This window comes from Streptomyces sp. NPDC048442, assembly GCF_040651475.1.
Taxonomy (GTDB): Bacteria; Actinomycetota; Actinomycetes; order Streptomycetales; family Streptomycetaceae; genus Streptomyces.
Window position 1 is genome coordinate 112,350 of record NZ_JBEZKB010000002.1, and the last position, 55,091, is coordinate 167,440.

Sequence of the window (55,091 nt, forward strand, 5' to 3'; positions counted from 1 at the left end):
GAGTACGTGGCCTGGAAGAGCCACTCGCCGACGAAGGCGCCGACGTCGCGGGCCGGGTCGGCGAGCCGGAACTCCTCCCAGTCGCACAGATAAAGGACGCCCTCGTGCAGGATGAACTGGTCGAACCGCAGGTCGCAGTGGGCCGGAGTGCGCGGCGCCGCCTGCTCGCGGCCGCGCAGCGCCCGCAGTGCGGCGACCGCCTCGGCGTCGTCCTGGACGAGCTTCCAGGCGGCGATCTGCGCCATGCTGCGGTCCTGGAGGTCGCTCCAGGGGAACGCCTCCAGCCAGGAGAGCGGCGGCAGCGGAGCATCACCGTCGTCGAGTTCGACGTCGTCGGGGACCAGCGCGTGCAGGGTGGCGACGGCCTGCCCGGCCTGCCGGCACAGCTCCACGTCGAAGTCACCGTCCAGGGCCACCTCGGCGCCGGAACGGGCGCCGGGCAGCAGCCGGTACGCGCTGACGGCGGTCGGCCGGTCGCTGCCCAGGTGCTCGGGGAAGCGGAGCGGGGAACCGGCGGGCAGCTGCTCGACGAGCTTCTCGAAGGCGAGGGTGCGGTCCAGTTCGGGGCTGCTGCCGTCCGTGCCGCGGGCGACGGTCTTCACGAAGACGCGGGCGCCGCTGGTCGTCGTACCGGCCCAGTTGTCGTTGCGGCCGCCGAAACCCGTGAGCCCTTCGGGGGCGAGCGGGCCGAGACCGAGACCTTCGAGGAGCGCGTTCACCTCGGGCCTGGAGTCCAGCCCGGACGGCCGGTAGCGCACCAGCGCGGGCTTGGCACCGGCCGGCGGGACGGACGGGACTGGGGTGGGTGTGACTGGGGCGGATACGGCTGGGTCAGATACGGCTGGGGCGGAAACAATGGTGGTCATGACACTCCCTGAGCCAACGGGCTGACCGCCCGGCGGCCCTCCTCGTCGATCAACTCGGCCGTGAAGGCGATGTAGTCGAGCAGTTCGTCGTGCCACCCCTGGAAGGTGGCGAAGTCCTGCATGTGCGTGACGATCCGCAGGACGGCGGCCCTCCCCAGCCGCACCGGGTCGAGTCCGGGGCCGTACGCGGCCGGCACCACCCCCAGCAGTTCCGTGCAGTCGTACGGGGGCGCCGCCCAGGTCAGCTCGGCGAGGTCGCCCAGCAGCCACCCGAGGTCGAGCTCCGGGCGCCCGACGGCCAGGTCCTCCCCGGTCAGCAGCGCCACCCGGCCCCGGCTCAGGGGCGGTATCAGGGCGCCGACGGAGGCCCAGCCGTGCAGGAGGGAGAATCCGGCGCGGGCGGCAGCGCCACCGGATCCGTGGGAGCCGTCCGAGCCGTCCGAGCCGTCCGAGCCGTCCGAGCCGTCCGAGCCGTCCGAGCCGTCCGAGCCGTCCGAGCCGTCCGAGCCGTCCGGACCGTCCGAGCCGTCCGAGCCGGAAGGCACCGTCAGGTCGGCGGCCCAGTCGAGCAGCCGGTCCGTCCGGGCGGCGCCCCACGAGGAGAGCGCCCGGCTCCTCGACTCGCTCTGTCCGGCCACCCAGGCGCGCAGCCGGACGATGCCGGGCGGAGCGCCGAACCCTGCCCCCTCGGGCACCGGCACCCGGTGCAGCTCACGCAGCGCGCGAGCCGCCGAGACGAGCGAATGGCCCGCCAACTGACGTGCCTGCGGCCGGAAGTCACGCAGCCAGGCGGCGACGGAGGCCGAGCCGTCCGTACGGTGCACCAAGCCATCGCCGACCCGTCGGGGCGTGACCAGCAGGGCCGCGCCCGTCTCCGGGCCGAGGTGCGGCACCAGGTGCGCGGCGGGTGCGGTGAGTGGTCCCGTGCGGCCGGTGCCGGGCCGCTGCCACCAGTAGAAGCCCCGCCCGTCGGGGGCGTGCAGCACACGGGTGGCCTGGAGGCCCGTACGGTGCTCCACCACCTCTTCGAGCCCTTCGAGCCCTTCAAGTTCTTCGAACTCCTGGAGCTCCTGGAGCTCCGCGAGCGTGCCCCGGTCCGCGGACAACGCGGCCGTCATGAGGGCACCTCCTCTCGCACGGTTTCCTCGCGCGCGGCTTCCCCTCGCGGTGCCCCGTGGCGGGCGGCGCACAGGTCGTACAGCTCGTACAGCGGGGCCGACCCGCCGTCCTCCAGCTCGCCGGTACTCGCGCTGACCGCCTCGATGGTCGGGGCCACCACGACCCCGGGCCGCGCGCGCAGCACCTCCAAGTGGCCATGTACCACACGGGACTTGTGCGCGCGGGGAGGCAGCGAAGGAGCGACGCCGACCAGTGCGGAAGTCGACTGGAGGGCAAGGGTCAGCGGGGTGTCAGCCAGGCCGAGCGCGTACCGGCTGACGAAGTTCAGGGTGGCCGGATGGACCAGTACGAGATCGGGCCAGTCGGCGAGTTCGACGTGCGGCACGCTGACGCCGGACGCGGTGACGGACGGCTGCCGGTCCCAGTCGTCGACGAAGACCTCGCGGCCGGACAGTACGGCCAGGGCCTCCGCGGAGACGAACCGCTCGGCGGAACGGGTCAGCGCGACCCGGACTTCCGTACGCGGAAGGGAATTCTTCAGCCAATTGATCCAGAACGGCAGGAATGCCACTCCGAGCGCCCCCGTTCCCACGACGAGAACACGCCGGAATCCGGCATCGGGAACGTCCATGACGCCTCCTCAGAAACGAACGGGGCAGGGGACGGTGAACGCGTGGGGCGGGGCGGTGCGGTACCGGCCCGCCGGGGCCGGCCGACGGCATGGCGCCGTGTCGTCGGCCGGCCCCGAGGCTCACGGCTTGATCAGCACTTCTTCTCGACGGTCTTCGCGGCGAGCGAGCCCAGAGCGGCGGCGCACTGCTGCGAGGAACGCGCGGTGATGATCGTGGCGCGGATCGCCCACGGGATGGTCGGGGAGAACGCGGGACCGGCCTCCTGGCCGTGCGACAGGCCCAGCTCCTCGGCCGAGGTGTAGGCGGTGTAACCGTCGAACAGGTCCTGCTCGTTGAGCTTCTGCATGAGGTGTTCTCTCTTCTTGTGTGCAGGGGTACTGCGGAGGGGACTACGGAGGGGACTGCGAGAGGCGCTGATCAGCACTTCTTCTCGACGGTCTTCGCCGCGAGCGAGCCCAGAGCGGCGGCGCACTGCTGCGAGGAACGCGCGGTGATGATCGTGGCGCGGATCGCCCACGGGATGGTCGGGGAGAACGCGGGACCGGCCTCCTGGCCGTGCGACAGGCCCAGCTCCTCGGCCGAGGTGTAAGCGGTGTAACCGTCGAACAGGTCCTGCTCGTTGAGCTTCTGCACGATGTGTTCCTTAGGTGAATGTCCCCGGCGAATCTCTTCCGGTTCCGCCGATTGCGGCCGGCGTTCGCTGGGAACGAGTGAATAGTGGCCCGGCCGCCGACAGCCGCACCATTGGCACTTACGGCATTGCACCTTCCGGCAATGCACCTTCCGGCAATGCACCTTCCGGAATTACAAGTTCCGGAAATCCGACATCCGGAATTACCCGTTCCGGAAATCTGGCTTCCGGAATTGCAGGTTCCGGAAATCCGGCCCGCTCCCCCACACGCGCCCCCATTGCCGCAAGTGCCAATTTCGCGCCCGCGCGCGGCGCACTAGAAATGCGGGTGTGAACACATCTGACGCAGAACAGCCCCCGGCCGAGCGGCCCGCGCTGCGCGCGCTGCTCTCGTACGCGCGACCGCACCGCGGCATCCTTTCGGTGGTGCTCCTGCTGACCCTGTTGGGCAGCGCCGCCGGCCTCGCCCAGCCCCTGGTCATTCAGTCCGTTCTCACCAAGCTGATGACCGACAGCAGCCTGGCGGAGGAGATCACGCTGCTGGTCGGTCTGCTCGTCCTGTCCATCGGTCTGATGTGGGGCCAGTCCTGGCTGAGCGAGCGCACCGCCGAGCGTGTGGTGCTGCACGTACGGAAGGGCCTGATAGCCCGTCTGATCCGGCTGCGCACCGCCGAGCTGGACCGCACCGAACCGGGCGGGCTCACCACCCGGGTCACCTCGGACAGCACCCTGGTGCAGCACGCCGCGACCGGCGGCCTCATCCAGCTCGTCGACGGCTCGATCCATCTCCTCGCCACGATCGTGCTGATGGGCATCGTCAGCCTGCCGCTGCTCGGCATCACCTCGGCCGTGCTGCTGGTCGTCGGCGTCGCGATGGGCGTGATCATGCCGCGGATCCGCCGGGTCACCACCCAGGCGCAGGAGTCCGTCGGCGACATCGGCGCCTCCCTGGACCGCTCGCTGGGCGCCGCCCGCACCGTCAAGGCCAACGGCGGCGAGGCCAAGGAGACCGCGCGGGCCACCGCCGCCGCCGAACGGGCGTACCGCACCGGCCTGTTGGGCTCCCGCTACCAGGCGATGATCGCCGTGCTGTCCGGACTGATCGTCCAGGCGTCGTTCCTGGCGGTGATCGGCTTCGGCGGTGCGCTGGTGGCCACCGGCGCCCTCGACCTGGCGGCCCTGATCGGATTCCTGCTCTACCTGTTCAACCTCGGCGGGCCCGTACTGTCCCTGGTCGGCGGCACCACCGCCCTCCAGCAGGGACTCGGCGCCCTCACCCGCATCGAGGAGGTGCGGCACATGGAGACCGAGGACGATGTCGACGTCGTACCGGCCGCGCTCCCCGCGGGACCGCCGCCGCGGATCACCGTGAAGGACCTGGAGTTCGCCTACCAGGGCCGTACGCCCACCCTCACGGGAACGAGCTTCACCGCCGAAGCGGGCAAGATCACCGCCATCGTCGGCTCGTCCGGCGCCGGCAAGACCACCGTGTTCTCGCTGCTCCAGCGCTTCTACGAGCCCGACGCCGGCACCATCCACCTCGACTCCACGGACATCCACACCCTCACCAGGGCCGACCTTCGCCGGCGTATCGCCTATGTCGAGCAGGACTCCCCGATGCTCGCGGGCACCCTGCGGGAGAACCTCCTCTACTCGGCCCCGGACGCCACCGACGAGGAGATCGGCGAGGTGCTGCGCAAGACCCTCCTCGACGACTTCGTCACGGGTCTGGCCGACGGGCTGGACACCGAGGTCGGCTCACGCGGCCTGGCCCTGTCCGGCGGCGAACGCCAACGCCTCGCCATTGCAAGGGCGTTGCTCCGCAAGCCGCAGGTGCTGCTGCTCGACGAGGTCACCGCGCACCTCGACGGACTCAGCGAGGTCGCTCTGCGCCGTACCGTCGAACAGGCCGCGGAGAGCTGCACCGTACTGCTGATCGCACACCGGCTGTCCACCGTGGCGGGCGCCGACCAGCTGATCCTCTTCGCAGGCGGCCAGGTGCGCGACCACGGCCGTCACCAGGAACTCCTGGAGCGCAACGACCTCTACCGCGAGCTGGCCGCGACCCAACTGGCCACCGCATGATCCGCGTTGACCGTCGATACTGAACCTTCCGACCACGCCGAAGGACCGCACCATGAACGACACCGCCAAGCCCCGCGCAGACCACGAGGCCGACGCCCCCGCAGCCGGCCCCGAGGGCGACGAAGAGCCCCGCACCCCGCCCGGCCCCACCGTGGACACCCTCTTCGGTGAGATCGCCGTACGACTGGACGGCCAGGACCGGCTGACCGTGGAGGGCGAGCAGATCCCGGCCGTCGTCCTGGAACGCGACCCCGAATCCGAGACCGACCCGCTCATCGCCATCGGCACCCGCGACCCGGCCGCCCTGACCCTGTGGATCGACGGCGCCGAGGCCAAGGTCACCCCCGCCAAGGGCAAGCTGCGCAGGCAGACCTACCGGATCGACGTGGAGTACGACGGGGCCCACTACCGGCTGGAGCCCGACTCCGTACCGAGCAGCAGGCTGACCCGCGACGGCACCCACCTCGGCGACTTCTCCTCCGACGGCGACGAGACGGTCATCGCGGAGTGGCAGGAGGACGCCGAAGTACGCCCCGCCGACGCCTCGGTGGGCTACGCGCTCGCCTCCGCCTTCGGCACCGGCGGACAGCCGATGTGGATGATGCTGGTCGACGCCGTCACCTCAGCACTCCCGTAGGGCCCCACCGGGGCCACGTACGTACGAAGAGGTCCCCACCGGTACGAACCGGTGGGGACCTCTTCATGCACTCAACGACTCAAGCGGCCGAACTACCCATCTGCGTCTGGCACTTGATGTCGTCCGTGTAGAGATGGGAGACGATCGCCGCCTCGAATCGCGACTTCAGTTCCAGCTTCCTGACGATGCTGGAGGTGTGCGCACGAACGGTGCGCTCCGCGATCCCGAGACGACGGGCGAGCCAGCGGTTCTGCTCCCCCGAAGCCAGCAGCAGGAGCACCTCCACCTCCCGGCCCGTAAGAGTGGAGAAATCCAACGCGTGTCTGTCGGTCACAGTCCTCAAAGCAGTCTCCCCCAACGACGGTTTCTGTTCCATTCCGATGCGTTCACTCTCACCGATGCGTTCCCTCTCACCGACCCCCGCTTTACACGTGCATTACTGTTTCCCTTCAGTTCGACCGAACGGTCCATGGGGGGCAACCGTGAACGGCGCCAGTCTTTTCGCACTCGGACTCAACGCGACGGAAGAGCAGCTCTACCGGCACTTCCTGCGCAATCCGCACACGCTCTGCGACGACGTCCATCTCCTGTTGCACGTACCCCTCGACACGGTGCGCGAGGCCTGCGGCCGGCTGGCCGAACTCGGCCTGCTGCGCCGCACGGAGGCCACCGGCACCGTCTCCGCCGCCGACCCCGAGGAGGCGGTCGAGCGGCTCACCCATCTGCGACTGCGCGACCTGCACGAGCAGTTGCAGCTGGTCACCCGGACCCGTGCGCTGGTCGCCGAGCTCCGCGCGGAGCAGGACGCCAGGTCCCGGCCGCCGCAGAGCGTGGAGCGGATGGAGGTCCTCTCCCAGATCCGCACCCGCATCGACGACCTGGCCTTCTTCGCCCGGGAGGAGATCCTCTCGGTGGAGCCGTACGCCGCACTCACCCCGGAGAACATCGAGCACTCCCGCCCGCTGGACACCCGCTGCCTGATCCGCGGCGTCCGGATCCGCAGCGTCATCCTCAAGGAGTCGCTGACCCACCCGCCGACCGCCGCGTACCTGCGCGAACTCGCCGAGCAGGGCGCCGAGATCAGGGTCGCGGACACTCTCTCCGAGCGAATACTGGTGTACGACCGCCAGACCGCACTGGTCCCGGTGGACCCGGCGGACACCTCGCGCGGCGCACTGGTCACCCAGCAGGCCGGTCTGGTCTCCAACGCGCTGGCCCTCTTCGAGAAGATCTGGTCCGACGCCGTCGAACTCCCCCTGGACAGCGAACCCGACGCCGTCACACCGCACTTGCTCTCCCCTCTCGAACAGCAGGTGCTGGAGCAGATGTGCCGCGTCGGCAAGGACGAGACGGGGGCCAGGAACCTCGGCGTTTCCGTACGCACCTACCGCCGGCACATCGCCGAACTGCTCCGCGTCCTGAACGCCACCTGCCGCGCCCACGCCGCCCTGCTGGCCCGCGAACGCGGCTGGATCTGAACGGGGATTCCAGGGACCCGGGGATTCCAGGGACCTAGGGGCCCTCCGGGGCCGGGGCGGAGCTCTCGCCCCACCCCGCCAGGGCACTGTCCCCCAGCGCCCGCGCCAGCCAGGCGCGGGCCGCACCGACCTCCACCGTGCCGCCCGCCCCGTCCCCCGTCCGGATCCGCATCCGAATCCACCCCTCCCCGACCCGCTCGGTGCAGGTCCAGCCGGGCGGAAGTCCGGCCACCAGCCGGATGACCGCCGTCTCGGCGGCCCCTGCCGCGCTGCCGGTACGCACCACCAGCGCTTCGTACGACGTGTCGCCTCTCACCGGCCCGTCACTCACCGGCCCTGTCACTGCCAACCGTTGACAACGCACTTCGGGCCCGCCTTGACGGCCGCCGCCATCGCCGGCGGCAGGTGCTGCGCGAGGTGATCGACGGCGTGCTTCACCGGCTCCGGCAGCGGCCGGCAGGCCACCGGCGGATTGCCGGCCGGGGCGGGGCGCGTGGTGGGAACCGCCGCCTCGGCGGGCGCCGCGAGGGCGACGAGGGCCAGCGCGGGGAGCAGAGCCGTGCCGACCTTGGCAACACACTTGTTGATCTTCATCACTGCCTCCGAAGTGCTCGTACCTGACATGACGAACAGACCTGGCAGACCTGAACTGCCGTGTCTTTCCGCCTGATTGCCTCTGGGAGAAAGACTGCCAGCGGGGCGCAAGGCACTCCAGAGCCATCTGTGTCAGCTTGTTGCACCCGGAGACGAACTTGGTGCCAGGAAGTGGACACACAGAAGGGCCGGGCGGACATCACGTCCACCCGGCCCTCCAACTGCCGTACTTCTCAAGCGACTTGCTATCAAACGACTTGCTACCCCTGCGGCTCCCCTGGCCGCCGGGGCCGCCAGACCACCAGCGCGCTCGCCTGCTGTACGTCCTGGTAGGGGACCAGGTCGCGGCGGTACGAGGCGTGCACCTGGGCCTCGCGCTGCTGCAGGGCGGCGGCCGCGCCGTCCACCGCCGCCGAGAGTTCGGCGACGCGGGCCTGGAGGGCGGCGACCTGGTGCTCCAGCTCGATGATGCGCTTGATGCCGGCCAGGTTGATGCCCTCGTCCTGCGACAACTGCTGGACGGTGCGCAGCAGTTCGATGTCGCGGGCCGAGTAGCGCCGGCCGCGCCCGGCCGTGCGGTCCGGGGAGACCAGGCCGAGGCGGTCGTACTGGCGGAGGGTCTGCGGGTGCAGACCGGAGAGCTGAGCGGCGACCGAGATGACATACACCGGAGACTCGTCGGTCAACTCGTAAGGATTGGTGCGTCGTCGGCCGTCCATCGCTCTCCTACGCTCCCTTCGCGTCCTGGAAGAGTGCGGCCCGCGGGTCTTCGCCCGCCGTGGCCTCACGGTAGTTCTCCAGGGCTTCCCTGGCCTTGTCGTTCAGTTCCTGCGGTACGTCGACCTCGACGGTGACGAGGAGGTCGCCGCGGGTGCCGTCCTTGCGGACCGCGCCCTTGCCGCGGGCCCGCATGGTGCGCCCGTTGGGCGTGCCCGCGGGCAGCTTGAGGGTGACGGCGGGACCACCGAGGGTGGGTACCTTCACCTCGCCGCCGAGTGCCGCCTCCGTGAAGGAGACCGGCACGGTGACGGTGAGGTTGTCGCCCTTGCGGCCGAAGACGGGGTGCGAATCGACGTGGACGACCACGTACAAGTCGCCCGCCGGGCCGCCCCGTTCACCGGGAGAGCCCTTGCCGCGCAGCCTGATCCGCTGCCCGTTCGTGACCCCGGCGGGGATCCGGACCTGCATGGTGCGGGAGGACTTGGCGCGGCCGGAGCCCTTGCAGACCTCGCAGGGGGTCTCGGCGATGAGGCCGCGGCCCTTGCAGTCCACGCAGGGGTCGGTGAGGGAGAATCCGCCACCGCCGCCGCGCGAGACCTGCCCGGTGCCGACGCAGGTCGGGCACACGCGGGGCGTGCCGTTCTTGTCGCCGGTGCCGGAGCACGCCTTGCAGGGGGCCTGGGAGGACATCCGGAGGGGGACGGTCGCGCCGTCCACCGCCTCGGTGAAGCTGAGCGTCACCTCGGACTCGATGTCCTGGCCGCGGCGGGGATGGGTGCGTGTGCCCGTACCGCCGCGGTTGAACAGACCGCCGAAGACGTCCCCTATGCCGCCGCCGAAACCACCGGTCTGGGGACCGCCGCCGCCACCGGCGGCGCCGCCGAAGAGGTCGCCCAGGTCGAAGTTGAACGAACCGCCGCCCGCACCGGGACCGGGGCGGAAGCCGCCGTTCCCGAAGAGCGCGCGGGCCTCGTCGTACTCCTTGCGCTTCTTGGCGTCACCGAGGATGTCGTTCGCCTCGGAGATCTCCTTGAAGCGCTCCTCGGCCTCGGCGTTGCCCTTGTTGGCGTCCGGGTGGAACTCGCGGGCGAGCTTCCGGTACGCCTTCTTGATCTCGGCCTCGGTCGCGTCCTTGGGGACGCCGAGAACCTTGTAGTAGTCCTTCTCGACGAAGTCCTTCGTGCTCATTCCTCGACGTCCCTCCTCTCGGACTCCCGGCGCACGTCAGCCCTTGTCGGGGCCACCGCTCTCCTCAGCGTCCTTGATGTCCTCGGTCTCTTCGCTCTTGTCGGCCGCACCCGGCTGGGGCTCGGCCACCGCGACCCGCGCGGGGCGGATCGTACGCTCGCCGATCCGGTAGCCCGGCTGCAGGATCGCCACACAGGTCGTCTCGGTGACGTCCGGTGCGTACGAGTGCATCAGGGCCTCGTGGATCGTCGGGTCGAAGGGCTCGCCCTCCTTGCCGAACTGCATGAGGCCCATCTTCGCGGCCACGGTCTCCAGCGATTCGGCCACCGACTTGAAGCCGCCGACCAGCTCGCCGTGCTCCCGTGCCCGGCCGATGTCGTCGAGCGTGGGCAGGAGCTCGGTCACGAGGTTCGCCGCGGCGATCTCCTTGACCGTGACCCGGTCCCGCTCGACCCGGCGCCGGTAGTTCTGGTACTCGGCCTGCAGCCGCTGGAGGTCGGCCGTGCGCTCGGAGAGCGCCATCTTGGCCTGGTCCAGCTGTGCGATCAGTGCGACGTCCTTCGCGGCACTCGCGTCGTCGGCCGGGGCCGCCGAGCCCTCGTCCAAGGAGTCCTTGGAGGAAGAGGTCTCGGCGGCCTTCGGCTCGGCGTCGTCCGTGCCGGAAGAGACGTCGGGCTTCTCGTCGAAGCCCGGAGTCTCCTCCGTCATCAGGCAGCGCCGCCCTTCTTGTCCTTCTCGTCGTCGACGATCTCGGCGTCGACGACGTCGTCCTCGGGACCGCCCGGCTGCGCGCCGGCCGCACCCTCGGCGCCTGCGGCACCCTGAGCGCCCTGGGCGTCGGCGTACATGGCCTGGCCCAGCTTCTGCGAGACGGCGGCGACCTTCTCCGTCGCCGTACGGATCTCGGCCGTGTCCTCGCCCTTGAGCTTTTCCTTCAGCTCGGTGACGGAGGTCTCGACCTCGGTCTTCACGTCGGCCGGAACCTTGTCCTCGTTGTCCTTGAGGAACTTCTCCGTCTGGTAGACGAGCTGCTCGGCCTGGTTGCGGGTCTCGGCGGCCTCGCGGCGCTTGTGGTCCTCGTCCGCGTACTGTTCGGCCTCTTCGCGCATCCGGTTGACCTCGTCCTTCGGCAGCGAGGAGCCACCGGTGACGGTCATCTTCTGCTCCTTGCCGGTGCCGAGGTCCTTGGCAGCGACGTGCATGATGCCGTTGGCGTCGATGTCGAAGGCGACCTCGATCTGCGGCACGCCGCGCGGGGCCGGCGGCAGACCGGTCAGCTCGAACATTCCGAGCTTCTTGTTGTACGCCGCGATCTCGCGCTCGCCCTGGTAGACCTGGATCTGCACGGACGGCTGGTTGTCCTCGGCCGTCGTGAAGATCTCGGAGCGCTTCGTCGGAATCGTGGTGTTCCGCTCGATGAGCTTGGTCATGATGCCGCCCTTGGTCTCAATGCCCAGGGACAGCGGGGTGACGTCGAGGAGCAGAACGTCCTTGACCTCGCCCTTCAGCACGCCCGCCTGGAGCGAGGCGCCGATGGCGACGACCTCGTCCGGGTTGACGCCCTTGTTGGCGTCGCGGCCGCCGGTGAGCTCCTTGACGAGCTCGGCCACGGCCGGCATACGGGTCGAGCCGCCGACGAGAACGACGTGGTCGATCTCGGAGAGCGCGATGCCCGCGTCCTTGATGACGTTGTTGAAGGGGTTCTTGCACCGCTCCAGCAGGTCGGACGTGAGCTGCTGGAACTGGGCGCGCGTGAGCTTCTCGTCCAGGTGCAGCGGGCCCTCGGCGGACGCCGTGATGTACGGAAGGTTGATCGACGTCTCGGTGGAGGACGACAGCTCGATCTTCGCCTTCTCCGCGGCCTCGCGGAGACGCTGGAGAGCCATCTTGTCCTTGCCCAGGTCCACGCCGTGGTTGCCCTGGAACTGCTTCACCAGGTAGTCGACGACGCGCTGGTCCCAGTCGTCACCACCGAGGTGGTTGTCACCGTTGGTGGCCTTCACCTCGACGACGCCGTCACCGATCTCCAGGAGCGACACGTCGAAGGTGCCGCCACCGAGGTCGAAGACGAGAATGGTCTGGTCGTCCTTGTCGAGACCGTAGGCCAGGGCGGCGGCCGTCGGCTCGTTGACGATGCGCAGGACGTTGAGACCCGCGATCTCACCGGCCTCCTTCGTCGCCTGACGCTCGGAGTCGTTGAAGTACGCCGGGACGGTGATGACCGCGTCGGCCACCTTCTCGCCCAGGTAGGACTCGGCGTCGCGCTTGAGCTTCTGCAGGATGAAGGCGCTCATCTGCTGCGGGTTGAAGCTCTTGCCGTCGAGGTCGATGCTCCAGTCAGTGCCCATGTGGCGCTTGACCGAACGGATCGTCCTGTCGACGTTCGTCACCGCCTGGCGCTTCGCGACCTCGCCGACGAGCACCTCGCCGTTCTTGGCGAAGGCGACGACGGACGGCGTGGTCCTGGCGCCTTCGGCGTTGGTGATGACGGTGGGCTCGCCGCCTTCCAGAACGCTGACGACGGAGTTAGTCGTGCCCAGGTCGATGCCGACCGCACGTGCCATTTCAATTCCTCCTGCAGTTCTTACTTGAGTGGATCTGACTCAAGGATGCATCACCCACTCGCAGGAGTCAACAGACCTGAGTCGCTGGGACTCAACTTGTCAGCCCTTATCTCGCTCATACACCGCATGGCAGGGCGCTGACCTGCAGCGTTCACCTACAGAGGGGCTTGAGTACGACCGTACGCACGGCCGTACTCAAGCCCCTCAAGCCCCTCCCACAGCCCCCACGGTCACTCGTACTCGTCGTGAACCGGCTCGAACTCCGGCTCCTTCGGCTCCTCCGCCGGCTCCTTCTGCGCCGCCTTCAGCGCCGCGAGCACCGGCCTGTCCTTCTTCACCGCGTCGAACACCCGCCGCGCCTCCGGCTGTTCGAGGTCGAGCCGGTACCAGTGGTCGGGCGCCTCGTGGTGCGGCAGCGTGGTGAAGGTGAGCGCACCGGGCGGCAGCGCGCTCAGGCTGTCCGCGATCTCGTACAGCTCGCCGAGCGAGTCCAGCCCGGAGTCCGCGGTCAGCGCGGACGTCGCCGCGTTCAGCACCGGGTAGAGGCGGGCCGGATTGGCGAGGGTGCCATTGCTGCGGATCTTGGCCGCGAGCCGGTTGACGAAGTCCTGCTGGCGGCCGATCCGGTTCAGGTCACTGCCGTCCCCGACGTACTGCCGGGCCCGGACGTAGCGCAGCGCGTCCTTGCCCTTCAGCAGGTGCCGGCCGGTACTGAGGTCGAGCCCCACGTTCGGATCGTGCTCGGGCTTCTTGAGGTCGACCTCGACGCCGCCCACCGCGTTGACGATCTTCGTGAAGCCCTTGAAGTCGACGATCAGATGGTGGTCGATCCGGATGCCGGTCAGCTTCTCCAGCGTACGAATGGTGCAGGCGGCGCCGCCGAACTGGAAGGCCCAGTTGAACTGGGCGTTCTGCTCAAGGCTGTAGCTGCCGTCCTCCCGCCGGCAGCTCGGCATGTCCACCCGCAGGTCGCGCGGCACGCTGAGCACCTCGGCGCGCTTCCGGTTGGCGGCCAGGTGCAGCAGCATCACCGTGTCGGAGCGCCCGCTGCCGGCCTCCTTCCGGTAGTCGGAACCGAGCAGCAGGATGTTCTGCGCCCTGCCGTCGCCCCTGGCGGGGCGGTCGGCGCCGTGTTCGGCGAGTGCGGCCGCGGTCGCCTCGTCGGTACGGATGTTGCTGTCGAACTTCCGGTACGCGAGCCAGCCCGCGACCCCCGTCAGACCGACGAGGAGAGCAAGCCCGCCGCACACCAGCCTGAGCGTGCGCCGGGCCCTGAAACGCGCGGCGAACCCGGCTGCCCCTCTCACCACGGCACGCATCCCACAACCACCTCTCCAACCTTCGCTGACCTGCGGAAAGCACACGCGTGGCGGCACCGCCACCGGCTGTTCATCGTGCGAGAGTCCTAGCCATAAAGCCGACTATTCCCATGAAGTCGGACAAAGATCCCACGAAAGGATGCGGCAATGCGGTCGTTGTCCGCGAAACGCGCACTCGATCTGGCCGGGAGCCTGTCCCTCCTGCTCCTGCTCGCACCCGTACTGGCCGTGGCGTACGCCGCCGTGGCCCTCACCTCGCCCGGAGCCGCGGGCCGCGCATTCCTCCGACAGCCCCGGGCGGGTCTGCGGGGCGAGCCGTTCCTGATGCTGGGGTTCCGCGCCGACCCCGACAGCCCGGTCGGCCGGCTGCTGCACCGCCTGTCCCTCGACGGACTCCCCCAGCTGATCAACGTCGTACGCGGCGAGATGTCCCTGGTGGGACCGCGCCCACTGCCGGTCGAGGACGGCCCCCGCACCGGCCTGGCCCGCGGCCGGCTGACGGTCCTGCCGGGCATGACGGGCCTGTGGCAGGTCAGCGGCCGGTCCGAACTCCCCTGGGACGAGATGGTGCTGCTGGACCTGGAGTACGTCGACACGCACTGCCTCGCCGTCGACCTCGGCATCCTGGCCCGTACGGTCCCGGCGGCACTGACACTCCGCGCCCACCCGGCGAAGGCTGCCTGCCGGTGAGGGCCGCCTGCCGGTGACAGTGAGGGCTGCCCGCCGGTGAGGGTTGCCTGAGCGACGCAGATCACCGCCCGCCTGGATACTGTGCGACGGCATAAGTGGGTAATCTCAGCTCGACTGGATAAGTTACCGCTTAGTAATCAATCTCCTGTTACCCACCCTCGCAGGCCCGAGGAGCCCCCAAATGCAACTCGCCGCGATCATCGTGTCGCTGGTCCTCATGGCAGTCGGCGTCGCGCTGTTCGGCCGTGCGATCTTCCAGATCTATCGCTTCGTACGGCTCGGCCAGCCCGTGCCCGCCGGTACCCGTACCGACAACCCGTGGCAGCGGGCGGTCACCGTGGCCAAGGAGTTCCTCGGCCACACCCGGATGAACAAGTGGGGCGTCGTCGGCGTCGCGCACTGGTTCGTGGCGGTGGGCTTCCTCACGCTGCTCCTGACGATCGTGAACGCCATCGGCCAGCTCTTCAAGGCCGACTGGATCCTGCCGATCATCGGTGACTGGGCCCCGTACAACATGTACGTGGAGTTCATGGGCACGATGACCGTCCTCGGCATCCTGGCCTTGATCGTCATCCGGCAGCTGAACCGGCCGGGCGGGGCGGGCCGCAAGTCCCGCTTCGCGGGGTCCAACACCGGCCAGGCGTACTTCGTCGAGGCCGTCATCCTGATCGTCGGCATCTGCATCTTCACGCTGCACGCCCTGGAGGGCGCCCAGCACCACGTGGATGCGTACGAGGCCTCGTTCTTCATCTCGTACCCGGTGCTCGCCTGGTTCCGCGGCATGGACCTCTCCACGCTGCAGACCCTCACGTACTTCTTCGCGGGCCTGAAGATCGCCACGTCCTTCACCTGGATGATCACGGTCGCGCTCAAGACCGACATGGGCGTCGCCTGGCACCGCTTCCTGGCCTTCCCGAACATCTTCTTCAAGCGCAAGGCCAGCGGCGACGTCGCGCTGGGCGCGCTGCTGCCGATGACGACCGGCGGCAAGGAGATCGACTGGGAGGACCCGGCCGAGGACGCCACCTTCGGTGTCTCCCAGGTCGAGCAGTTCAGCTGGAAGGGCATCCTCGACTTCTCCACCTGCACCGAGTGCGGCCGCTGCCAGTCGCAGTGCCCCGCCTGGAACACCGGCAAGCCGCTCTCGCCGAAGCTCCTGATCATGTCCCTGCGCGACCACGCGCACGCCAAGGCGCCGTACCTGCTGGCAGGTGGCGGCAAGGACGCCGAGGGCAATGAGAAGGCTTCCGCCGAGCAGCTGAAGGACGTCCCCGCGGCAGCCCTCGCGGAGGCCGAGCGCCCCCTCATCGGCACGCTCGAAGAGAACGGCGTCATCGACCCCGACGTCCTCTGGTCCTGCACCTCCTGCGGTGCCTGCGTCGAGCAGTGCCCGGTGGACATCGAGCACATCGACCACATCGTCGACATGCGCCGCTACCAGGTGATGATCGAGTCCGCGTTCCCGTCCGAGGCGGGCACGATGCTCAAGAACCTGGAGAAGAAGGGCAACCCCTGGGGGCTCGCCAAGAAGGCGCGCGTCGAGTGGACGAAGGAGGTCGACTTCGAGGTGCCGATCGTCGGCAAGACGATCGAGGACCTCACCGAGGTCGAGTACCTCTACTGGGTCGGCTGCGCCGGCGCCCTCGAAGACCGCGCCAAGAAGACCACCAAGGCCTTCGCGGAGCTCCTCCACATGGCGGGCGTCAAGTTCGCGATCATGGGCGGCGACGAGAAGTGCACCGGTGACTCGGCCCGCCGCCTCGGCAACGAGCCGCTCTTCCAGCAGCTGGGCGCCGAGAACGTCGCGATGCTGAACATGGCGTACGGCGAGTCCCTCGACGAGGACGGGGGCGTGGACGCTTCGACCAAGAAGCCCAAGTCGTCGAAGAAGATCGTCGCGACCTGCCCGCACTGCTTCAACACGATCGCGAACGAGTACCCGCAGCTGGGCGGCGAGTTCGAGGTCATCCACCACACGCAGCTGCTCCAGCACCTCATCGACGAGGGCAAGCTGATCCCGGTGACCCCGGTCGAGGGCCTCATCACGTACCACGACCCCTGCTACCTGGGCCGGCACAACAAGGTCTACACGCCCCCGCGCGAGATCATGTCCGCCGTCCCGGGACTGCGCCAGCAGGAGATGCACCGCCACAAGGAACGCGGCTTCTGCTGCGGCGCCGGCGGCGCGAGGATGTGGATGGAGGAGCGGATCGGCAAGCGCATCAACAACGAGCGCGTCGACGAAGCCCTCTCCCTCAACCCGGACATCGTCTCGACCGCCTGCCCGTTCTGCCTCGTCATGCTGACGGACTCGGTCAACGGCAAGAAGAACGACGGCAAGGCCAAGGAGTCCCTCACCGTCGTCGACGTGGCACAGCTGCTGCTCGAATCGGTGAAGACCCCGGTCGAACCGTCGGACTCCGACGAATCGGCGGACGCACCGGAGCCGGAGCCGGTGAAGTAGTACGCCGGTGAAGTAGCACGCCGTGAAGTAGTACGTACGAACGCGTGCACGCGCGCGTGAGCGGCGCAAGCGGCCGGTTCTGCCTCGGGGGCGGAACCGGCCGCTTCTGTCTCTTCCCGGGCCGGGGACGCGCCGGAACGGCCGCCCGCACAAGCCCTCGCACAAGCCCTCGCACAACGCCCCCGCGCAGCCCCCCGGGATCCCCTCAGGGTCCCCCTAGGGGATGTCACAGCTCGGCCGCAAAGGCCCTCCGCTTCCCATCGCCCGGTACTGGACCCCTCCGGAGCAGGTACGTTCGTTCGCGTGGCTGGATTCAGGATCGGACGCGGCCGGGACAACCGCACGCAGCAACAACCGCAGCGGCAGCAACCGCAGCAGCAGCCGTACGGGGGGCAGCAGGCACCGCCTCACCCCCAGTACGGCCAGCAGCAGTGGCCGCAGGCCCAGGGCAACGCCGGTTACGGCGACGCCCCCAGAGGCCACGGCGGATACGGCAACGGCGGATACGGAGGCGGGGGCTCCGACGAGCCGGAGTACTTCGGCGACCCGCACCCCCAGGGCGGCTACGACCCGTACGCCCAGGGCGCACACCCGCAGGGCTCGCACTCCCAGGGCTCGCCCGCCCACGACCCGTACGCCAACAACCCCGGTCACACCCAGGCCTTCAGCGTCAACGAGGACCCGTACGGCGACGGCAACACCTACCAGGCGGGCAACACCCCCGCCCCGCCGTCCGGCCCCCGTCTGCACTGGAAGCAGCTGCTCTCCGGCATCGTCACCCGCCCCGGCGCGACGTTCTGGCAGATGCGCGACCACCAGGTCTGGGGCCCGGCGCTGATCGTCACGTTCCTCTACGGCCTGCTCGCGGTCTTCGGCTTCGACAAGGCCCGCGAAGAGACGATCAGCTCGACGTTCGCCAGCGCCATCCCGTACGTCCTCACGACCGCCGTAGCGATGATCATCTGCGGCCTGATCCTCGGCTCGGTGACGCACACGCTCGCCCGCCAGCTGGGCGGCGACGGCTCCTGGCAGCCCACCGTCGGCCTCTCGATGCTGATCATGTCGCTGACGGACGCCCCCCGCCTGCTCTTCGCCCTCTTCCTGGGCGGCGACAACAGCCTCGTCCAGATCATCGGCTGGGTGACCTGGCTGGCCGCCGGAGCCCTGTTCACCTCCATGATCAGCAAGTCGCACGACCTGCCGTGGCCGAAGGCCCTGGGCGCCTCCGCGATCCAGCTGGTCGCGCTGCTCTCCCTGATCAAACTGGGCACGATCTGAGGGCCGTACGTACCGACACGACGAAGGGCCCGGAGCGAGGAATCTCTCGCTCCGGGCCCTCCCTCATGCCCTCACACGCTCACGGCCCTACTACTCGCCACCTGCCACCTGCTACGCGTCGAGAATCTGCCCGGCCCGCCGGACGACGGGCTTCTCCACGGACCACGGGAAGTTGATCCACTCGTCGGTCCGCTTCCACACGTACTCGCACTTCACGAGCGAATGCGACTTCTCGTAGACCACCGCGCTGCGCACCTCCGCCACGTGCTCCAGGCAGAAGTCGTGCACCAACTTCAGCGTCTTACCGGTATCGGCGACATCATCAGCAATAAGAACCTTCTTGTTGCTGAAGTCAATGACACTCGGAACCGGTGCGAGCATGACCGGCATTTCCAGGGTCGTTCCCACCCCGGTGTAAAACTCGACATTCACCAGGTGAATGTTCTTGACATCGAGCGCATAGGCCAGCCCACCCGCGACGAACACTCCACCCCGCGCGATGCTCAGGATGATGTCGGGCTCGTAACCGTCGTCGGCGATCGTCTGCGCCAGCTCGCGCACCGCGTGCCCGAACCCGTCGTACGTCAGGTTCTCTCGTACATCACTCATACCGGCTATCACACCTGTGTCCGATGGAAATTGAGGAAGGACCGCGAGGCCGTCGGCCCACGCTGCCCCTGGTAACGGGACCCGTACCGCTCGGACCCGTAAGGAAATTCAGCCGACGAGCTCAGCTGGAACAGACACAGCTGCCCGATCTTCATCCCCGGCCACAACTTGATGGGCAAGGTCGCCAGATTCGACAATTCCAACGTCACATGCCCGGAAAACCCAGGATCAATAAACCCCGCGGTCGAATGCGTCACCAGCCCGAGCCGCCCCAGCGAACTCTTCCCCTCAAGCCTCGAAGCGAGGTTGTCGGGCAGCGTGATCGTCTCGTAGGTCGAGGCAAGCACGAACTCGCCCGGATGCAGGATGAAAGCCTCTTCCCCGTCCGGCTCCACGAGCCGCGTCAGGTCGGCCTGCTCCACGGCGGGGTCGATGTGGGGGTACCGGTGGTTCTCGAACACCCGGAAGTAGCGGTCCAGCCGCACATCGATACTCGACGGCTGCACCATGGATTCGTCGTACGGATCAATACGTACTCGTCCGGCGTCGATCTCGGCCCGGATGTCCTTGTCTGAGAGAAGCACCCACCGAGGATACGCAGAGCGCGCGGGCCCGCCCCAATCGGACAGCCCCACGCGCCCGCCCCACTACGTACCGCTACTACTCCCCTACCTCTTCTCCTGCCCCACCGGCACGGCATGCCGCAACCGCGCACACCGCGGACAGCGAATGAGCCGCCCCGGCCCGATCCGCTCCGCTCCGAGCTGCTGCAACGGGAACGAAGAGGTGCTGAACACGTGCCCTTCGGCACAGCGGACGACGGTGCGATCCATCAAGTCCCTTCCCCAAACCACGCGTGGACGAAGCTGCCACATTAGGGGATATACAGGACGCCCCACCAAGCGGCACTCCGCACCTCCGCCCACCGCTCCCACCACCGGGATCCCGACATGGGGTACAGTGTCGGACGATGCGGCAGCCGCTCAACGGCCGTCTCTGCGGGTGTAGTTTAATGGTAGAACATGAGCTTCCCAAGCTCAGAGCGCGAGTTCGATTCTCGTCACCCGCTCCACGAAGTACACATGAAAGCCCCAGGCCAGTGGCCCGGGGCTTTGTTGTTGTCTAGACCGCATCAAGTACCGCGTGCCCGATGCATGTTCGCCGAGCGACCCTCCGACCTCCTGGCACCACGCCGGGGTTCAGATGCCGTACTGGTCCATGTACTTGTCCAGAATGGCGAGGGCCTGCCCCTTCATCCGATGCTCGGCCCGGTCGCGGGCGATCTCGGCGATCTCCTCGGGAGTGTGCCCGAGCCAGCGCATCGTGTTGATCGCGATGCTGATGATGTCGGCAACTTCACGGGCAGCAGCCTTGCTGTCGCCGACCGCGAGGTGTTCTTCCAGTTCGTCGAACTGGATGTCCGCAGCTCTGCGGAAATGGGCCAGCGGCTTATGGGTTACCTCGTCGTGCGCTTCGTCCCAGGCTTCCCACATGCCCTGAAAGGGCCCTAGTTCGTCCGCCATGACGCCTCCCTCTGTGCCGTTGGCGTGATGACTGATCGCCATGGTTCTTCATGGTGTCGATCCAGTATGCAAAGGTGCCGCCGAGGCCGGGGCGCTGGACACCTGCTCGAACGCAAGCCCCGTTCCGAGGAAGAGAAGCCCAGCGAAGACGAGGGTGACCATCCGTCGCCGCGAGAGGCGCGGGACCTCCACCTCATTGATCTTTAACCCGCCTCCCACGATGGCTACGACCACACAGAGGGCTCCCACGATTTGCAGTGTCATGCTGTCCTCCCTAGCACGCCTCAACGCTTCTCTATGTAATTTTCCATACTACTCTGTGGACGTCTACGGCCATCACAGCGTCAATCTCCGCAGTCCCTCTAGGTCATGAAGCGTGATCTGGCGCCGCCCCGTGCTAACGAGCCCCTGCTGGCGCAGCTGACGCAGTGCAATCGCCACCGCGTCCCGCGAAGCTCCGATCCTGTTGGCGAGGTCGTACTGGCTGATCGGCACATCGAGTACGCAGTCACCTTCCTTCGGGGTGCCGAACTCAGCTGCCAGCTCAAGCAGCCAGCGAGCGAGCCGGTTCTTCACTCCCAGCCGGGCCAAGAGGGACTGCTGGTCCGATTCGCGCCGACGCCAGACCGCAGCCTTGTACATGACCGGCCACAGCTGTTCCTCCGCAATGAAGGAGAGGAGAGCTTCTGCGGCGATATCAACGCCGCTCACCTCGGTGATCGTGGTGACGGTCGCAGACCTCACTTCCCCCATCAGTACGCCTTCGTCACCCATCACTTCTCCGGGCCCTCGAAGCGCGAGGATTACTTCAGCACCGTCGGCCGCGAGCTGAGTCACTTTGACGTGGCCGTGCTCGATGACCAGAACGGACCGAGAGGGCTGCCCCTCCCAGAAGATGACCTGCCCTTCGGGAAAGCGCACCTCCGTCCCTCGCTCTCGGAGGGCCCGACGCTGAGCTTGCCCCAGGACTTCGACGATCGAATGCGCTTCGCTTGCCATGCCTGTAACCGTACTAATCAGCCTCCTTCCGTGGAATGCACTACACACAGCGGCACCGGTTCCTCGAAGGAGCTGGCTTGACCAGCCAGGAAACGGCCGCCCACCGCAGCCTCCATAGGAGGCTCCAGCCGGCCCCGCCCCCAAGGTGCAGGCCGCCGAGGGCACGCCCACCAGAGCGCATACTCCGGTATGCTCTCCTCATGTCTTCAACGACTCGCATCACTGTCACGCTGCCCAACGATCAAGTGGCCGAGCTCCGCAAGCTCACGGACAACGTCTCCGGGTACGTGGCGGAAGCGGTGGCCCGCCAGATCCGGCACCAGTTGCTCGGGGATGACTTGCGACGCCACGAAGAAGAGCACGGCGGTTTCACCGAGGAGGAGCTCGCCGAGGCCCACTCGAAGATCTTTGGTGACGTCGGCACCGGCGAGCGATCGAGTGCCGCATGACAGAGCGCGTCGAGACCGTCGTCCTGGATTCCGAGGGGCTGTCGGCTTGGGTTGCGCAGGACCGGAAGGTTCTCGCGATGCTGCGGGTGTTCCACGACATAGGCGCCGACCTGGTCGTAGGGGCGAACACGATCGTGGAAGTCAGTCACGCGCGCACGAACATGCCACGCCTCAACTGGACACTGTCGCGGGTCAAGGTGGAACCGGTCACCGAACAGGCGGCCAAGGCGGCCGCCGAGCTACTGAAGGAGACCGGGCTGCACGGCCACAAGTACGCCATCGACGCCACCGTGGCGGAGGTGGCCCTGCGGCAGCCGGGACCGGTCACGCTTCTCACCTCCGACGCCGACGACATGACGAAGCTGTGCGGCGGTCGCGTCCGCATCGTCTCCCTCTGAACCATCAGAAACCTCGACTGGGGTGCCTCCGCCGACACCGCCGGTGCGAATATGGCCGGCTCGTGGCTTCACAGTCGTGTCGAGGGGCAGGACGATCTCCGGCAACCACCGCAGCAGTGGCAGGGGTTTCGTTCCAGGGGTTCGGCATGGCGAAGTGCGGTGCGCGTACCAAGACCGGCGGTCGTTGTCAGCGGAAGGTAGTGACGGGCACTTCCCGCTGCCCCGTACATCAGGGCGCCTGGTCGGCCTACGGAGTGGCCCAGCGCAAGGAGAAGGAAGCGCAGGCGAGGAAACGCGGGATACGGAAGAAGCGCTAGCGTCGGCGCCAGCGTCTTGAGGAGTCGCACCTGGGGGGCGTGCACACAGGGCCGTGCCACAACGTGCCAGTAGGGGCGGTAAACAGCGGTCACCAGGGGCTTCACCGGAGCTGTACGCGAGCACCCCCAGGTGGTCATCGCCCCAGGCCAGAAGCCATTAACCGGTCGAAGTCCAGGGTGATTCCCAAGCTCAGAGCGCGAGTTCGATTCTCGTCACCCGCTCCACACGAAAGCCCCAGGTCAGAGACCCGGGGCTTCTTTGTTGTCCAGACCCGTTCAGGGACCGTGCACTACCTGTGCTCCACCCTGGTGGTCCCAGGCAGCCGCCTCCGGGTTCCAGCAGCCTTCCGCCTGGCCCGAGAGGACCGGGTCGATGAGTGCTTTCACCAGCGCGAGCGCTTCGGGAAGTGTGCGGAATGCCTCCAGACCGGAGACGTCCTTGACCGCCTTGGCGTATCCGGCGCTCCACAGCGTGGGGTCGGGGACCTCGAAGGCTGCTGTCCGGTCCAGGGCCCGTCGGTGGTGCTCCGAGTCGAGTGCCTGGCGGAGCTTGCTGGCGTAGAGGGTCTGGGTGCGGGCTACGAGGACCAGGTCGCACAGGTCTCGGAAGCGTGTGCTCGGCCGCTCCTGGTGGCGTTCGACGATGGCGCACACCTTGTCCGCGACGCTGTCGGCCAGTGGATAGATGCGGTAGTCGGGCCGTACGAGGCCGGGGATGTCGAGGGGCACGATCGGTGCGGCGGTCTCCGCCGGGCCGGTGACCCGCACCCCGGTGACCAGGTCGATGTGGAACGACTCGAAGACACGTCGGCCGAGGAGCGCCTGCGCGGGGACCCGTACCCCTTCGATGCCCTGGACGAGACTGCGGGGCGGGGCGAGGGTGAAGGTGAAGAGGTCGCCGAGATCTCTTGCGGCCGTCCGCCGGAGTTCGGCGAGCGCGGTGGTCACGTCGGCGGCCTGCACCACCAGGTCGACATCGGCCGAGTGCCGGGCCTGGCCCAGTCGGGCGAGCATGGAGATGCCGCCCTTCAGGATCCAGCGGTGCGCGTCGTCGGCAGCGAAGCAGCGGGCGAGCAGCCGGTCGTAGGCGAACTGTCTGCGGAGCTGGCTGTGGTTGAACGGACTGCCGACGGATGCTGCCTTGAAACGGGCGGTCAGAGCCGTTTCGAAGGCGCGGGGCGTAGCGTAGGGGAAGGGGGCATCGGATGGTGTCAAGTCGCTCTCCCCTGGGGGGCGGTGAGGTGTTTGAGAAGGGCCGCACCGCTCTCTCCCGGCAGGCCATAGGCGGCTGCGTACGGTTCCATCGCCGCAGCCAGCCGCTTCCGGTCGGCGAGGCGGCGGGCGAGCAGGTCCGCGAGGACCTGCCCGATGTGGCCGCCGTCATGACGGTCGGCGAGGAGGTCCCGTACCAGGCGCACGGGAGTGGTGACCGGCAGCTCGTCCTGCCAGTCGACCTCGCTGTCCGTGAGCACGGCGGTGTGGAGGACGACATCGGTTCGCCGGCTGCGCCTGCGGCGGGGGACGGTGAACTCGTACGGCTCCGGCTCAAAGTCACCTACGCCGTACAGCACCGCCGCACTGCGGTGCGACAGCACCCCTTGACCCACCCGCCGGTCCTCTGCGATCTCACCGGGAGCCAGTTGCAGCCAGGCGATCCGTATCCCGAGATGCGCAACCACGGGAGCACCCGCGATCCGGTACACCCCGTGCCCGGCTGCCTCCAGCGCACCGTCGGCGACCAGCCTGTGCAGGTCCCACCGCCGCACCCCCTGGTGCTCCGCCTGTCGGGCCGTCAACAGGCCCCATTGGTAGAGGGAGATCTCCGAAAGCCGCCCGAGTGCCTCACTGCGCATGGCACGACAGTTGCATATCTGCAACATTCGCGCCATGGGAAATGGCCGGTCCCACCCGATCGAGTTCGCTGGCCAAGGCCGAGGCCGACTTGGGGCATGAGTGGTTTGGTCTCACGCTTCCAGTACGGCTCGGCAGCGCGGACGTCTGCGCGCGGACGGTCCCCCCCCCGGCCAGCAGCCCCCGGCCAGCCCTTCGGAGCGGTTTCCAAGGGTTAAACACGGTCACTTCCGGTCAGGCCGCGAGGCGTTCCGATCGGCGTAGGCGCAGCTCAGGACAGCACAGCCCGTCCAGCACCCCGTGATTCCCAAGCTCAGGGCGCGAGTTCGATTCTCGTCACCCGCGAAAAAGCCCCAGGTCAGGAACCTGGGGATTCGTTGTTGTCTGGACCGGATCAGGCATCGCATGCCCACTCCGTGCCTGACGCTCGGTCAATGGGGCCGTGCACGGAACGCCCCGCCGTAGAGCTCGTCGAGACCGAGGAGCAGCACGCCGTCCTCGCCCTGTGCTCCGCGTGACACCTCACGTCGCAACGAGTCGCTGAAGCCGGCTGCGCTGAAGCAGGCCAGCTGACATCGACTGGTGTCCATGCCTCGTGCGGTGAGTACTTCCCGTGCCCGAGCCAGCCTCTCCAGCTGGCTCAGCCCCATGACGGTGCCCCATTTCGCCTCTCCGAGCAGGTGGACCGCCTGCTTGCTGCCCCCGGACCCGGGTTCCACCACGGCTACGTCGATCTGCGTCTGCCGCCGCGCCACGGGGTCCGTCACCACGCCACCGCCCACCTCCCCCAGGGAGGAGCCGAGCAGGGCCCGGCCCGGACCGAGGATGTACTCACGGCACACCGTCTCGAAGTGCGGTCCGGCCACCTGCGCCGCGAAGCGTTCCGCGGACTGCGCCCACACCTCTCGCGCCTGTCCGCTTTCCAGTCGTGCCCAGGCGGGCCGCATGACCGCCTCGTAGAAATTGATCAGCGGCTCGGTGATTCTGTACTGGGACTTCCCGGCACGGAAGATGTCCGCTTCCCGTGCCAGGAGGTGACTGTCCTCCAGGACGTGGAGGGGGTGTGAGATGTCCACCGACTTGCGGCCGATGTACCCCGCGATGCCTCCCCGGGTGGAATTCCCCTGGGCCACCGCGGCAAGGACCGAGTGGTACAAGGCCGTGTCCCGGATGTCCGCTTCCTCGGCAAGCAGGTACCGGGCTTCCCGGAAGAGAGGACTGAAGGGCGAGAGGACCGTACGGCAGATCCAGTCGTCAAACTCCTCCAGGCTGGAGGGGACGTCGTCCGCGAGGAACTGCCGGCGGTACGCAGGTGTGCCACCGACCACGGCATGGAGACGGGCCGCGAGCGTGGGGGCGTCGGCGACCCCCCAGAATTCAGCGGCTGCCCGGTACCCGAAGGGCCGTACGACAAGCTCCAGCTGAGCCCGCCCTCGCAAGGGTGCAGTGCTCGCCAGCAGTCCGCCCATGACGGACATCGCTGACCCGCACAGGAGAAGCCGCATCCGGCTCTGCTCAACCTGGAACCGGTCGATCTCCCGCTGGATTATCGACGGAAGCTCCGGAGCGGTCTTCGCCAAGTACGGAAATTCATCAATGACCACAAGCAGTGGCGCCTGAGAACTTCGCGGCGAGGCCAGCCCGAACAGGTAGGAGATCGCGTCGTCCCAGGTGGCAAAGGAGAAGGGAACCGGCGACCCCACATGATCGGCAAGAGCCGCAGCGAACTGGCGCAGGGATTCCGTCTCCGTCGCCGCCGTGGCTCCGAAGTAGAAGCCCCCCTGCTGCTCCACCAAGGCGCGCAGCAAGAAGGTCTTACCCATCCGTCGCCTGCCGCTGACAATCCCGAGCATCGCGTGCGGCAGCGGTCGGCTGACGAAGGCCGCGAGAGCATCCCACTCGCCGCTCCGGTCGAAGACACGGGGCGGCTTGGCCGGGCGTGTGGAACCAGACACGAAGGCACTCCTTAGGGATGAACTCCTAAGGAGTGTACTCCTATCGATTGTGCGCTCGCATGGAAAGGGACACGCACACAGTCAGGCCGAGAAGTCCCGACCCCGAGGAAGGTCGCACCCCCGGCAGCCAGTGAAGCCACCGCCCCTCCTCCAGCTCCCGGTAAACCGCGATCACAACGACCTCTCTGGCGGAGAGGGCCGGATCCCCTGCGCTGGCCCGTCGGAAAACTCACAGGGACCGCATTGATCGCCGAGTCTGGGCTACGGCGCGACGTCGTCTACGGCGATCACAGAGCGCGAACGGGTTCACGCCCTGGTACGCGCCGTCACCGAGCTGTCCCTGGAGCTGGAGCAGGCCCGCGAGGAAGAAGCCCTTCGACAACCGCGACCTCGCCCGCCTTGTCACCCATCGCTGTGATTCCCAAGCTCAGAGCGCGAGTTCTATTCTCGTCACCCGCTCCATGAAAGAGCCCCTGGCCAGTGGCCCGGGGCTTTTCTGTTGGCCGGATCGGTCGGGGCCGGTCAGGGCCGGTCGGGGCCGGTCAGGGGGTTCAGCGGTTGAGGAAGTGGAAGGTCGGGTGGGGGTGCATGAGGAAGTCGTGGTGCGAGATGTTCCAGGCGTAGGCGCCTGCGAGGGCGAAGGTTACGCGGTCGCCTGCGCGGAGGTTCGGGGCCGGGACGTGGCGGGACAGGAGGTCCTTGGGGGTGCAGAGCTGGCCGGTGAGGGTGAGGTGGGGGTGCTGGGCCGTCGGGCGGGGCCAGGGGTGGGGCCAGGGGTCGACCGGGAGGACGGCGCAGGGCTGGTCGTGGCCCTTGGTCGCGGGGGTGCGCAGGTGGTGCGTGCCGCCGCGGACGACGGCGAACTCCTCGCCGTGGCTGAGCTTCACGTCCAGTACCTCGGTGGCGTACCAGCCGCAGTACGCCGTCAGGGCGCGGCCCGGCTCGATGCGCAGGGTGAGGTCGGGGTGGGCGGCTGCGAGACGGGCGAGCCCGACGCCGTAGGCCGGCCAGTCGAAGCGGTGGTCGGTGTGGGCGTAGTCGACAGTCATGCCGCCGCCGACGTTCACCTCGGTGAGGCGGACGCGGTGGCGGGCGGCCAGGTCGGCTGCCCAGGTGACGATGGTTTCGGCGACCGCCAGCTGTTCGGGGGCGTGCAGGCCGCTGGCCAGGTGGGCGTGGACGCCGCGTAGTTCCAGCTGCGGGTATGTGCCGTCGGTGAGCAGGCGTACGGCGATGTCGGCGTCTGCCGGGTCGAGGCCGAACGGGGTGGGGCGACCGCCCATCGCCAGGGAGCTGTCCGCCAGCGAGTCGCCGGGCACGGCGAGGTTGACGCGGAGCAGGACAGCCACGTGGCTGTCCGCGCGCCGGGCCAGGTCCGCCAGCATGTGCAGCTCGTGGACGCTTTCCACGTGGAAACGCTCCACGCCCAGTTCGAGTGCCGAGGCGATCTCCGCCGGCGTCTTGCCGGGGCCCCCGAAGGCCAGAGGGTGCTCGGGCACCGCCTTGCGGACGTGGGTGAGTTCGCCGCCCGAGGAGACCTCGTACCCGTCGACGTACGGGGCGAGTGCGGCGAGGATCTCCGGCTCGGGGTTGGCCTTGGCGGCGTAGTACAGCTCGATGTTGGCGGGGAGGGCTGCCCTGATGGTGGATACGTGGGTACGGAGGGCCACCAAGTCGTAGAGGTAGGCGGGGAGTTCGTGGGGAGCGAGGGAGAGGGCGCGGTCGCGTACCGCGGGGGTGGGGGCGGCGGTGGGGGTGGGGGTGGGGGTGGGGGTGGTCATCGGGTGCTCCAGGTGGGGTGGGCCGTCTCCGTGTCGTGGGCCGTCCCTGTGTCGTGGGCCGGCTCCGTGCCGTGGGCCGTCCCTGTGTCGTGGGCCGGCTCGGACAGCACGTCCTCGGACAGCACGTCCTCGGACAGGGGCGAGGGCAGGCGGACGTAACCCGCCTCGCGGTCGGCCTTGCGTTCCCAGCGGGTCAGTAGGTTGGCCTTCGCGGGCAGCGGCACCCCTGCGAGCAGTGCGGCGAGCCTCGGCGGGCAGCCGTACCGGTCGGCGTACGCCTGGAGGGTGGCCCGGACCCGGGCCCACAGGGCGCGCTCCGTCTGCGGGTGCAGGTCCGCGACGGCGGCGAGCAGTTCGGCGACGTGGTTGACCAGCAGGCAGTAGACGACCCGGTCCCAGCCGCGCTGAGCGTCGTACGTCATCGGGCCCGCGACCTCGGCGGGCAGTGCGGCCAGCGTGTCGGTGTGGTGCTCGGGGAGGAGCTTGGTGCCCTCCAGGTCGCGGAGGAGGACCTGCGCGGGCATGCCCTCTTCGTCGACGCAGACGATGACGTTCTGGAGGTGCGGTTCGAGCACCAGGCCGTGGTCGAAGTAGGCGGCCAGGACGGGCGGTACGAGCAGTTCGAGGTACGCCGACCACCAGGCGAGCACGGTCTCGGGCCCCGCCCCGGCGAGCAGCCGGGAGATGTGGCCGGGGCCGGTCGGGTACTCGTCGGCGACGGCCGCCGCGAGCAGCGGGGTGGTGCCGGGCAGCAGCTTCTGGGCCAGGCCCTCGCGGACGATCACGCCGAAGCCTTCGAGCAGGGCGCGGTCGGGCGAGCCGTCGGGCCCCGGCAGGAGAAGGCTCCGGTAGGCGGGTTCGCGGAGCATCGCGCTGCCGGGGAAGCGGTCGGCCAGGTCGTTCAGGACCGGTTGCAGGAGGCGGGTCAGGGCTACGGCGCCGGACAGTTCGTAACTGGCGTTCTTGCGCAGGCAGTTGGTGATGCGGACGTTCAGGCTGAACTTCAGGAACGTGTCGCCGTCGTACAGGGTGCGTACGGACGCCGTGGCGGCGAACGGCCTCCCGGCCAGACCCAGGTCGAGGATGTCGCCCCGCTCGACGGCCCCGCGCAGCCCGGGGTGGTCGCTCAGCATCTCGTACTGCCACGGGTGGGCGGGCAGTAGCCGGTAGCCGTCCGGGACGTCGGGGCTCAGCCCGTCGAGCACGTCGGCGGCACCGGGCTCGGCGGTCTCCTGCCCGATCAGGTGCTCGCGCACGGCGAGGTGGCGGAGGGCGAAGGGGGCCCCGGTCTCGGGCGCGTGGGACAGCCAGGAGGCGGTGTCGCCTGTGCGGGCCTTCGGGGTGGGGTGGAAGCGGTGGCCGAAGTGGAGGGACTGTTCGGAGGAGAGGTAGGTGGCCAGCCAGGCTTCCGTGGTGGCCAGAGCGGGGTCTGTGGTGGCCAGACCGGCGTCCGTGGTGGCCAGACCGGCGTCCATGGCTGCGAGCCCCGCGTCCGTGACCGTGGTGTCGGCCTGGTCGCGCCTGGTGGCGCGGATGCCGAGGGACGCCGTGATCGCCCGGTGGCTGGAGGCGATCTGGCCCAGGAACTCCTCGTTGCGTACACCCGTACGCAACGACAGCTCGTCCTGCGTGTACACCGCGAGCCGCCGCCAGTCGATCTCCGCCCAGCCCCCGTCGTGCTGCTCCCGCACCGGCCCTGTGAAGCGGTGGGCGCCCAGCAGCGACGTGCGGCGCAGCGCCACGCGCAGCAGCACGCCGCGGCGGGGCAGGCGCAGCAGCAGATGCCCGTCGGTGACCGCGGTCTGGTGTTCGGGGCCTGACACCTCTCTCAGGAGGCAGTTGAGGAGGGTGTGGGCCACGGCGTCGTCGGCGGTGGGCAGCCCCCGGGGGGTGGCGGTAACGGTGGCGGTGCCGAGTGAATCGGTCAGGGACATCAACGACTCCAGCGGATGCGCAGAGAGCGGAGGTTCAGGGACGAAAGGGCGACCGCGCACACGGTGACCACGGCGACGGCTGTGCCGGTCAGCACGGGTGCGTCGGGACCGAAGAGGTTGTTGCCCGCCGCGGCGGCCACACCGGCGGCGACCGCTCCGGCCTTGGAGAAGAACTCGATCGAGCCGAACAGCCCGCCGGGGGAACGCCCCTTCGCGCACTCCGCCGCCAGCACCGACAGGCAGACGAGCCCGAGCGTCAGGCCCGCGCCCAGCAGCAGCCGTACCGCTGTCAGGGCGAACAGCGAGTCGGCCGGCCCGTGCCCGGCCAGGCCGAGCGCGATGCAGGTGAACCCCAGGGCGATGCCGAGCCGGGGGCGGCGGTGGAAGGCCGAGTGCACCGCCATGGCGGTCAGCAGATAGCACAGGTGGGGCAGCGCGAAGAGAACTCCGGCCAGGGCGGGAGAGGTGCCGGGTATTCGCTGCTCGATGAGCGTCATCAGGTACGGGAAGGAGATGACGGTGGAGAAGACGAACGCGAACTCCAGGGCGTACAGGGCCGCCAAGGGGGTCCGCAGGGCAGCAGCAGCCGAGGCAGCCTCGCCCTCGGCAACCGCCGGGACCGTGAGCTGTCCCGTCAGGGGGTCCGCGTCCCCAGCAGCCGCCGGACCCGTGGGCCGTCCCGCCGAGGCAGCCGCGTTCTCAGCGACCGCCGGGTCCGTCGGTTGTCCGGTGCCTTCCCGGCGGGACGGCCCCCGCGACTCCGGCAGCGCCGCGATCAGCAGCGCCGCCGTGAGCGGCAGTACGGCGAGCAGTGCGTACTGCCGGTGTGGTGACACCCAGGGCGACAGTGAGCCGACCACTATCGGTGCGAGCACCAGTGCGGCCCGTGCGGCACCCTGCATCAGGGTGAGCGCCTTGGACAGGGCCGGGCCTTCCAGCGCCGCGCCGAGGTAGCCGTTCGACGCGGCGAACGTGCCGCCGAGGATGCCCTGGAGCACCAGCGCGGCGGTGAAGGTGGCCAGCGAGTCGGCCCACCCCGCGATCAGGAAGGACAGAGTGAGGCCCAACTGGGCGCGCAGCAACAGCCGTTTGCGGCCGAAGCGGTCGGCGAGCCGCCCCCAGACCGGGGCGCCGACCGCCGCGAAGAGGGTGGGGACGATGTAGAGCACCCCGGCCCACTGGGCGGTTCTGTCGCCGAGGCTCGGGAGGATCTCGGTGAAGTAGGGCGGCAGGCCGAGGGCGGCGAAGGACGCCACGAAGTAGCACCCGGCCACGGCGTGCACCTGGCGTCGTCCGAGGGACGGCTGTGCGGCGGCGCCCTGCGCGGCAGGCCGGACCTCGGGAAGTACGGGAGCGCTCATCGGGCGACCTCGGGAAGTGCGGGAGCGCTCATGGGGTGACCTCGGGGGGTACGGGGGCGCTCATCGGGCGACCTCGGGGGGTACGGGGGCGCTCATCGGGCGGCCGCCGTCCGCAGCAGGTAGTTCGGTCCGGTGGTGTAGTGCTTGTTGATGTCGGCGGCGCCCGAACGCTCCTTGGTGAGCAGCGATCCGGCGGTGATCATCGCCTTGACCGGCAGCTGCGGGGCGTCCAGTACCCGGGCGCGCAGTACCGCGCCGGGTTCGCCCGGTCCCACGCCGAGCCGTTCGACGGCTTCGGTGAGCCTGTCCCGTACGAGAGTGAGCAGGGTCTCCAGCGGGGCGCGGCCGCTGCGGGCCAGCCCGAAGGCGTACGCGCCGGCGCACAGATGGACGGTGATGGTGGTGAACAGGTCGGTGACCGCCTGGTCGTCCGGTCCGAAGATCCGGGCGTCGTCGAAGTCGGCCGGGGCCGGCGCGTCGGACCCCAGGGTCTCGCGCATCCGGGCGGTGTGGATGCGCGGGCCGTCGTTGTCCTTGAGCAGCAGCCGCAGCCGGGTGCGGCCTTCCGCGTCGCGGTCCAGGACGACGGAGACGTTCTGCTGGTGGGACTCCAGCGCGATGCCGTAGCCGAAGAGTGTGGTCTGCCAGTCGAAGAGGAGAGTGAGGCAGGCATCGAGCAGGGCGAGCCGGTCGCCGCCGTAGAAGCGGTCGGCGAGGTGGTCGATCACCGTCGCACCGCCGGGTGCCTCGCTCAGCAGGGCGGCCATGGGGGTGATGACAGCGTCGTCGAGTCCTGCGGGGTAGCGGCGGGCGAGTACGGCGAGGAGTTCGTGCCCGGCGTGGGCGTACACCGTTTCGTCGGCGTGCAGGACCGTGTCGCGAAAGCGCGGTTCGCGGGCGATCACGGCTTCCAGCAGGCGCTGTCCTGCGGCGCCGTCGACGAGGGTGCCCGGCTTGATGGTCCGGCGGTTGCGCAGCCCCAACGTGGCGGTGGCGAGCGGCAGTTTGAGGTGGAGGGAGGGGTCGGCGGCCAGCGCGACCGTGCGCATCGACAGGGTCGGTACGGCGTCCAGGTGCGGGTGCTCGGCGAGCACCGCACGACCCTCCAGGCCAGTGGCGCGCAGCGCTTCGAGCAGGGGAGCTCCGACCGTCAACGGATGTACGGGGAGGGCGACATGGTGGTGAAAAGGCTCCGGCAGGCCGAGGAGTGCGGGCGTGGGCCACTGGTCGGGCAGCCGGTCGTGGCCACCGGGCACGGTGACCGCCTCGCGCGGTACGGCGAGCCAGTGCAGCGCGAAACTGGGGTGGAACTCCGGTGCGTACGCGAGCAGTTGGTCGTCCGTCAGCCCGGAGCGCCCTCGCGCGGTGGGGTAGACCGGGTGGTCGTGGCGGGCGGCGAGGGTGTCGTGGGCGAGTGCGCCGGTGAGGCCGGTCCAGTCGGCCGGGTCGCCGCCGTAGCGGTCGGCGAGGCGGCCGGTGACCTCGTCGCGGGTACGGTCGTGCAGCCGCATGGTCGCGAGGGTCTGGCGGCACTCCTCGGCGAAGGCGTCGAAGCCCGCCCGGTCGGCGGGGTGCGCGAGCGCGGCCAGGGCGGCGAGCACGTCGTCGTGGGTCGTCAGCTCACGGCCGTCCGACTCCCGTACGAGCAGGGGCAGTCGGGCGGTGTACGTACTCTGGAATCCGTCCTCGGCGACCGGAAGCAGCAGGGCGCCGCCGCCGTCCTCGGGGGCCAGCCGCAGCCAGCGGCCGTCCTCCCGTTCCGTCTGCGTGGAGCGGGTGCGCAGGCCCACGACGTCCTCGCGCAGCAGTGCGCCGAGCACGCGCAGCAGCAGGGCCGCCTCCGTGTCCACGGCCGTGGTGGGCGCCGTCACGGGGTGATCACCCAGCGCTGTGCGGCGAGGAAACCGTCCGCGACGCGGTCCACGGTCTCCTGGTCGGTGCCGGTGGCCCGGAGCACGCCGACGTAGTCGCGGTTGGTGTGGTAGAGGTCGTGCCGCTCCCCGACCTGGCGCAGCGGCCGGTACGTCAACCGCACACCGTCCACGACGAGATCGGCGGCCTCGGGGGCGGACGTCAGCGTGCCCGCCCTGTCGACGTACGGGTATTCCAGCCGGGCGGCTCCGTCGGTACGGACGCCCAGGTCGGCGGGGAGCGGCTCGCCGAGGTGGGTGCGCAGGATGTGCTCGAACAGCGGGATGTCCAGCAGCTGGGCGAGCAGCAGGTCGCACTGGTCGCCGATGGCGCGGTAGTTGACCTCGATAATGCGGGCCCGGCCCTCGTGCACCACGAATTCGGTGTGGCAGGCGCCGAAGCCGACGCCGAGCGCGTCGAGTTGGGCGAGGACCTGCGCCACGACCGGCTCGGGGTGCGCGGGGACGAAGGCGAGGCGCTCCTCGATGAAGTACGGCGGGGCCGACACCTCGGTGTGGAAGCCGCCGAGCACGTGGCGGACGCGGCCGTCGCCCAGCGTTTCGAGGGTGTACAGCTCGCCCGCCAGGTACTCCTCGACGACCAGCGGGTCCTGCGGGCGGCGGCTCTGGATCTCCTTGCAGCGCAGCACCAGGTCCTCGGGGGTACCGACGAGCACCACGTCCTCGCTGGCCACGCCCTCGCGGGGTTTGACGACGCACGGGTACGGCACGTCGAGGTCCAGGAGTGCGGCCGGGTCATGACCGGCGGCCAGCTCCGTCGACCACACCGTGTCGGCGCCCGTCGCGGCGAGGTGGCGGCGCAGGTGCGCCTTGTCCTTGGCGCGCAGCGCGGTCTGCCAGGGCTTGGCGGGCAGTCCGAAGTACTCGGCGGCGAGGGCCGCCTGGGTCTGGAGGTGGTCGCTGTTGGTGAACACCGCGTCGGGCGCGTGATGGGTCGATATCCGCGTGATGACCGCACGGAAGTCGCGTACGTCGCACTCCAGGACCTCGATGTCCGGGTACGTGGCGCGGTGGGCCTCCGGCCCGTCGGTGAGGACGGTGACGTCGAGGCCGAGCCGGGCGGCGGCGGGGAGGAAGCCCTCGGTGACCGAGTCGGTGGGGTTCAGGGCGAGCAGGTACAACCGCATGGGCGGTGGCCCTTCCGGGTCGTAGGGGGGACGAGCGGCGTACGTGGCGCGGGAACGGCGGTGGGGCGCCGGTTCGCTTGTGGCCACATCGACGGCGAAAGCTTAGGTTAGGCAAGCCTAAGTATTCAACTCCCGCCCACCGCGCGGGAGGCCCGCACCCGCCTCGTGGGAGGTCCTCGGCCACCTCGCGGGAGTCCGCGCCCGCCTCACGGGAAGTCCCCGGCCCGCCTCACGGGAAATCCGCGCCCACCTCGCGACAGGTCCGCGCCCACCTCGCGGGAAGCTCGCGCCCACCCCACGGGAAGCCCGCACCCGCCTCGCGGGAAATCCGCGCCCGCCTCGCGGCAGGTCCGCGCCCACCTCACGGGAAACCTCCGCCCACCTCGCGGGAAGTCCCCGGCCCGCCTTGCGGGAGGCCCGCGCCCGCCTCGCAAGAAACCCCCGCCCGCCTCACGGGAACTCCCCGGCCCACCTTGCGGGGAGTCCGCTGGGTCATCGGTGGCCGGTCGTGATTAAGGTAAGCCTTACCTATCCGACACCAAGGAGCGCCGATGCCCCTGGCCACGGAGTCCACGACAGCCTCCCCCGCCACGTCCACGGAGTTCGCGCTCTCCGGCGCCTATCTGCGCCTCACGGCCGCGTGCCAAGCGCTGGACGTACGCGTCGTGCGCACCGAGCCCGAAGGGTGTCTCGACGGGGCCCGACTCGCCTGTGACGAGGAGGCGTTGGCCGCCTTCGTCGACGCCGAGGCCGCTCGCATCGTGGCACGTCACGGCCACGCCCCCCGCAGGGACGTCGCCGCCTCCCGCGCCCTGCACGACTACCTCTGGTCCGTCAGCCTGCTGATGAGCGGCCCCTGGTACCTGGAGCGGCGGGTACCGCGCGTCGCACCGCAGGACGTCCGCCCGGTCCTGGCCACGGCCTCGTTCGAGCTCGTTCCGGGTGCGGACTTCGCCTGCCTGCCGGGCGACCCGGCGGCCGGGTCGCCCGGCGCCCGGGTGGTGGCCGACGAGGAAGCGCTGCGGGCGGAGTTGCGCGCGGCGGTCGCCGACCACGTGGGCCCGTTGCTGACGGCCATCGGCCCGTACACGCGCCGCGGCCCGAGGACCTTGTGGGGCATGGCGGGCGACGACCTGGTCTCCGGGATCTGGTACCTCGGCCGGATGCTCGGCCAGGAGGAGCGGGCCCTGCGGGCCGCGACCGAGCTGCTGCCGACCGCCGTCCCGCCTTTCCCCGGCGGTGCCGACTTCCGCCGGCTGACGACCCCCGACGGCAGGCGGCACCCGACCCGTACCCGTCTCGGCTGCTGCATGTACTACACCCTCGACTCCGCCCAGGCGTGCGCGACGTGCCCCAGGACCTGTGACGCGGAGCGCCTGCGGAGGCTGACGGACGAGGGTTGACGGACGGGGGCTGACGGACGAGGGCTGACCGTCCCTGGCAGGTGCCCCGGGGACGCCGGCGGGCCGCCACCGGGGCGTACGGCTTCTCCGTACACACCTCATGACGGCCCGTCAGCGAGAGCTGGGCGGTGCCTACTTCGCCGGGTCGACCTTGAACGTCTTCGCCATCTCGTCGAGGACGAGGCCGGCGCCCTGGAGGGAGACGGAGGTCATCCAGACCGCGTCGTCGACCTCGTGGACCTGGCCCTTCTGCACGGCGCCGAGCCGCTTCCACAGCGGGTTGGCGAGGAACTTCTTCTTGCGCTCCTCACCGCCGGAGAAGGTCGTCATGAAGATGTGGTCGGCGTCCGCCTGCGCGATCTGCTCCTCGCTGATCTCGATGTTGAACTCCTTCGGGTCCTGCTGGTTGGCGGGCCGCGCGAGTCCCATGTCCTTCAGGATGATGCCGCTGAAGGTGGCGGGCAGGTAGATGCGCGTGGGGCCGTCGACGAAGCGGACCACCGAGAAGGTGGCGGGGGACTTGCCGTCCTTGCCCTTGACCTTGGCGTTGATCGCGTCACCGATCTTCTTGGCGCGCGTCTCGTACGCGGCCAGCTGGGTCTTCGCCTTCTCCTCCGCGCCCAGGACCTGGCCGAGGAAGGTGACGTTCTCCTTCCAGATCGGGCCCGTCGTCTTGACGAAGACGGTCGGCGCGATCTGGCTCAGCTGGGGGTAGAGGTCCTCGTGACGGACGGTCGCCGAGACGATGAGGTCCGGCTTGAGTGCGGCGATGGCCTCCAGGTTCGGGGAGGCGATCGGACCGACGTCCTTGGTGTTCTTCACCGCGTCACCGAGGTACGGGGGGAAACCCTTCTGGTCGCGGTACGAGCCGATGCCGCCGACCAGCGGGGCGTCCAGCGCGACGACGGCCTCGACCAGGCTGTTGTCCAGCGCGACCACGCGCTGGGGCTTGGCCTTGATCTCGGTCTTGCCCTTGTCGTGCTTGATCGTGCGCGGGAAGGAGGCGTCGGAGGCGGCGGCCGGCTTGTCGGCTGCCGCCTTGTCGGTGCTGTCCTCCTTGCCGCCGCCACAGGCAGCCAGCGAGAGGGCCATGGCCGCCGTGAGGACTGCGGCGGCGATCCGGCCCGGCCGGCGGCGCTGAGGGAAAGTGTGCATGGGTTCTCCAGGGACGGCGGCAGCACTTAGGCAAGGCTTACCTGAGTAGGGCGCTGTGAGAATAGCGCCTCTTCGTGGCCGAATCCATACGGGGGGTGGCCGACGGGCCGAATTAGGCATGCCTTACTTTGAGCCGCGTGACTGTGAAGCCCGCCACCGGCGGGGCCGTCTCCCCGGCCCGCCCCGCCCCACCACCCTTGCCGCCACGGCCGGTTGCCGCGCGCCTCACGGTCGCCGCGGCACTGCTCGCCGTGGTCGTCGCCATGGTCTGCGCCTCGCTGGCGATCGGCACCAAGTCGGTGCCGCTCTCCGACGTACTGGCCGCGATCGGCGGCAGTTCGGACGGCGACGCGGTGGTCGTCCGGGAACTGCGCATGCCGCGCACCTTCCTGGGCCTGCTGGTCGGGCTGGCGCTGGGTGCGGCCGGGGCCGTCGCCCAGGACATCACCCGCAATCCGCTCGGCGACCCCGGCCTCATCGGCATCAGCGCGGGCGGCGCCTTCGCGGTCGCGGCGGGCATCGGCATGCTGGGGCTGACCAGTTCGTACCAGTACATCTGGTTCGCCTTCCTCGGCGGGGCGCTGGCCGGGCTCCTCGCGTACACCGTCGGTGGCACCGGATACGGGGGTGCCACTCCGGCCAAACTCGCGCTGGCCGGGGCGGCGGTGAGCGTGCTGCTCGACGCGGGCACCAACACGCTGGTGCTGCTCGACGTCCGCACCCTGGACCAGTACCGCTTCTGGGCGGTCGGCTCGCTGGCGGGCCGCGACGCCGGACTCGGCATGGAGCTCCTTCCGTTCGTCGGCGTCGGCCTGCTGCTCGCCCTCGGACTCAGCGGGCGGCTCAACGCGCTGGCCCTCGGCGACGACCTCGCCACCACCCTCGGTACCAAGGTCAGGACCACCCGCGCCCTGGGTGCGGTCGCGGTCATCCTGCTGACCGGCGCCGCGGTCGCCGCCGCCGGGCCGGTCACCTTCGTCGGCCTGGTCGTCCCCCATGTCGTACGGGCCTTCACGGGCCCCGACGCCCGCTGGCTGGTGCCCTGTTCGGCCCTGGGCGGGGCGGCTCTGATGCTCGCCGCCGACGTCGTGGGCCGGATGGTGGCCCGCCCCGGTGAACTGGAGGCCGGTGTGATCACCGCCCTGCTGGGCGCCCCGTTCCTCGCCCTGCTGGTCAAGCGCGGCAAGCTCAAGGAGCACACCCGATGAGCGACGTGCGCAACGGCGTGCGCGGCAGCATGCGTGGCGGCATGCGTGGCGGCGTGCGCGGCGGCGTGCGCGTGGAATTCGGCCCCTTCGGCGCGTCCGTACGGCCCCGCGTCGCCCTCGTCGTGCTCACGCTCGCCGTCCTCGGCTTCGGCGGACTGATCGCCTCCGTGTCGCTGGGGACGTATGCGATCCCGGTCCAGGACGTCCTCGGTGCGGTACTGGGCACCGGGGACGGCGCGGCCGACCTGATCGTCCATCAACTGCGCCTGCCACGGGCGCTGACGGCGCTGCTGGTGGGAGCCGCGTTCGGCCTGGCGGGAGCCGTGTTCCAGGCAGTCACCCGCAATCCGCTGGCCAGCCCCGACCTCATCGGGATCGCGGCGGGCTCCGGCGCCGGCGCGGTCGGCGCCATCCTCGTCGGCGGGGTGACCGCGGCCGGTGCCGGCACCTTCGGTGCGGTGCCGCTGGGCGCGCTCGTGGGCGCGCTGCTGACGTCGGCCGTCATCTACCTGCTGGCGTACCGGGACGGCACCATCACCGGCTACCGCTTCGTGCTCGTCGGCATCGCCGCGAACGGCGCGCTCATCGCCCTCACCCGCTGGATGCTCGCCCGCGCCGACATCGACCAGGCCTCCCGCGCCATGGTCTGGCTCACCGGCAGCCTCAACGGCCGAGGTTACGAACACGTCCAGTGGGCCGGACTCGCGCTCGCCGTCCTGGCCCCCCTGGTCCTCGCCCTGGCCCGCCCGTACCAGTTGCTCCAGTACGACGACGACACCGCGCGCAGCCTCGGCATCCCGCTGCGGCACTCCCGGATCACCCTGCTGGTCCTCGCCACCGCCCTCACCGCGCTGGCCACGTCGGCGGCCGGGCCGATCGCCTTCATCGCGCTCGGCGCCCCGCAGATCGCCCGCCGGCTGACCGGCACCGCCGGCATTCCGCTGGTCACCAGTGCGTTCACTGGCGCGGTGCTGCTGGTCCTCGCCGATGTGGCCGCACGCGTCGTGCTGGCCCCGACCGAACTGCCCGTGGGCGTGCTCACCGGCGCCGTGGGCGCCCCGTACCTGCTGCTGCTCCTCGCCCGTACCAACCGGGCCGGAAAGGGAGGCTGACATGACCGCCCCACTGGACGTGCCCGCATCCGCCCCACTGGACGTGCCCGCATCCGCGTCACCGGACGTGCACGTATCCGTGGCACCGGACGCCCACGTATCCGCGTCACCGGACGTGCCCGCGTCCGCGGCTCTGCGCGGCACCGGTCTGCGCCTGGCGTACGGCGAGAGGACCGTCGCCGAGAACCTCGACCTGGAGATCCCGGCGGGCAAGGTCACCGCCCTGGTCGGCCCCAACGCCTGCGGGAAGTCCACCGCCCTGCGCGCCCTGGCCCGGCTCCTCAAACCGGCGGGCGGCACCGTCCACCTGGACGGCGAGGACATCGCATCCCTGTCCGCACGGGACTTCGCCCTGCGGCTCGCGCTGCTGCCGCAGACGCCCAGCGCGCCGGACGGCATCACCGTACGGGACCTGGTGGCCCGCGGCCGGACCCCGCACCAGCGCTGGTGGCGGCAGTGGACGTCGTCCGACGAGAAGGCGGTGGACTCCGCCCTGGCGGCGACCGGCTGCGGGGACCTCGCCCACCGCACGCTCGACGAACTGTCGGGCGGCCAGCGCCAGCGGGTCTGGATCGCGATGGCCCTCGCCCAGGACACCCCGGTCCTGCTCCTGGACGAGCCGACGACCTACCTGGACCTCGCCCACCAGGTCGACGTACTGGAGCTCGTCGCGGAACTGAACCGCTCCGAGGGCCGCACCGTGGTGATGGTCCTGCACGAACTCAACCTCGCCTGCCGCTACGCCGACCACCTGATCGCCATGCGCGACGGCACCGTCATGGCAGCGGGACCGCCCTCGGAAATCGTCACCCCTGACCTGGTGCACGAGGTGTTCGCCCTGCGCACGGCGGTCATCGCCTGCCCGGTCGCGGGCACGCCCCTGGTCATCCCGGAGGGCGGCCGCAGGACGTGACCGGGCGGACCTGGGGGCCAGGCCTGCGCCTTTGCCTGCACCCTGGGCCGGCCGCCAGGGCTTGATGTTCTGGTTCAGTGCTAAGGCTTGATGTTCTGGTTCAGGTGGAACAGGTTCTCCGGGTCGTACGTCCGCTTGACCTCGACGAGGCGGTCGTAGTTGGTCTTGTAGTTGGCCTTGATCCGGCTCTGGTCGTCGTCGGCCATGAAGTTGATGTAGCCGCCCTCCTCCGAGTGCGGGGCGGTCGCCTCGTAGTAGTCGCGTACCCAGGCGGTGTTGGCCTCGTTGTCGGCGGGGTCGGGCCACATCCCGGCGATGACGGTGGCGAACGAGGCGTCCCGGTAGGCGAAGGCCGTTGCCTCCGGTGCGACTCGGTGGCAGGCACCGTCGATGGGGTAGATGTGGACCGTCGAGTTCACGGCCGGCAGCCGCGGCCCGTGCTGCACGTGCGCGGCGATCGCGGCGTCGCTGAGGTCCGTCACGAAGTTGGCCTTCCAGTAGTGCTGGAGACCGGGCGGTACGAGAGCGTCGAAGGCGCTGTTGAGCACGGGGTACGGCATGGGGCCCACCATCTCGGCGACCACCGGCGCGAAGTCGTGGAAGGCCTGGAGGGCGCGCTCCCCCTCCTCCAGCGGGCCCGCCCAGCACGACACGATCAGGGCGAAGGGCTCTCCGTGCCGGTCCTGCGGGATGAACGGAAGCGGCGGGGCCAGCTGGAAGGCCGGGAAGGCGCCGAGTTCCTCCGGTGCGTCGCCGATGTACTCGCTGAAGGAGCGCAGCACGGTAGCGGCGTCCTCCAGTTCGAAGAGCATCGGCCCGCCGTAGATGTCCTTGACCGGGCTGAGCCGGAACTCGAAGGAGGTCACCGCGCCGAAGTTGCCGCCACCGCCGCGAAGGGCCCAGAAGAGGTCGGCGTTCTCGTCCTCGCTCGCGACGACCAGCCGGCCGTCCGCGGTCACCACGTCGGCCGAGATCAGGTTGTCGCAGCTCAGCCCGAGTCCGCGGGAGAGGTAGCCGATGCCGCCGCCCAGGGTGAGCCCGCCGACACCCGTGGTCGAGATGATTCCGCCGGTCGTCGCCAGTCCGAAGGCGTACGTCGCGGAGTTGAAGTCGCCCCAGGTGGCGCCGCCCTCGGCGCGAGCCGTCCGGCGCGCGGGGTCGACGCGTACGCCACGCATCCCGGACATGTCCGCCACGACGCCGCCGTCGCAGGTGCCGAAGCCGGGCACGCTGTGCCCGCCGCCGCGCACCGCCAGATCGAGCCCGTTCTCCCGTGCGAAGTCGACGGTGGCCATGACATCGCCCGCGTTGACGCAGCGCACGACGGCGGCCGGTCTCCTGTCGATCATGGCGTTGTAGACCTTGCGCGCCTCGTCGTAGGCATCGTCGTCAGGGGTGACGACCACCCCGCGGACCCGTTCACGCAGCTGGTCGATCGAGAGCTTGCCCATAGCAATCGCTCCTCGTGCCTGTACCCCGACCCGCGCCCTTTCTCTGAGTACGGTCCTTCTTCACGCTACGCCGATGGCGCGAGGCCTCAACCCGAGATCCGTGGCCCCCACGGCTGCGAGGCCGCCGGGGGGCCGCCGGGGAAGCTGCGCTCACCAAGGGGCCGCGGCGGGAACAGTCCGCCCGGTCGGCGCGGTTGCACCGACCGAGGGGCCGGCTCCGTACCGGCGGGGGACACGGGGACACGGGGGCCACAAGGCCGTCCGTCCGCCCCCACCAGGAGCCGGGCTGCCCGGGGTCGCGGTACGCACGCCGTGCACTCGTTCCGAGACGTATTTTCTGCAGGAGGACTGTTTCATGACCGACCGGCCCTTGACGCTCATGGCAGTACACGCCCACCCCGACGACGAGGCCACCGGAACCGGAGGGGTCCTCGCGCGGTACGCGGCGGAAGGCATCCGCACGGTACTCGTGACCTGTACCGACGGCGGTTGCGGGGACGGACCGGGAGGCATCAAACCGGGCGATCCCGGTCACGACCCGGCGGCCGTCGCCCTGCTGCGCCGTCAGGAACTCCAAGCGAGCTGTGACGTCCTGAAGATCAGCGACCTGGAGATGCTGGACTACGCCGACTCCGGGATGACGGGCTGGCCGAGCAACGACGCCCCCGGATCCTTCTGGCAGACCCCCGTGGAGAAGGGCGCCGCCCGGCTCGCGGAACTGATGCAGCACTACCGCCCCGATGTGGTCGTCACCTACGACGAGAACGGCTTCTACGGCCACCCCGACCACATCCAGGCCCACCGCATCACGATGGCGGCGCTGGAGATGACCGAGCTGACACCGAAGGTGTACTGGACGACGATGCCCCGCTCGGCGATGCAGCGGTTCGGGGAGACCATGCGCGAGTTCCAGGAGGACATGCCGGAGCCGGACCCCGCCGAGACCGCCGCGCTGGCCGAGATCGGCCTCCCCGACGACGAGATCAGCACGTGGGTGGACACCACCGCATTCAGCGGCCAGAAGTTCGACGCACTGGCCGCGCACGCCAGTCAGGGCGAGAACATCTTCTTCCTCAGGATGGGCAAGGAGAGGTTCGGCGAGTTGATGGGCATGGAGACCTTCGTACGGGTCAAGGACACCACCGGCACCCCCGTACCCGAGAACGACCTCTTCGCCGGACTGCGCTGATCCGCCGGTCGGTGTGACCGGCCTCTCAAGGGGCTCGCGCACCGCGATGTCCTGCGGGCATACAGAGAACGCATGAGAGATGCAGCGGATCGCCTTGTGGGCAGGTGGTCCGCTGTATGTAATTCCTGCGATTACAGGTTGCGTGCGCCCAAGGCGCACTCCAGTCGCAGGGTGAGGAAATGTACGTGAGCCGTCCGGCAGAACAGGCCACCGCTGAACCGGACTTGGGGCGCGCCGCATGAGCGCCGCACAGGGCGGCTGCGCACAGAGCTTCTCCGCACAGAGGGACTCCGTACAGAGCCGCGCCCCACACACAACAGCCGCTCCGGCGCCGAAGGGCGGCCGCGGCAAGTTCATCCCCCTCCTCGCCCTGGGCTCGTTCGCGCTGGGTGTGGACGCCTACGTGATGGCGGGGCTGCTGCCCCTCGTCTCGGCCGGTCTGCGCGTCTCGGCGTCGTCGGCCGGCCAGATGGTCACCGTCTTCACCCTCTGTTACGCACTGGGCGGGCCCGTCTTCGCCACCCTCCTGGCCAAGCGGTCGTCGAAGGTGGTGCTCGGCGTCGCACTGCTGGTCTTCACGGTCGGCAACGCACTGACCGCCCTCGCCCCCTCGCTCGCGGTCCTCCTGCTCTCCCGCGCGGTCGCAGGCATCGGTGCGGGCGTGTACTTCCCCATAGCCGCCGCCACGGCAGCCGGTCTCGCCGCGCCGGAACGCCGAGGCCGTGCTCTCGCCGCCGTCATGGGCGGAATGAGCGTCGGCACCGTCATCGGCGTCCCGGCCGGCCTGCTCCTCGCCGAGCACATCGGGTGGCGCGGCACGATGTGGCTGATCACCGGCCTCGGCCTGGTCGCTCTGATCGGCATCATGCGGCTGCCGAAGCTCGACGTGAGCCCGCCGCCCCCGCTGCGCCAACGGGTGCGCGCACTCGCCGGCGGCCGGGTCGCCGGCATCGTCACCGTCTCGCTGCTCGGCGGCGTCGCCAGCCTCGGTCTGTACACCTACCTCGCCGAGTTCCTCGCCGACGCCGCCCACACCGATCAGACGGTCTGGGCCATGTGGGCCTGGGGTGCCGGAGGCATCTTCGGCAGCCTCGTCATCGGCCCCGTCGTGGACCGGACCAAGCGGCCCTTCACCGCGGTCACCTGCATCCTGGTCCTCATCGTGGCCGCCCAGTTCGCCCTGCCCGCCGCCGCTCACGCCTCCGCGCTCTGGGCGGTCGTCCCGCTCGTGGTCTGGGGCGCGGCCGGCTGGGCCGTACAAGTGCCTCAGCAGCACCAGCTCATCGCGGCCCAGCCGCAGCAGGCGACGATCGCCGTCTCGCTCAACAGTTCCGCGGTCTATCTCGGCAGCGCCATCGGGTCCGCACTCGGCGGCGTCGTACTGGGCTTCGGCACCGCCCCGGGCTCGCTCCCGTACTACACGGGCGCGCTCACCGTGCTCGCCCTCGTCCTGCACCTGACCGTGGTGCGAGGCGCCGTACGGGGCGGGGCGAAGGCCACAAAGGCGGCCACGGACAGGGCTCAAGAGAAAGCGGCTCCAACTCCCTGAGCTGGGGAAACACTCACAGCTGGCTAGCATTGCCCGCATGGATATCGGGCTGCGCCACCTGCGGTACTTCCTCACCCTGGCCGAGGAACAGCACTTCACCTGGGCCGCCGACCGCCTCGGTATTTCCCAGCCCACCCTCAGCCGCCACATCCAGCGGCTGGAGGGGGTGCTGGGCCGGGACCTGGTGGACCGCAGCACCCGTCACCCCCGCCTCACCGCGGAGGGACACCGCCTGCGGGCGGACCTCCAGGACCTGCTGCCCCAGTTGGAAACGGCGCTCCGGCCCACCGAGCCGCAGCAGTCGCTGCGGCTCGGTTATGCCTGGGGCTTCCCTCTCCGGCGTGGCCGCCGGGCGCAGGCCACGCTGGAGGAGCGGCACCTCGTCCTCGTACAGATCATGCGCCGGGACGAGCGCACAGCCGGACTGCGCGAGGGCTCCGTCGACGCGGCCCTGCTCTGGGGGACCGTCCGCGATCCTCGGCTGGTCACCACCGAAATCCTGCGGGAGCCGCGGGTCGCAGCGGTCTCCCGCCACTCCACCCTGGCCGTGCGCGAGCAGGTCGGCTGGCGCGACCTCGGGCGCCGCTGTCTCGTCGTCAACACCGTCAGCGGCTCGCTCACCCCGCAGGACTGGCCGGCCGACGCCGCCCCCGAAATCGCCGCGGAAACCTCCAACATCGAGGAGTACCTGCATGCCGTCGCCGCCCGGCGCGGTGTCGGCGTGCTCCCGGTCTCGGTGGCCGCACAGCACCCGGATCCGGACATCCTCTATCTGCCGCTGACGGGCGCCCCGCCCGCCGTCCTCACCTACGCCTACCCCCGCACCAATCCCCACCCGTACGCGGCGACCTTCGGCCATGCCCTGCGGGAGGACCGGGCCGCCGAGCGGTCCGCCTTCGTACAGGACCCGAGGGCCACGGCGGGGACTTAGGCCCCCGTGGTGGAGCCCGGACGGACGATCATCAGGACGACGACCGTGGCCCAGAGCAGGTTGAAGATACCGGTGGTCATGGCGAGCCTCGTGGCGGTGGCGCGACGGGTCGTCACGTCCGTGCCCGACCCCGCGTCCGGCTCTTCGAGAAGCTCCTCCTGACCCGGAAGCACCAGTGCCAGCAGCACTCCCGCGGCCACCCCCGTCAGCACGATCGACGCCATCAGCCACGCGTCGCCCAGCACCCCCATCACCGCCCCGGTCGCGATGCCGAGCACCGGCACCGCGATGCCGACGGACGTATAGGCCCGGCAGATCTTGTGCAGGAAGGCGGCAATGCGGAGGTCGTGGTCGTGCGGCGGCCCGCTCTCCAGGGCAGGGGGTTTGGCGTAGCGCGGGAACATCGACGCCGCGACCGTGATCGGACCGATCGCCACGATCGCGACCAGCACATGGAGGGTCAGAAGCACTTTGGTCATGGAAGGGGCGGCCCTTCAGGAGTTTGCTGGCAATAGGTTGGCAGGCAATAGGTAAGCACAGAAGGCAGGGGCTTGTGTAGGCTGCCTACGCATGAGGCAGGATGCGGTACGTGGACACCTGGACGGCCTGCTGCTCGCGGTCGTCGAACCAGGCCCGTTGCACGGGTACGCGATCATCACCGCCGTGCAGGAGCGCAGCGGCGGCGCGCTCGAACTGCGGACCGGGACCATCTATCCGGCGCTGAACCGGCTGGAGCGGCTCGGGCTGCTGCGCAGCAACTGGGAGGGCGACGGGCAGCGCAAGCGGCGTTGTTACGAACTGACCGACGCCGGACAGCGGTTCCTCGCCGACGAGCGCACGGCCTGGCAGGACTTCACGGCAGCGATCGGGTCGGTACTCAACCCCGCCTCGCTCAACCCCGCCTCGCTCAACCCCGCCTCGCTCCACCCCGCCTCCCCCACACAGCAGGGGCCGGCCACATGAGCGTGCCGGCCGGCCGGCGCGGGGACCCCGTCGAGGAGTACGTCGCCGGGCTCGACGCCGCGCTCCGCGGTCCCGTACGTGCCAAGGCCCGCCTGCTCGCGGAGATGCGGGACGGGCTCGGGGACACGGTGACGGCGCTCGTCCACGACGGGGTTCCCTACGATCGTGCCGTGGACCGGGCGGTGCAGGAGTTCGGGGAGGTCCACGAGCTCGCCGAGAGCTGTCAGCGTGAACTGACCGTCGCCCAGGCCCGGCACACCGCCCGCGTCGTGGCCCTCACCGCCCCCTTCCTGGTCGCCTGCTGGTACTTGGTGAGCAGGGCCGAGCATGCGCAGGACGGAGTTCTGCCGCGCGCCGCACAATTCGTCGCTGTTCAGCTCGCCTCGGTCGCGGGGGGTGCGGTGCTGCTCGCAGGGGTGGCGCTGGCGGCCACCGGCGCGTTCGCCCGGTGGTTGCCCGACCTTCGGCGGCTGCCGGTTGCCGTGGCCTGGACGGGGACCACCGCGAGCGCGGCGATGGCCGTTGCCACGCTGACGCTCGCCACCGCGTCGGTACTCGCCGAGGAGTGGGTACTGACCGCCGTGGCCTGCGCTCTCGCCGCCGCGTCGCACGCCGTTGTCGCGGGTTCGGCCAGGGCCTGCCGGGCGTGCGCGCTGAAGCAGCAGCCCGCGCGGAGAAACCGCAGGCCGTAGCCCTGGGCGCTCCGTAGCATGCCGCGCATGGGAACTTCGATGCGTGAACCGACCGCAGATGAGACGGAGCTCGTGGCGTACGCGCGCGAGATCGTCGACACCCACGGGGACGGCGACGCCGGTATCCACACCATGGGCGCCGCCGTACGCGATGCCGACGGACGGATGCACGGCGGAATCAACATCTTCCACTTCACCGGCGGCCCCTGCGCCGAGCTGGTCGCGCTGGGGAACGCGCGGGCTTCGGGCGCCCGGGAGCTGACGACGATCGTCGCCGTGGGGGACGGCGGGCGCGGCCCGGTGGGGCCGTGTGGGCGGGACCGGCAGGTGCTGCTCGACTTCCATCCCGGGATCCGCGTGATCCTGCCGACCGTGAAAGGCCTGCGGAGCGTACGGATCGAGGAGTTGATGCCGCACGCGACCCGGTGGACGCCGGAGGACGGCGCGGGCCTCGTACGGGAAGAAGAGGGATGAGTGACGTGGTGGGGAATGCGTGGCCCGGGGCGCTGGTCGGGGTGGAATGGCTGACGGGGCAAGCAGGGGACGAGGGGCTGGTGGTGCTGGACGCGTCCGTGGGGGCGCACCGGCGCAAGGGGCCCTGGATTCCGGGGGCCCGGATCTTCGACATCGACGGGGAGATGTCGGACCACGGGGACGGCCTCCCGCCGCACACCATGCCTGCGACGGACCAATTGGCCGCACGCGTAAGGGCGTTGGGGATCGGTGGCGACGACCGGGTCGTCGTGTACGACGCGGTCGGGATCTACTCCAGTGCCCGCGCCTGGTGGATGCTGCGCGCCCTGGGCTTCGAGCAGGTTGCCGTACTGGACGGGGGCCTGCCGGGGTGGCTGGCGGCGGGACTGCCGGTCGAGGACGAGCCGACGGGCCAAGCCCCGTACAGGGAGGGCGAGTTCGTCGTACGGGAGAGGCGCGGGGCGTTCATCGGGCGGGCTGAGGTGCTGGCGGCACTGGAGGACGGGCGGAGTGCGGTGCTCGACGCACGCAGCCGGGGGCGTTTCGCCGGTACGGAGCCGGAGCCCCGGGCCGGGCTGCGTGGAGGGCACATGCCCGGGGCGGTGAACCTGCCGTTCGGGGAGTTGCAGGACGGGCAGGGGCGGCTGCGGCCTGCGGCGGAACTGCGGGAGGTGTTCGGCGAACTCGCGGGTGAGGAGCGGCCGTTGGTGGTCAGTTGCGGGTCCGGGGTGACCGCGTGCGTACTGGCGTTGGGGGCCGAGCTGGCCGGGCGTACGGACGTTTCCGTGTACGACGGGTCGTGGAGCGAGTGGGGCCTGAAGGGGGCGGGGACGCCGGTGGTGGCCGGGGAGGTGTGAGGGGGAGTCGGAGTCACGCGGGGAGGGCGGGGCTGCTGATGCCCGGTGTGCGTCCGGTGCCCCTGGGACGTCCGGTGCCCCCGGGGCGTCCCGTGCCCCCGGGACGTCCCGTGCCCCTGGGGCGTCCCGTGCCCCTGGGGCGTCCGGCGTGTCAAGCGCGCATCAAGTACTGGCCAGGACTTGCTGGCATTCGTCAGTGATACGTCAACTCCCTTCGACCCGGCGGATCCCCCCGCATAGCCTCCCCCGCATGGGAGCCGAGGGAGGACCGGCGTACGGCCCGGGGGGGCGGCCGTGCGTACGACACCGAGTGGGCCGATGACGTACGGCATGCGGTGCGGTGTGCCGGGATGTTGCTGGTGATGCTGTTGGCGATCGATGTGAGCGCGGAGTCGGCGAGTTGGCCGCGCGTGGCGCTGTGGGCGGCTCTGGCCGGGCTGCTGCTGGTGATCCTTGTGCCGGTACGGGTCAGTGCCGGAGCGGGGTGGCTCGCCACGCGCGGGGTGCTCGGCGTGCACGTCGTACGGACGGACCGGCTGGTGTCGGTGCGGTGGGCGGACGGGGTCGCGCAGCGGATGGTGCTGCGGGACGCCGACGGGGGGCGGGTCGAGCTCGACCCCAAGGTGCTGGTCGCCAATCCGGCGCTGTGGCGGCTGCTCGACGCCGACGCGCGCGCCTGCGTCGCGCACGGCACGCTGCTGTGCGGGACGACGGCGCTGCGGCAGCTCGGGGACCGGATCGACCGGGAGACGGCGCGCACCGTGTTCCGGGTCTCGGGGTTGGAGTAGCCGGCGCGCGCTTGGCTGCTCCAACCCCCTTTTGAACGGCCCTACTTGGTGCAGTACGTGTCCTTCGCGGGCCGCTTGCCGGTGGTCAGGAACGTGGTCACCAGGTCGTCGCCGCACGCGTTGCCGTTCTTCAGGTAGGCGCCGTGGCCGCCCGGGTCCTCGACCGTGATCATCCGGGCCCGGTCGCCGAGCGCCGCGCGCATCTTGAGGGCGCCGAAGTACGGGGTGGCGGGGTCGCGGCGGTTCTGGACCAGCAGGACGTTCGAGGGGCCTTCGGAGGTGATCCGGGTGGGCCTCTCGGCCGGGGCCCACTTCCAGAACGAACAGGGCGTGATGTTGGCGGGCAGGCCTGCCGTGAGGGGGAAGCGGGCCCGGTTCTCGGCGACGTTCCTGCGGTACGCGTCGACCGTGCCGGGGCCGGCAGGCCAGCGCACGTCGTTGCAGATCACGGCCATCGTGATGGCCGCGTCCTCGTCCGGCAGCGGCCCGGCCACCTCGGGCGCCAACACCGGCTTGTCCTCGGGGTCCGCCTTGAGTGCCTGCTGGATCGTCGTGGCGAGCGGCTCGAACTTGTTGTTGTTGAGGGTGTTGTGGAGGGACTGGCGCAGCCGGTTGCCGGTGAGGGGGACGCCGGGCGTGGTCGACTCCATCGGGGAGTGGTCCAGGCGGGCGGCCAGCTTGAGGAACAGGTCCCTTACCTGGTACGGGTGTTGGGCGAGCCGCAGCTTGTCCTGCTTGTCCCGTGCCGGGTCGGCGGCCCACTTCGCGAAGTCGGGGAAGCGGTCTTCGACAGCCTGTGACGTATTCGCCATCCAGCCCTGTGCGACCCGGGCCGGGTCGGGGTCACCGATGCTGTCCAGCACCCAGCGGTCGGTGCGGTGCGGGAACTTCTGCGCGTACACCGCGCCGACGTACGCCCCGTACGAGACGCTCCAGGTGGAGATCTTCCGCTCGCCGAGCGCAATCCGGAGCAGGTCCATGTCCCGTGCCTGATTGGCGGAGGTGAAGCTGCGGAGGGCGGCGCCGCCGTTGCGGGCGCAGAGGTCGGCGGTGCGGCGGGAACGTTCGATGTTCTCGTCGATCCGGCCGTCCGGGCCCGGCCAGGACCGCAGGGTCACCATATGGCGGTCGGCGGGCGGAAGTTGGCAGCTCGCCCTGGTGCTGCCGCCGACCCCGCGCGGGTCGAGGGCGACGAGATCGTACGCACCCTTCAGGCGGGGCAGCAGCGACTTGCTCTTCGGCGCGAGCTGCTGAACGCCGGAGCCGCCGGGGCCGCCCGGGAGGACCATGAGCACCCCCCGGCGCGCGTCGGGCCGGTCGCTTCGGATGCGGGAGACCGCGAGGGAGAGCTGGGGGCCGGTGGGGTCCCGGTAGTCGAGGGGGACGGGGAGGGTGGCGCACTCCTGGGCGGCGGGGCCGTCGGGTTGGGCGCAGGGGGTCCAGGTGAGGGGAGCCGGGGTGGTGGTCGCGGCTGCCGTGCTGCCGGCGGACATGGAGAGGGTGGTGGCGACGGCGGCGGTGGAGAGGGCGATGAGCAGGCTTCTGGATCGGTAACTGGGCATGTCCTGAAGCTAGTTGGGCGCGGCGGGGGGCTCTATCGGGCAGGCTGGTGAGTGTGGGGTGGGGGTAGCTGCAGGGGGCGGGCGTCGTCGTGCGGGTGCATTGTGGCTGGACGGTGGGCATCGTGCGGGTGCGTCGTGGCTGATCGCGCAGTTCCCCGCGCCCCTAAAAGCCTGCCCCTCAGCCCGCTAGCCCCCTAGCCTCCTTGGGCAGCGGGGCCGCCCCCGGGGGCGGGACGGGTGGGCAAGGGGGCGGCCCCTACGCGGAGCACGCCCCCTCACGACCGCACGCGGGGTGCGCCCCCGCCCCAACCTCTACCGCTTGCCGCGACCCGTGCCCCTCTCCGGGTCCCAGTTCTCCCTGCTGCCCGCGTGCTTGCCGCGCAGCCCCTCGTCGTACTCGATCTCCTCCTTGCGGACCTGGCCGGAGACCTCCTGCTGTTCGGTCACCTTGTACACCTCCAGGCGGACCCTCTCCACCGGGACGGTCTCCTTGCGCATCACCGCGCGCTCCTCGTGGAGGACGACCTCCACCCGGCCCTCGCCGATGTTGGCCGCCGTGCGGCCCGACCGGCGTTCGTCGTCGGTGATCGGTACGCGGGTGACCCGTACCTCCTCGTGGCTGACTTCGACCGCCTTCGTGACGTCCTCCGTCACCACGCGCTTGCGCAGCTGGGCACGGCCGCTCTCGCGCTCCTCCATTGCCACGCTCAACCGCTCCTCGGAGAGGAGGATCTCTTCGGTCTGGCCCTTGACGCCGGTCGTGCCCGGGGAAGTACGGCCGGTTATGTCGGTGTCCGCGCCACGCGTCGGCGCGCCCGCACCCGCCAGGGTCCTGGAGGTGCCCATTCCGGCTCCGGCCGGGGGCGTGGTCGTGGCCTTCGTGCGGTTCGCCGCGGCAGCCGCACCGCCCGCCATGCCCGTGCCGACAGCGGCCGTCGTACCGGCAACTCCGGCCGTACGGTGGCCCGTTGCCGTCATCCGGTCCGTTTCGCGGGTCGTTCCCGTGATGCCGTTGGCGCGCGTCCTGTCACCAGGGCCCGTCAGGCCGTAGTGCTGGTAGAGGGTGCCCTCCTCCGCACGGTCCAGGTGGCCGTCGACGTCGATGCGCGGCGCGTCCTTGATGAGGTCCTTGCTGTGCGGGACCCGCAGGCCGCCGTCGGTGCGGGTGGCGCCCGCCAGCGGGACGAACGTCTCCTTCGTGCCGAACAGTCCGGTCCGCACCGTGACCCACTCCGGTTCCCCGGTGCTGTCGTCTCGGTAGACCTTCTGCACGGCCCCGACCTTGTTGCCCTCGGCGTCGACCACGTTCGCGCCGGACAGGTCCTCGGGGGTGTAGCCGTTGGGAGCGGTCATGGGATTCTCGTCTCCTTTCGCGCAGCGCCGATGCGGCACCAATGCAGCACCGATCCAGTGCGATGCCCTGCGCATACGTCCAGTGCGCGCGCACACCGCGCCGCTCGCGACCGCAGTGATCGCCCCACGGAAGTCCCCGTACCCGCCGGGAACCCGCCCTTTCCGCCGTAGCAGGCCCTTCGGGGCCCCTCGGGCGGGTTCCTCCGGATGTACTCCGTTCGAGTGAACCGGCCGGATCGTGCGCTCTTGCCCTCCACCGTCACCACCTGTCACCGCGCGGTCCCGGCTCCGGCCTTGCCGCTGACAGTGGCGTCCTGACCGGCCACACTGGTACGCACATGGAGAACCGTGTGGGGGGCGACATGGCACTCGGCTACACCCGGCGCACCGGCACGCTGCCCGTCGAAGTGACGAGCTTCGTCGGCCGCGTCTCGGAGCTCGACCAGGTCCGCGGGCTGCTGCGCCGGTCCCGGCTCGTCACCCTGTTGGGGCCGGGCGGCGTCGGCAAGAGCCGTCTCGCGCTGCGTACCGCGCTCTCCCTGAAGGGGGAGTACGACGACGGGGTGGTGCTCGTCGAGCTGTCCGCGCTGCACGATCCGGAGCTGCTGCCGGGCGCCGTGGCGAGCACGCTGGGGCTGCCGGAGCAGTCGGGGCGGGTGATGCTCGACGTGGTCGTCGAGCACCTGGAGGACCGGCGGGTACTACTCGTCCTGGACACCTGTGAACACCTGCTCGACGCGTGCGCCCTGCTCTCCGATCTGCTGCTGCGCGAGGCGCCGGGCGTCACCGTCCTGGCGACCAGCCGCCAGCCGCTCGACGTACCGGGTGAACACACCCTGCCCGTACCGCCGTTGGGCAACGAGGACGCGGTCGCGCTGTTCGCCCAGCGGGCCGACGCCGTCGTCCCCGGCTTCGTGGTCGACGCGCGCAACCGGGGAGACGTGCTCGCCCTCTGCAAGCGTCTCGACGGCATCCCGCTGGCCATCGAGCTCGCCACCGTACGGCTGCGGGCGCTCCCCCTGGAGCAGCTCGCCGCCCGCCTGGAGCACCGCTTCCAGGTGCTGACCGGCGGCCGGCGCAGCGCGGCGCTCCCCCGCCACCAGACGCTCCGCACCGCCATCGACTGGAGCCACGACCTGTGCTCGCCGCAGGAGCGGCTGCTGTGGGCGCGGCTCTCGGTGTTCGCGGGCCCCTTCGACCTGACGGCCGTCGAGGAGGTGTGCGCGGACGACGAGGACGGACTGCGGAAGAAGGAAGCCGGCGGGCTCGCCCGGGACGAGATCCTGGAGCACCTGGTGGGGCTCGTCGACAAGTCCGTGGTGCTGCGCGACGGCGACGAGGGCGCGCGCTACCGGCTGCTCGACACGATCCGCGAGTACGGCGGCGACAGGTGTACGCCGACGGAGCGCGAGCAGTGCCGCAGGCGCCACCGGGACCATTACCTGGGCCGGGCCTCGTACTTCTTCGAGATGCTACTGACGGCCGAACAGGTGCCGCTGTACTGGCAGTTGCACCGCGACCTGGCCGATCTGCGCAGCGCCCTGGAGTACTCGCTGTCCCGGCCGGACGGGGTGCGTCCGGCCCTGGTCATGGCGGCCCGGCTGTGGCCCTTCTGGTCGACGGCCGGGCTGCTCAAGGAGGGCACGTACTGGCTGGAGAAGGGGCTCGCCCTGGACAGCGGGGTGTCCAGGGAGCGTTCGCAGGCACTGCTCTGGGGCAGTCTGCTCGCCGTCATGCAGGGCGACATGGGCCCGGCGCACGCGGGCTTCGAGGAGACCGTCAAGGTCGCCGGGGAGTGCGGCTCCGAGCTCGACCGCGTACTGGCCCTCGGCTATCTCGGCGGCATCGCCTGGCTGATGGGCGACGAGGAGAACGCCCGCCGCACCCTCGCCGATGTGCTGGCCGCCCACCACCGGATGGACGACCCGTTCGGCCTGGTCGTGCACCACTACCAGAGCAGTTACGTCCAGTCGCTGGTACGCCGCTCCGACGACGCGACCGCACACGCCGAGGAGGCACTGCGGCGGATCGCGCTGGCGCCGGGCGGCGGGGCAGGCGAATGCATGATCACCGGCCAGCTCCTCGGCATCAAGGGCCTGGCCGCCTGGACGCGCGGCGACAGCGGGGAGAGCGTGCGGCTCGCCCGTGAATCACTGCGTGCGGGACGGGAGTTGCGGGACGCGTACGCCACGACGAACTCGCTGGAACTGCTGGCCTGGGGCTCGTCCGAGACCGGCGGCAGCAGGCTGGCGGCCTGGCTGCTCGGCACCTGCGGCGAGCTGTGGCGCAAGATCGGCTCACCGATGTTCGGGGTGGCGATCTACACGGACGACCACTCCCGGGTCGAGGCGGCCCTGCGGGCGGAGCTGGGCGAGTCGGAGTACCGGCTGCTCTTTGAGCAGGGGGCACAGATCCCGATCGACCAGGCCGTGGAACTGGCGCTGGCCGGCGCCCCCCGCCCGGTCTCGGCGGCCGACCGGGTGCCGTCCTTCGACCACCTCACCCGCCGCGAACGGGAGGTCGCCACGCTGATCTCGGCGGGCCTGACCAACCGGGAGATCTCCGAGCACCTGGTCATCTCCAAGCGGACGGCCGACGCCCACGTCGAGCACATCCTGGCCAAGCTGGGCTTCTCGTCACGGACCCAGATCGCGGCGCTGGCCCCGAAGGACGGTGCGGGCGGGGGCACGCCGGACCGGCGGTAGCGGGCACTCCGGGCAGCGGGACCCGTACGAGGCCGAGGAGCCGTCCGCCACCCGGTTTCAGTCCTTCGAGGACGACGACGGCCGGCGGCAGCGGGCGGCGGCGCTCAGCAGCGCGAGGGCGAGGACCAGGCCGAGGACGACCCGGGCGGCAAGGGGCAGGTCGGGGCCTGCGGCGGCGAGAGCGGCGGCATGGCTGTCGGCGAGGCTCTCGCCGTGCACGAGATTCATGGTCTCCCTCTGCCCCGGGCCTGCGCGGACGAACGCGTTGTCCCTCCGAGTCCCTCCG

52 protein-coding genes, 1 tRNA gene and 1 pseudogene (1 of these 54 only partly in view) are annotated in these 55,091 nt (G+C 70.2%); 23 read left to right on the forward strand and 31 right to left on the reverse strand.

Translation table 11 applies throughout. The features are described from left to right. From lxmK to lxmA (AB0D18_RS04285), 5 genes are all read right to left on the reverse strand, one after another. A protein-coding gene (gene lxmK, locus AB0D18_RS04265; protein ID WP_362412511.1) for a class V lanthionine synthetase subunit LxmK crosses the window boundary here: on the reverse strand, window positions 1-866 show its 5' portion. The gene continues 349 nt to the left of window position 1, outside the view; the window shows 866 of its 1,215 coding nt (coding positions 1-866); the start codon lies at window positions 864-866; its stop codon lies beyond the left edge, outside the window. After that, a complete protein-coding gene (locus AB0D18_RS04270; RefSeq protein ID WP_362412514.1) occupies window positions 863-1,984 on the reverse strand; it encodes a hypothetical protein in 1,122 nt (373 codons plus the stop codon). Before AB0D18_RS04270 ends, lxmK begins: the two co-directional genes overlap by 4 nt. Continuing rightward, window positions 1,981-2,616: a peptide terminal cysteine decarboxylase LxmD gene (lxmD, locus tag AB0D18_RS04275; protein WP_362412517.1), complete on the reverse strand. Its 636-nt coding sequence runs from the start codon at window positions 2,614-2,616 to the stop codon at window positions 1,981-1,983. The genes AB0D18_RS04270 and lxmD overlap by 4 nt, the downstream gene beginning before the upstream one ends. A gap of 131 nt (window positions 2,617-2,747) precedes the next feature. Further along, window positions 2,748-2,963 carry a lexapeptide family class V lantibiotic gene (gene lxmA / locus AB0D18_RS04280; protein ID WP_362412520.1) on the reverse strand — a complete coding sequence of 72 codons (216 nt, stop codon included), beginning with the start codon at window positions 2,961-2,963 and terminating at the stop codon, window positions 2,748-2,750. A gap of 71 nt (window positions 2,964-3,034) precedes the next feature. Then, a complete protein-coding gene (gene lxmA, locus AB0D18_RS04285) occupies window positions 3,035-3,250 on the reverse strand; it encodes a lexapeptide family class V lantibiotic (protein ID WP_362412520.1) in 216 nt (71 codons plus the stop codon). A 121-nt stretch (window positions 3,251-3,371) separates the two neighbouring features. On the opposite strand from lxmA (AB0D18_RS04285), the pseudogene AB0D18_RS04290 reads away from it, so the two are divergent. The 3 genes and pseudogenes from AB0D18_RS04290 to AB0D18_RS04300 all read left to right on the forward strand — a co-directional run. Further along, window positions 3,372-3,488: pseudogene (locus AB0D18_RS04290) on the forward strand (hypothetical protein); the annotation flags it as partial. A gap of 90 nt (window positions 3,489-3,578) precedes the next feature. Continuing rightward, window positions 3,579-5,333, forward strand: a complete 1,755-nt coding sequence (locus AB0D18_RS04295) for an ABC transporter ATP-binding protein (RefSeq protein ID WP_362412523.1) — start codon at window positions 3,579-3,581, stop codon at window positions 5,331-5,333. 52 nt (window positions 5,334-5,385) lie between these two features. Next, window positions 5,386-5,970, forward strand: coding sequence for a hypothetical protein (locus tag AB0D18_RS04300; RefSeq protein WP_362412525.1), 585 nt, complete (start codon window positions 5,386-5,388; stop codon window positions 5,968-5,970). 79 nt (window positions 5,971-6,049) lie between these two features. Here AB0D18_RS04300 and AB0D18_RS04305 read toward each other — a convergent pair whose 3' ends face one another. Further along, the gene (locus AB0D18_RS04305; protein WP_362412528.1) at window positions 6,050-6,304 is read right to left on the reverse strand and encodes a LuxR C-terminal-related transcriptional regulator; all 255 of its coding nucleotides are present in this window, start codon (window positions 6,302-6,304) and stop codon (window positions 6,050-6,052) included. Window positions 6,305-6,452: 148 nt separating this feature from the next. Between AB0D18_RS04305 and AB0D18_RS04310 the strand changes: the two genes are divergently transcribed. Beyond that, complete coding sequence (locus tag AB0D18_RS04310; protein ID WP_362412531.1) at window positions 6,453-7,448, forward strand: helix-turn-helix transcriptional regulator; 996 nt, start codon at window positions 6,453-6,455, stop codon at window positions 7,446-7,448. A gap of 34 nt (window positions 7,449-7,482) precedes the next feature. On the opposite strand, the gene AB0D18_RS04315 is transcribed toward AB0D18_RS04310, so the two are convergent. The 7 genes from AB0D18_RS04315 to AB0D18_RS04345 all read right to left on the reverse strand — a co-directional run bounded on the left by AB0D18_RS04315 (window position 7,483) and on the right by AB0D18_RS04345 (window position 13,833). Further along, window positions 7,483-7,764 (reverse strand): hypothetical protein, encoded by a 282-nt coding sequence (locus AB0D18_RS04315; protein WP_362412534.1) that lies wholly within the window; start codon window positions 7,762-7,764, stop codon window positions 7,483-7,485. A 23-nt stretch (window positions 7,765-7,787) separates the two neighbouring features. Then, complete coding sequence (locus AB0D18_RS04320; protein WP_362412537.1) at window positions 7,788-8,042, reverse strand: hypothetical protein; 255 nt, start codon at window positions 8,040-8,042, stop codon at window positions 7,788-7,790. A gap of 260 nt (window positions 8,043-8,302) precedes the next feature. Further along, on the reverse strand, window positions 8,303-8,761 hold the full coding sequence (locus tag AB0D18_RS04325; RefSeq protein WP_362412540.1) for a helix-turn-helix transcriptional regulator: 459 nt from the start codon (window positions 8,759-8,761) through the stop codon (window positions 8,303-8,305). A 7-nt stretch (window positions 8,762-8,768) separates the two neighbouring features. Beyond that, window positions 8,769-9,950, reverse strand: a complete 1,182-nt coding sequence (dnaJ, locus tag AB0D18_RS04330) for a molecular chaperone DnaJ (RefSeq protein ID WP_362412543.1) — start codon at window positions 9,948-9,950, stop codon at window positions 8,769-8,771. A 36-nt stretch (window positions 9,951-9,986) separates the two neighbouring features. Further along, window positions 9,987-10,658, reverse strand: a complete 672-nt coding sequence (gene grpE / locus AB0D18_RS04335; protein ID WP_362412546.1) for a nucleotide exchange factor GrpE — start codon at window positions 10,656-10,658, stop codon at window positions 9,987-9,989. Further along, a complete protein-coding gene (gene dnaK, locus AB0D18_RS04340; protein WP_362412549.1) occupies window positions 10,658-12,514 on the reverse strand; it encodes a molecular chaperone DnaK in 1,857 nt (618 codons plus the stop codon). The genes grpE and dnaK overlap by 1 nt, the downstream gene beginning before the upstream one ends. A gap of 230 nt (window positions 12,515-12,744) precedes the next feature. After that, window positions 12,745-13,833 carry an LCP family protein gene (locus AB0D18_RS04345; protein WP_362412552.1) on the reverse strand — a complete coding sequence of 363 codons (1,089 nt, stop codon included), beginning with the start codon at window positions 13,831-13,833 and terminating at the stop codon, window positions 12,745-12,747. Between the two features lie 147 nt (window positions 13,834-13,980). Between AB0D18_RS04345 and AB0D18_RS04350 the strand changes: the two genes are divergently transcribed. The 3 genes from AB0D18_RS04350 (at window position 13,981) to AB0D18_RS04360 (ending at window position 18,265) form a co-directional block, all read left to right on the forward strand. Further along, entirely contained in the window at window positions 13,981-14,523 is a 543-nt protein-coding gene (locus AB0D18_RS04350; protein WP_362412555.1) for a sugar transferase, read from the forward strand. Between the two features lie 181 nt (window positions 14,524-14,704). Beyond that, window positions 14,705-16,987, forward strand: coding sequence for a (Fe-S)-binding protein (locus tag AB0D18_RS04355; RefSeq protein ID WP_362412558.1), 2,283 nt, complete (start codon window positions 14,705-14,707; stop codon window positions 16,985-16,987). Between the two features lie 303 nt (window positions 16,988-17,290). Further along, window positions 17,291-18,265 carry a Yip1 family protein gene (locus tag AB0D18_RS04360; RefSeq protein ID WP_362412561.1) on the forward strand — a complete coding sequence of 325 codons (975 nt, stop codon included), beginning with the start codon at window positions 17,291-17,293 and terminating at the stop codon, window positions 18,263-18,265. Window positions 18,266-18,376: 111 nt separating this feature from the next. Here the strand turns inward: AB0D18_RS04360 and AB0D18_RS04365 are convergent, their stop codons facing one another. Then, entirely contained in the window at window positions 18,377-18,874 is a 498-nt protein-coding gene (locus AB0D18_RS04365) for a phosphoribosyltransferase (RefSeq protein ID WP_362412565.1), read from the reverse strand. 8 nt (window positions 18,875-18,882) lie between these two features. Beyond that, window positions 18,883-19,458: a dCTP deaminase gene (dcd, locus tag AB0D18_RS04370; protein WP_362412568.1), complete on the reverse strand. Its 576-nt coding sequence runs from the start codon at window positions 19,456-19,458 to the stop codon at window positions 18,883-18,885. 414 nt (window positions 19,459-19,872) lie between these two features. Between dcd and AB0D18_RS04375 the strand changes: the two genes are divergently transcribed. Continuing rightward, window positions 19,873-19,946 (forward strand) — tRNA-Gly (locus tag AB0D18_RS04375). A 127-nt stretch (window positions 19,947-20,073) separates the two neighbouring features. Here AB0D18_RS04375 and AB0D18_RS04380 read toward each other — a convergent pair. Next, window positions 20,074-20,439, reverse strand: a complete 366-nt coding sequence (locus AB0D18_RS04380) for a hypothetical protein (protein ID WP_362412571.1) — start codon at window positions 20,437-20,439, stop codon at window positions 20,074-20,076. A gap of 294 nt (window positions 20,440-20,733) precedes the next feature. Continuing rightward, entirely contained in the window at window positions 20,734-21,396 is a 663-nt protein-coding gene (locus AB0D18_RS04385) for a Crp/Fnr family transcriptional regulator (protein WP_362412574.1), read from the reverse strand. Between the two features lie 200 nt (window positions 21,397-21,596). Here AB0D18_RS04385 and AB0D18_RS04390 point away from each other — a divergent pair, with 200 nt between their 5' ends. Together AB0D18_RS04390 and AB0D18_RS04395 are read left to right on the forward strand one after the other, a co-directional pair. Further along, window positions 21,597-21,845, forward strand: a complete 249-nt coding sequence (locus tag AB0D18_RS04390) for a type II toxin-antitoxin system CcdA family antitoxin (RefSeq protein WP_362412577.1) — start codon at window positions 21,597-21,599, stop codon at window positions 21,843-21,845. Then, window positions 21,842-22,243, forward strand: coding sequence for a PIN domain-containing protein (locus tag AB0D18_RS04395; protein ID WP_362412580.1), 402 nt, complete (start codon window positions 21,842-21,844; stop codon window positions 22,241-22,243). Before AB0D18_RS04390 ends, AB0D18_RS04395 begins: the two co-directional genes overlap by 4 nt. 593 nt (window positions 22,244-22,836) lie before the next feature. Here AB0D18_RS04395 and AB0D18_RS04400 read toward each other — a convergent pair. From AB0D18_RS04400 to AB0D18_RS04435, 8 genes are all read right to left on the reverse strand, one after another. Beyond that, the gene (locus AB0D18_RS04400; RefSeq protein ID WP_362412583.1) at window positions 22,837-23,775 is read right to left on the reverse strand and encodes a nucleotidyl transferase AbiEii/AbiGii toxin family protein; all 939 of its coding nucleotides are present in this window, start codon (window positions 23,773-23,775) and stop codon (window positions 22,837-22,839) included. Beyond that, window positions 23,772-24,413: a type IV toxin-antitoxin system AbiEi family antitoxin domain-containing protein gene (locus AB0D18_RS04405; RefSeq protein ID WP_362412586.1), complete on the reverse strand. Its 642-nt coding sequence runs from the start codon at window positions 24,411-24,413 to the stop codon at window positions 23,772-23,774. Before AB0D18_RS04405 ends, AB0D18_RS04400 begins: the two co-directional genes overlap by 4 nt. Before the next feature lie 429 nt (window positions 24,414-24,842). Continuing rightward, entirely contained in the window at window positions 24,843-26,366 is a 1,524-nt protein-coding gene (locus tag AB0D18_RS04410) for an ATP-binding protein (protein WP_362412589.1), read from the reverse strand. Window positions 26,367-26,917: 551 nt separating this feature from the next. Continuing rightward, entirely contained in the window at window positions 26,918-28,147 is a 1,230-nt protein-coding gene (locus AB0D18_RS04415) for a type III PLP-dependent enzyme (protein ID WP_362412592.1), read from the reverse strand. Further along, window positions 28,144-30,081, reverse strand: a complete 1,938-nt coding sequence (locus tag AB0D18_RS04420; RefSeq protein WP_362412595.1) for an IucA/IucC family protein — start codon at window positions 30,079-30,081, stop codon at window positions 28,144-28,146. Before AB0D18_RS04420 ends, AB0D18_RS04415 begins: the two co-directional genes overlap by 4 nt. Further along, window positions 30,081-31,442: an MFS transporter gene (locus AB0D18_RS04425; RefSeq protein ID WP_362412598.1), complete on the reverse strand. Its 1,362-nt coding sequence runs from the start codon at window positions 31,440-31,442 to the stop codon at window positions 30,081-30,083. Before AB0D18_RS04425 ends, AB0D18_RS04420 begins: the two co-directional genes overlap by 1 nt. A 92-nt stretch (window positions 31,443-31,534) precedes the next feature. Further along, window positions 31,535-33,313 carry an IucA/IucC family siderophore biosynthesis protein gene (locus AB0D18_RS04430; protein ID WP_362412601.1) on the reverse strand — a complete coding sequence of 593 codons (1,779 nt, stop codon included), beginning with the start codon at window positions 33,311-33,313 and terminating at the stop codon, window positions 31,535-31,537. After that, window positions 33,310-34,500: an ATP-grasp domain-containing protein gene (locus AB0D18_RS04435; protein ID WP_362412604.1), complete on the reverse strand. Its 1,191-nt coding sequence runs from the start codon at window positions 34,498-34,500 to the stop codon at window positions 33,310-33,312. Before AB0D18_RS04435 ends, AB0D18_RS04430 begins: the two co-directional genes overlap by 4 nt. A gap of 551 nt (window positions 34,501-35,051) precedes the next feature. Between AB0D18_RS04435 and AB0D18_RS04440 the strand changes: the two genes are divergently transcribed. Then, complete coding sequence (locus tag AB0D18_RS04440) at window positions 35,052-35,903, forward strand: (2Fe-2S)-binding protein (RefSeq protein WP_362412607.1); 852 nt, start codon at window positions 35,052-35,054, stop codon at window positions 35,901-35,903. 132 nt (window positions 35,904-36,035) lie between these two features. Here the strand turns inward: AB0D18_RS04440 and AB0D18_RS04445 are convergent, their stop codons facing one another. Then, entirely contained in the window at window positions 36,036-37,058 is a 1,023-nt protein-coding gene (locus AB0D18_RS04445) for an iron-siderophore ABC transporter substrate-binding protein (RefSeq protein ID WP_362412609.1), read from the reverse strand. A 137-nt stretch (window positions 37,059-37,195) separates the two neighbouring features. Between AB0D18_RS04445 and AB0D18_RS04450 the strand changes: the two genes are divergently transcribed. Genes AB0D18_RS04450 through AB0D18_RS04460 form a run of 3 tightly spaced genes read left to right on the forward strand, consistent with a single transcriptional unit; the run spans window position 37,196 to window position 40,291 of the window. Continuing rightward, window positions 37,196-38,266 (forward strand): iron ABC transporter permease, encoded by a 1,071-nt coding sequence (locus AB0D18_RS04450; protein ID WP_362412611.1) that lies wholly within the window; start codon window positions 37,196-37,198, stop codon window positions 38,264-38,266. Then, entirely contained in the window at window positions 38,263-39,378 is a 1,116-nt protein-coding gene (locus AB0D18_RS04455; protein ID WP_362412614.1) for an iron chelate uptake ABC transporter family permease subunit, read from the forward strand. The genes AB0D18_RS04450 and AB0D18_RS04455 overlap by 4 nt, the downstream gene beginning before the upstream one ends. Before the next feature lies 1 nt (window position 39,379). Further along, window positions 39,380-40,291 carry an ABC transporter ATP-binding protein gene (locus AB0D18_RS04460; protein ID WP_362412615.1) on the forward strand — a complete coding sequence of 304 codons (912 nt, stop codon included), beginning with the start codon at window positions 39,380-39,382 and terminating at the stop codon, window positions 40,289-40,291. Between the two features lie 80 nt (window positions 40,292-40,371). Here the strand turns inward: AB0D18_RS04460 and AB0D18_RS04465 are convergent, their stop codons facing one another. Further along, window positions 40,372-41,742, reverse strand: coding sequence for an FAD-binding oxidoreductase (locus tag AB0D18_RS04465; RefSeq protein WP_362412617.1), 1,371 nt, complete (start codon window positions 41,740-41,742; stop codon window positions 40,372-40,374). 355 nt (window positions 41,743-42,097) lie between these two features. Here AB0D18_RS04465 and AB0D18_RS04470 point away from each other — a divergent pair, with 355 nt between their 5' ends. The 3 genes from AB0D18_RS04470 (at window position 42,098) to AB0D18_RS04480 (ending at window position 45,411) form a co-directional block, all read left to right on the forward strand. Further along, entirely contained in the window at window positions 42,098-42,931 is an 834-nt protein-coding gene (locus AB0D18_RS04470; protein WP_362412620.1) for a PIG-L family deacetylase, read from the forward strand. A gap of 238 nt (window positions 42,932-43,169) precedes the next feature. Next, window positions 43,170-44,480 (forward strand): MFS transporter, encoded by a 1,311-nt coding sequence (locus AB0D18_RS04475; protein WP_362412623.1) that lies wholly within the window; start codon window positions 43,170-43,172, stop codon window positions 44,478-44,480. Window positions 44,481-44,517: 37 nt separating this feature from the next. Continuing rightward, on the forward strand, window positions 44,518-45,411 hold the full coding sequence (locus tag AB0D18_RS04480) for a LysR family transcriptional regulator (protein ID WP_362412626.1): 894 nt from the start codon (window positions 44,518-44,520) through the stop codon (window positions 45,409-45,411). On the opposite strand, the gene AB0D18_RS04485 is transcribed toward AB0D18_RS04480, so the two are convergent. Beyond that, window positions 45,408-45,890 carry a hypothetical protein gene (locus AB0D18_RS04485; RefSeq protein WP_362412629.1) on the reverse strand — a complete coding sequence of 161 codons (483 nt, stop codon included), beginning with the start codon at window positions 45,888-45,890 and terminating at the stop codon, window positions 45,408-45,410. The genes AB0D18_RS04480 and AB0D18_RS04485 overlap by 4 nt on opposite strands. Window positions 45,891-45,981: 91 nt before the next feature. On the opposite strand from AB0D18_RS04485, the gene AB0D18_RS04490 reads away from it, so the two are divergent. The 5 genes from AB0D18_RS04490 (at window position 45,982) to AB0D18_RS04510 (ending at window position 49,185) form a co-directional block, all read left to right on the forward strand. After that, on the forward strand, window positions 45,982-46,374 hold the full coding sequence (locus AB0D18_RS04490) for a helix-turn-helix transcriptional regulator (RefSeq protein WP_362412632.1): 393 nt from the start codon (window positions 45,982-45,984) through the stop codon (window positions 46,372-46,374). After that, window positions 46,371-47,066 carry a permease prefix domain 1-containing protein gene (locus AB0D18_RS04495; protein ID WP_362412635.1) on the forward strand — a complete coding sequence of 232 codons (696 nt, stop codon included), beginning with the start codon at window positions 46,371-46,373 and terminating at the stop codon, window positions 47,064-47,066. Before AB0D18_RS04490 ends, AB0D18_RS04495 begins: the two co-directional genes overlap by 4 nt. A gap of 27 nt (window positions 47,067-47,093) precedes the next feature. Further along, on the forward strand, window positions 47,094-47,540 hold the full coding sequence (locus AB0D18_RS04500; protein WP_362412638.1) for a cytidine deaminase: 447 nt from the start codon (window positions 47,094-47,096) through the stop codon (window positions 47,538-47,540). After that, window positions 47,537-48,397: a sulfurtransferase gene (locus AB0D18_RS04505; RefSeq protein WP_362412641.1), complete on the forward strand. Its 861-nt coding sequence runs from the start codon at window positions 47,537-47,539 to the stop codon at window positions 48,395-48,397. Before AB0D18_RS04500 ends, AB0D18_RS04505 begins: the two co-directional genes overlap by 4 nt. Before the next feature lie 350 nt (window positions 48,398-48,747). Further along, window positions 48,748-49,185, forward strand: coding sequence for a hypothetical protein (locus tag AB0D18_RS04510; RefSeq protein WP_362412644.1), 438 nt, complete (start codon window positions 48,748-48,750; stop codon window positions 49,183-49,185). Between the two features lie 41 nt (window positions 49,186-49,226). Here AB0D18_RS04510 and AB0D18_RS04515 read toward each other — a convergent pair whose 3' ends face one another. Then, the gene (locus tag AB0D18_RS04515; RefSeq protein ID WP_362412647.1) at window positions 49,227-50,747 is read right to left on the reverse strand and encodes an alpha/beta hydrolase; all 1,521 of its coding nucleotides are present in this window, start codon (window positions 50,745-50,747) and stop codon (window positions 49,227-49,229) included. 312 nt (window positions 50,748-51,059) lie between these two features. Beyond that, entirely contained in the window at window positions 51,060-52,100 is a 1,041-nt protein-coding gene (locus AB0D18_RS04520; RefSeq protein ID WP_362412650.1) for a PRC and DUF2382 domain-containing protein, read from the reverse strand. A gap of 338 nt (window positions 52,101-52,438) precedes the next feature. Between AB0D18_RS04520 and AB0D18_RS04525 the strand changes: the two genes are divergently transcribed. Next, window positions 52,439-54,805: a LuxR C-terminal-related transcriptional regulator gene (locus AB0D18_RS04525; protein WP_362412653.1), complete on the forward strand. Its 2,367-nt coding sequence runs from the start codon at window positions 52,439-52,441 to the stop codon at window positions 54,803-54,805. A 57-nt stretch (window positions 54,806-54,862) separates the two neighbouring features. Here AB0D18_RS04525 and AB0D18_RS04530 read toward each other — a convergent pair whose 3' ends face one another. Continuing rightward, window positions 54,863-55,033: a hypothetical protein gene (locus AB0D18_RS04530; RefSeq protein WP_362412656.1), complete on the reverse strand. Its 171-nt coding sequence runs from the start codon at window positions 55,031-55,033 to the stop codon at window positions 54,863-54,865. Window positions 55,034-55,091: the final 58 nt, after the last annotated feature.

Bases quoted from the DNA above. Each gene is read 5' to 3' on its own strand.
- AB0D18_RS04355 (WP_362412558.1), top strand. From the start codon at position 14,705: ATGCAACTCGCCGCGATCATCGTGTCGCTGGTCCTCATGGCAGTCGGC.
- AB0D18_RS04465 (WP_362412617.1), bottom strand. From the start codon at position 41,742: ATGGGCAAGCTCTCGATCGACCAGCTGCGTGAACGGGTCCGCGGGGTG.
- AB0D18_RS04425 (WP_362412598.1), bottom strand. From the start codon at position 31,442: ATGAGCGCTCCCGTACTTCCCGAGGTCCGGCCTGCCGCGCAGGGCGCC.
- AB0D18_RS04445 (WP_362412609.1), bottom strand. From the start codon at position 37,058: ATGCACACTTTCCCTCAGCGCCGCCGGCCGGGCCGGATCGCCGCCGCA.
- AB0D18_RS04385 (WP_362412574.1), bottom strand. From the start codon at position 21,396: ATGGCAAGCGAAGCGCATTCGATCGTCGAAGTCCTGGGGCAAGCTCAG.
- dnaK (WP_362412549.1), bottom strand. From the start codon at position 12,514: ATGGCACGTGCGGTCGGCATCGACCTGGGCACGACTAACTCCGTCGTC.
- AB0D18_RS04415 (WP_362412592.1), bottom strand. From the start codon at position 28,147: ATGACCACCCCCACCCCCACCCCCACCCCCACCGCCGCCCCCACCCCC.
- AB0D18_RS04325 (WP_362412540.1), bottom strand. From the start codon at position 8,761: ATGGACGGCCGACGACGCACCAATCCTTACGAGTTGACCGACGAGTCT.
- AB0D18_RS04505 (WP_362412641.1), top strand. From the start codon at position 47,537: ATGAGTGACGTGGTGGGGAATGCGTGGCCCGGGGCGCTGGTCGGGGTG.
- AB0D18_RS04345 (WP_362412552.1), bottom strand. From the start codon at position 13,833: ATGCGTGCCGTGGTGAGAGGGGCAGCCGGGTTCGCCGCGCGTTTCAGG.
- AB0D18_RS04495 (WP_362412635.1), top strand. From the start codon at position 46,371: ATGAGCGTGCCGGCCGGCCGGCGCGGGGACCCCGTCGAGGAGTACGTC.
- AB0D18_RS04435 (WP_362412604.1), bottom strand. From the start codon at position 34,500: ATGCGGTTGTACCTGCTCGCCCTGAACCCCACCGACTCGGTCACCGAG.
- AB0D18_RS04405 (WP_362412586.1), bottom strand. From the start codon at position 24,413: ATGCGCAGTGAGGCACTCGGGCGGCTTTCGGAGATCTCCCTCTACCAA.
- AB0D18_RS04365 (WP_362412565.1), bottom strand. From the start codon at position 18,874: ATGAGTGATGTACGAGAGAACCTGACGTACGACGGGTTCGGGCACGCG.
- grpE (WP_362412546.1), bottom strand. From the start codon at position 10,658: ATGACGGAGGAGACTCCGGGCTTCGACGAGAAGCCCGACGTCTCTTCC.
- AB0D18_RS04440 (WP_362412607.1), top strand. From the start codon at position 35,052: ATGCCCCTGGCCACGGAGTCCACGACAGCCTCCCCCGCCACGTCCACG.
- AB0D18_RS04485 (WP_362412629.1), bottom strand. From the start codon at position 45,890: ATGACCAAAGTGCTTCTGACCCTCCATGTGCTGGTCGCGATCGTGGCG.
- AB0D18_RS04530 (WP_362412656.1), bottom strand. From the start codon at position 55,033: ATGAATCTCGTGCACGGCGAGAGCCTCGCCGACAGCCATGCCGCCGCT.
- AB0D18_RS04490 (WP_362412632.1), top strand. From the start codon at position 45,982: ATGAGGCAGGATGCGGTACGTGGACACCTGGACGGCCTGCTGCTCGCG.
- lxmA (WP_362412520.1), bottom strand. From the start codon at position 2,963: ATGCAGAAGCTCAACGAGCAGGACCTGTTCGACGGTTACACCGCCTAC.
- AB0D18_RS04300 (WP_362412525.1), top strand. From the start codon at position 5,386: ATGAACGACACCGCCAAGCCCCGCGCAGACCACGAGGCCGACGCCCCC.
- AB0D18_RS04500 (WP_362412638.1), top strand. From the start codon at position 47,094: ATGGGAACTTCGATGCGTGAACCGACCGCAGATGAGACGGAGCTCGTG.
- dnaJ (WP_362412543.1), bottom strand. From the start codon at position 9,950: ATGAGCACGAAGGACTTCGTCGAGAAGGACTACTACAAGGTTCTCGGC.
- AB0D18_RS04455 (WP_362412614.1), top strand. From the start codon at position 38,263: ATGAGCGACGTGCGCAACGGCGTGCGCGGCAGCATGCGTGGCGGCATG.
- AB0D18_RS04420 (WP_362412595.1), bottom strand. From the start codon at position 30,081: ATGTCCCTGACCGATTCACTCGGCACCGCCACCGTTACCGCCACCCCC.
- AB0D18_RS04480 (WP_362412626.1), top strand. From the start codon at position 44,518: ATGGATATCGGGCTGCGCCACCTGCGGTACTTCCTCACCCTGGCCGAG.
- AB0D18_RS04270 (WP_362412514.1), bottom strand. From the start codon at position 1,984: ATGACGGCCGCGTTGTCCGCGGACCGGGGCACGCTCGCGGAGCTCCAG.
- AB0D18_RS04380 (WP_362412571.1), bottom strand. From the start codon at position 20,439: ATGGCGATCAGTCATCACGCCAACGGCACAGAGGGAGGCGTCATGGCG.
- AB0D18_RS04390 (WP_362412577.1), top strand. From the start codon at position 21,597: ATGTCTTCAACGACTCGCATCACTGTCACGCTGCCCAACGATCAAGTG.
- AB0D18_RS04320 (WP_362412537.1), bottom strand. From the start codon at position 8,042: ATGAAGATCAACAAGTGTGTTGCCAAGGTCGGCACGGCTCTGCTCCCC.
- AB0D18_RS04460 (WP_362412615.1), top strand. From the start codon at position 39,380: ATGACCGCCCCACTGGACGTGCCCGCATCCGCCCCACTGGACGTGCCC.
- AB0D18_RS04475 (WP_362412623.1), top strand. From the start codon at position 43,170: ATGAGCGCCGCACAGGGCGGCTGCGCACAGAGCTTCTCCGCACAGAGG.
- lxmD (WP_362412517.1), bottom strand. From the start codon at position 2,616: ATGGACGTTCCCGATGCCGGATTCCGGCGTGTTCTCGTCGTGGGAACG.
- AB0D18_RS04525 (WP_362412653.1), top strand. From the start codon at position 52,439: ATGGAGAACCGTGTGGGGGGCGACATGGCACTCGGCTACACCCGGCGC.
- AB0D18_RS04510 (WP_362412644.1), top strand. From the start codon at position 48,748: ATGTTGCTGGTGATGCTGTTGGCGATCGATGTGAGCGCGGAGTCGGCG.
- AB0D18_RS04395 (WP_362412580.1), top strand. From the start codon at position 21,842: ATGACAGAGCGCGTCGAGACCGTCGTCCTGGATTCCGAGGGGCTGTCG.
- AB0D18_RS04520 (WP_362412650.1), bottom strand. From the start codon at position 52,100: ATGACCGCTCCCAACGGCTACACCCCCGAGGACCTGTCCGGCGCGAAC.
- AB0D18_RS04350 (WP_362412555.1), top strand. From the start codon at position 13,981: ATGCGGTCGTTGTCCGCGAAACGCGCACTCGATCTGGCCGGGAGCCTG.
- AB0D18_RS04515 (WP_362412647.1), bottom strand. From the start codon at position 50,747: ATGCCCAGTTACCGATCCAGAAGCCTGCTCATCGCCCTCTCCACCGCC.
- AB0D18_RS04470 (WP_362412620.1), top strand. From the start codon at position 42,098: ATGACCGACCGGCCCTTGACGCTCATGGCAGTACACGCCCACCCCGAC.